Source organism: Streptomyces sp. NRRL F-6492 (assembly GCF_001280125.1).
Taxonomy (GTDB): Bacteria; Actinomycetota; Actinomycetes; order Streptomycetales; family Streptomycetaceae; genus Streptomyces.
In genome coordinates this window covers 57672-109562 of the sequence record NZ_LGEG01000013.1, presented here as the reverse complement: position 1 = coordinate 109562, position 51891 = coordinate 57672, and the positions used below count along the sequence as shown (strand labels likewise).

The following is a 51891-nucleotide window of genomic DNA, read 5'->3' as shown; positions in this document are numbered from 1 at the left end:
CGCCCGACCCGCCCTCGAACCCCCGGACGGGTGCGCCCGACCCCCCTGCGGAACCCCGGACTCCACCCCTTCGGGGAGTCGGACGGCGCGTTGGGCACCCTCCCCGCGCGACCCCAAATAGCGTCCAGTAGGGTTTGGTCCGCATAAACATCCAAACCCCTGCCCGCGGCACGGGGCGGCGACCGACCAGCGAGACGGACGGCCGTGGCCGACCAACGCGGGCCGAGACTCTCGGGAAGGCGCTACGTGAGTCCCAACGGCTCCGACCTCCCCCGCAGCCAAGGCGCGGGTGGTACCCCCACGTCGCGGCGCCCGATGCGGCGGAAGCTGCCGCAGGTGCTGACTGCGGGCCTGATCCTGGCGACAGCCACCGGCTGCTCGTACAACTGGGAAGACTTCCCCCGCCTTGGTATGCCCACCCCCGTCACGGAAGAGGCTCCCCGGATCCTCTCCCTGTGGCAGGGCTCGTGGGCGGCCGCCCTCGTCACCGGTGTACTGGTGTGGGGCCTGATCCTCTGGTCCGTCGTCTTCCACCGGCGCACCCGCTCCAAGGTCGAGGTACCTCCGCAGACCCGTTACAACATGCCCATCGAGGCGCTGTACACGGTCACCCCCCTCATCATCGTCTCGGTGCTCTTCTACTTCACCGCACGCGACGAGTCGAAGCTCCTGGAGCTCTCCGACAAGCCCGCCCACACCGTCAACGTGGTCGGCTACCAGTGGAGCTGGGGCTTCAACTACGTCGAGAACGTGCCCGGTGTGCAGGGCGACGCCAAGACGGACAAGAACCTCGCCGCGATTCCGGACAAGTTCATCGACGACTTCCCGGCGAACGCCGGTGGCGTCTACGACGCCGGCATCCCCGGTGACCGGAACCCGCAGACCGGCAACCCGGGCCCGACCCTGTGGCTGCCCCTGGGCGAGAAGGTCAGGTTCGTCCTGACCTCGCGCGACGTCATCCACTCCTTCTGGGTGGTCCCCTTCCTCATGAAGCAGGACGTCATCCCGGGTCACACCAACTCCTTCGAGGTGACCCCGACGCGTGAGGGCACCTTCCTCGGCAAGTGCGCCGAGCTGTGCGGCGTCGACCACTCCCGGATGCTCTTCAACGTCAAGGTGGTCTCCCCGGAGCGCTACCAGCAGCACCTGAAGGAGCTGGCCGAGAAGGGGCAGACCGGCTACATCCCGTCTGGCATCGAGCAGACGGACCCGGCCAGGAATGCGGAGAAGAACACACTGTGAGCATCCACAACGAAACCCAGGGTGCCGCCGCCGTCGAGGGCTCGTACGAGAACGAGCTGCCCCTGCGGCGCAAGCAGCCCGGCAATGTCGTGATCAAGTGGCTGACCACCACCGACCACAAGACGATCGGGACGATGTACCTGGTCACGTCGTTCGTCTTCTTCTGCATCGGCGGCCTGATGGCGCTCTTCATGCGCGCCGAGCTGGCCCGTCCGGGTACGCAGATCATGTCGAACGAGCAGTTCAACCAGGCGTTCACGATGCACGGCACGATCATGCTGCTGATGTTCGCGACGCCGCTGTTCGCCGGATTCGCGAACTGGATCATGCCGCTCCAGATCGGCGCGCCCGACGTGGCGTTCCCGCGGCTGAACATGTTCGCCTACTGGCTCTACCTCTTCGGCTCGATCATCGCGGTGGCCGGCTTCCTCACCCCGCAGGGTGCGGCCGACTTCGGCTGGTTCGCCTACTCCCCGCTGTCGGACGCCGTCCGCTCGCCGGGCGTCGGCGCCGACATGTGGATCATGGGTCTGGCCTTCTCCGGCTTCGGCACGATCCTCGGCTCGGTCAACTTCATCACCACGATCATCTGCATGCGCGCGCCCGGCATGACGATGTTCCGCATGCCGATCTTCACCTGGAACGTGCTGCTGACCGGTGTCCTGGTCCTGCTCGCCTTCCCGGTCCTGGCGGCCGCGCTGTTCGCCCTGGAGGCGGACCGCAAGTTCGGTGCCCACGTCTTCGACGCGGCCAACGGCGGTGCCCTGCTCTGGCAACACCTCTTCTGGTTCTTCGGACACCCAGAGGTGTACATCATCGCCCTGCCGTTCTTCGGCATCGTCTCCGAGATCATCCCGGTCTTCAGCCGCAAGCCGATGTTCGGCTACATCGGCCTGGTGGCCGCGACGATCGCGATCGCCGGTCTGTCCGTGACCGTGTGGGCGCACCACATGTACGTCACGGGCGGCGTGCTCCTCCCGTTCTTCTCCTTCATGACGTTCCTCATCGCCGTACCGACCGGCGTGAAGTTCTTCAACTGGATCGGAACGATGTGGAAGGGCTCACTGTCCTTCGAGACACCGATGCTGTGGACGATCGGCTTCCTGATCACCTTCACCTTCGGTGGTCTGACCGGCGTCATCCTGGCCTCGCCCCCGATGGACTTCCACGTCTCCGACTCGTACTTCGTCGTGGCGCACTTCCACTACGTGGTCTTCGGCACCGTCGTCTTCGCGATGTTCGCCGGCTTCCACTTCTGGTGGCCGAAGTTCACCGGCAAGATGCTGGACGAGCGGCTCGGCAAGATGACCTTCTGGACGCTGTTCATCGGCTTCCACGGCACCTTCCTGGTGCAGCACTGGCTCGGTGCCGAAGGCATGCCGCGTCGTTACGCGGACTACCTCGACGCCGACGGCTTCACCGCGCTGAACACGGTCTCGACGATCTCCTCCTTCCTGCTCGGCCTGTCGATCCTGCCGTTCCTCTACAACGTCTGGAAGACCGCCAAGTACGGCAAGAAGATCGAGGTCGACGACCCGTGGGGCTACGGCCGTTCGCTCGAATGGGCGACGTCCTGCCCGCCGCCGCGGCACAACTTCCTCACCCTGCCGCGGATCCGCTCCGAATCCCCGGCGTTCGACCTGCACCACCCTGAGATCGCCGCTCTCGACCAGCTCGAGAACAAGCCGCACGAGGCCGAGGCCCTCACGGGCAGCAAGGAGGCCGGCAAGTGAAGATCCAGGGCAAGATGTTCATCTGGCTGAGCGTCTTCATCCTTGCCATGGCGATCCTGTACGGCGTCTGGTCCAAGGAGCCGGTCGGCACGACGGCGCTCTTCCTGGCCTTCGGCCTGGCCATCATGATCGGCTACTACCTGGCCTTCACGGCCAAGCGGGTCGACGCGATGGCGCAGGACGACAAGGAGGCCGACGTCGCGGACGAGGCCGGTGAGCTGGGCTTCTTCGCCCCGCACAGCTGGCAGCCGCTCTCGCTCGCCGTCGGCGGCGCGCTCGCCTTCCTCGCCGTCGCGATGGGCTGGTGGATCCTGTACTTCTCCGCCCCGCTGATCCTCGTCGGCCTGTTCGGCTGGGTCTTCGAGTTCTACCGCGGCGAGAACCAGAACCAGTAGCACTACCCCGCTCCGCACCGGAGCACACCGAGGGGCCCGGACACTTCGTCACCGAAGTGTCCGGGCCCCTCTTTTGCAGCACTCGGCGCGCCCCCTCCGGGGATTGTTCTTACGGTGAGGTCATGAACGACACGCCGCGCATTCGGACTGTTCTGAGCTGCACCCTGTTGGCCGTGACCGTCACCGCGGGCTCCGCCGCGTGCTCCGGATCGGACGACCACCCGCTGACGGTGAAGGCGTACGACGCGGCGGACCAGCTCGCCGTCAGCGCCCCCGCCGACGGGGCCAAGGCGGACCCCGAGAAGCCCCTGGAGATCACCGCCAAGGGCGACGAGGGCCGGATCACCGACGTCACCGCCGTCGACGCCGCCGGGCGCCACCTCGCGGGCGAGCTCACCGCGGACGGACGGCGCTGGCGTTCCACGGTCGCCCTGGCGGCCGGCGCCCGCTACACGGTCCGGGTGGCCACGGAGGACGAGAACGGCGCCCCCGGCACCCGTACGTTCACGTTCGAGACGGCCCCGGCGAAGCGGGCCCTGACCGCGACCTTCGGACCGGAGGCGGGCACGTACGGCGTCGGACAGCCCATCACGGCCGACCTCAGCCTCCCCGTCAAGGACCGGGCCTCCCGCGCGGTCGTCGAGCGGGCCCTCAAGGTCCGCTCCACCCCCTCCGTCGAGGGCTCCTGGTACTGGGTGGACGACAAGAAGCTGCACTTCCGCCCGAAGGAGTACTGGCCCGCCGGCGCGCGCGTCACGGTCAGCGGCAATCTCGACGGCCTCAAGGTCGGCGACAAGCTCTACGGCGGCGCCTCCGAGCCGCTGAAGCTCACCATCGGCGACCGGATCGAGGCCATCGCGGACGCCGGGACGCACCGGATGACGGTGAAGCGCAACGGAGAAGTGATCAACACCATTCCGGTGACCACCGGCAAGCCCGGCTTCGACACCCGCAACGGCGTCAAGGTGGTGCTCGGCAAGGAGTACTACGTCCGGATGCGGGGCACCACCGTGGGCATCGCGGAGGGCAGCTCCGAGTCGTACGACCTGCCCGTGTACTACGCCACCCGGGTGACCTGGAGCGGCGAGTACGTGCACGCGGCACCCTGGTCCGTCGGCTCGCAGGGCGTGGCGAACGTCAGCCACGGCTGTGTCGGCATGTCGACCGGGAACGCGGCCTGGTTCTTCGAGACCGTCCGCGCCGGCGACATCGTGCAGACCGTCAACAGCGACGGCGACACGATGGAGCGCTTCGGCAACGGCTTCGGCGACTGGAACCTGGACTGGGACAAGTGGCGCGAGGGCAGCGCCCTGGTGGAGGCCGCCGGAGAACCGGTGGTCTCCACCGAGCAGGCCCGCCTGAGGCCCTCGCTCTGATCAGCTCACGCGTCGAGCGAGAGGCGGGAGCGCAGCAGGGAGGCCAGGGACGCCGCGAACTCGACCGGCTCCACCGGAAGGGTGACCGCGGCGTCCGCCCGGCTCCAGGTGGCCAGCCAGGCGTCCTGCGGGCGCCCGATGAGCAGCAGCACCGGCGGGCACCGGAAGACCTCGTCCTTGATCTGCCGGCAGACGCCCATGCCGCCCGCCGGCACGGCCTCGCCGTCCAGGACGCAGACGTCGATCCCGCCCTCGTCCAGGCGCGCGAGGACCGCGGGCAGTGTGGCGCACTCCACGAACTCGACCGGGGGAACGTCGGCCGCGGGCCTGCGTCCGACCGCCAGGCGCACCTGCGCCCGGGTGTTCGCGTCGTCGCTGTAGACCAGGACCGTGGCACTCGACTGCATCGTTCCTCCGTGGGGAAGTCCGTGGGAAGGTCGTCGACCGATGCGGCGGATGCTACTCCGGTCCACAGCTCGTCAACAGCCGTTCAACACCCGTTCGAAGGGTCTCCCGGAGGCTTCGCACTGGGCCGTTCGGGCTGGACACACCCCCCTGACACTCCGAACGGCACCCCCCGGAGTGAGGGCGGGATAAGCGACCGACATAATGTCGGTCGTGGCGACAGTAACGACAGTAGAAACAGGGCACGCACACCCGTCGGTCAATCGACCGAACCTCACCAGCGTCGGAACCATCATCTGGTTGAGCTCCGAGCTGATGTTCTTCGCGGCCCTCTTCGCGATGTACTTCACCCTGCGATCGGTGACGGGCTCCGACTATTGGAAGGCTCAGGCAGAACATCTGGCCTTCCCGTTCTCGGCGACCAACACCACGATCCTGGTGCTCTCCTCCCTCACCTGCCAGCTCGGCGTGTTCGCCGCCGAGCGGGGCGACGTGAAGAAGCTCAGGACGTGGTTCATCATCACGTTCGTGATGGGTTCGATCTTCATCGGCGGCCAGGTCTTCGAGTACACCGAGCTGGTCAAGGACGCGGGCATGTCGCTCTCGTCCGGCCCCTACGGCTCCGTGTTCTACCTGACCACCGGCTTCCACGGCCTGCACGTGACGGGCGGTCTCATCGCCTTCCTGCTGGTCCTGGGCCGGACGTACGCCGCCAAGAAGTTCACTCACGAGCAGGCAACCGCCGCCATCGTCGTGTCCTACTACTGGCACTTCGTCGATGTCGTCTGGATCGGCCTCTTCGCCACGATCTACATGATCAAGTAATCGGTTCCGCCGACACGGCGGACCGAGACATCCAGCAAGCATCGACGCAGAAGATCCTGACACCGGGGTAATCCGTGAAAAAGCTCTCCGCACGACGACGCCATCCGCTGGCGGCGGTCGTCGTCCTACTTCTCGCGCTGGCGGCCACGGGGGGGCTGTACGCCGCGTTCGCGCCCGCGGGCACGGCGAAGGCCGATGAAACCGCCCAGTCCCTCGCCATCGAGGAGGGGAAGAAGCTCTACTCCGTCGGCTGCGCCAGCTGCCACGGAACCGGCGGTCAGGGCACCACTGACGGCCCCTCCCTCGTAGGCGTCGGTTCGGCCTCCGTGGACTTCCAGGTCGGCACGGGCCGCATGCCGGCCCAGCAGCCGGGCGCCCAGGTCCCGAAGAAGAAGGTCATCTACTCGCAGGCCGAGATCGACCAGCTCGCCGCGTACGTGGCCTCCCTCGGCGCCGGCCCGATCACGCCGTCCGAGAAGCAGTACAACCCCGCGGGCGCCGACGCCGCCAAGGGCGGCGAGCTGTTCCGCACCAACTGTGCCCAGTGCCACAACTTCACCGGTGAGGGTGGCGCGCTGACCCACGGCAAGTACGCCCCGAGCCTCGAAGGCGTGAGCCCGAAGCACCTCTACGAGGCCATGCAGACCGGCCCGCAGAACATGCCCTCCTTCCCGGACACCACCATGCCGGAGCAGCAGAAGAAGGACATCATCGCGTACGTCCAGGCCGTCAACGGCGAGAAGGCCGACAGCCCGGGCGGTCTCTCGCTCGGTGGCCTCGGCCCCGTCTCCGAAGGCCTGTTCGGCTGGATCTTCGGTCTGGGTACGCTGATCGCAGTTGCCATCTGGGTCGCGGCCCACACCGCTAAGGCCAAGAAGTCATGAGTAGCCAAGAGATTTCAGAAGAGAACCTGCCGGCAGGGCAGGACACCGCGCACGGCGCGGTGAAGGTCGCCGACGACCCGTTCGCCGACCCTGGCCTCCCGCCCCACAAGCCCCGCATCCAGGACATCGACGAGCGGGCCGCCCGTCGGTCCGAGCGCGCGGTCGCCTTCATGTTCACGCTGTCGATGCTGGCCACCGTCGCCTTCATCGCCTCGTACGTGATCTTCCCGGTCGACAAGATCGTGTACATCTGGCCCTTCGGCCGGGTGTCCGCGCTCAACTTCGCCCTGGGGCTGACCCTCGGTGCCGCCCTCTTCTTCATCGGCGCGGGCGCGGTCCACTGGGCCCGCACCCTGATGTCCGACGTCGAGGTCGCCGACGAGCGCCACCCGATCGCGGCGTCGCCCGAGGTCAAGGCGAAGGTCATGGCGGACTTCGCGGCCGGCGCCGCCGAGTCCGGCATCGGCCGCCGCAAGCTCATCCGCAACACGATGTTCGGCGCGCTGTCGCTCGTACCGCTCTCCGGCATCGTCCTGCTGCGCGACATGGGCCCGCTGCCCGAGAAGAAGCTCCGGACCACGATGTGGGCCAAGGGTCTTCAGCTCATCAACATGAACACGCACGAGCCGCTGCGTCCCGAGGACGTCGCGGTCGGTTCGCTGACCTTCGCGATGCCCCAGGGCCTCTCGGAGCACGACCACGACTTCCAGACCGAGATCGCCAAGGCCGCCCTGATGATCGTCCGGATCCAGCCGGAGGACATCAAGGACAAGCGCGAGCTCGAGTGGTCGCACGAGGGCATCGTCGCGTTCTCGAAGATCTGCACCCACGTGGGCTGCCCGATCTCCCTGTACGAGCAGCAGACGCACCACGTCCTCTGCCCGTGCCACCAGTCCACCTTCGACCTCTCCGACGGCGCCCGCGTCATCTTCGGCCCGGCCGGTCACCCCCTTCCGCAGCTGCGGATCGGCGTGAACGACAAGGGCTTCCTGGAGGCGCTCGGCGACTTCGACGAGCCCGTCGGTCCTGCCTTCTGGGAGCGCGGATGAGCACCGTGACCGATACGAAGAAGAAGGCGCCCGCCGGTGAGCGGGTCGCCGACTGGGCCGACGGCCGCCTGGGGATCTACACGCTGGCCAAGGCCAACATGCGGAAGATCTTCCCGGACCACTGGTCCTTCATGCTGGGCGAGATCTGCCTCTACAGCTTCATCATCATCATCCTGACGGGCGTCTACCTGACGATGTTCTTCCACCCGTCGATGAACGAGGTGGAGTACACCGGGTCGTACGTCCCGCTCCAGGGACAGCTGATGTCCGAGGCGTTCAACTCGACCATGCACATCTCGTTCGAGGTGCGCGGCGGTCTGCTCATCCGGCAGATCCACCACTGGGCGGCGCTGATCTTCCTCGCCGGCATGTTCGTGCACATGATGCGCGTCTTCTTCACCGGCGCGTTCCGCAAGCCGCGTGAGATCAACTGGCTGTTCGGCTTCCTGCTGTTCTTCCTGGGCATGTTCACCGGCTTCACCGGTTACTCGCTCCCGGACGACCTGCTCTCCGGCACCGGTGTCCGCTTCATGCAGGGCGCGATCCTGTCCGTGCCGATCGTCGGCACGTACCTCTCGATGTTCCTGTTCGGCGGGGAGTTCCCCGGCGGCGACTTCGTCGCCCGGTTCTACTCGGCGCACGTGCTGCTGCTGCCCGGCATCATGCTGGGCCTGATGGTCGCCCACCTCATCCTGGTGTTCGTCCACAAGCACACCCAGTTCGAGGGCCCCGGCCGCACGAACAAGAACGTCGTCGGCATGCCGCTGCTGCCCGTGTACATGGCGAAGGCCGGAGGCTTCTTCTTCCTGGTCTTCGGCGTCATCGCGGTCATCGCGGCGATCGCCTCGATCAACCCGATCTGGGCCCTCGGCCCGTACCGCCCGGACCAGGTGTCCACCGGCGCCCAGCCCGACTGGTACATGGGCTTCGCCGAGGGTCTGATCCGCGTCATGCCCGGCTGGGAGATCAACCTCTGGGGCCACACGCTCGTCCTGGGCGTGATGATCCCGCTGGCGATCTTCCCGGCGGTCCTCGCCGCGATCGCGGTCTACCCGTTCATCGAGTCCTGGATCACCGGCGACAAGCGCGAGCACCACATCGCGCAGCGCCCGCGCAACGCTCCGACGCGCACCGCCTTCGGCGTCGCCTGGATCACCGCGTACATGATCATGCTCGTGGGTGGTGGAAACGACCTCTGGGCGACCCACTTCCACCTGTCGCTCAACTCGATCACCTGGTTCGTGCGGATCTTCTTCTTCGCCGGTCCGGTCATCGCGTTCATCGTCACCAAGCGCATCTGCCTCGGCCTCCAGCGCCGGGACAAGGACAAGGTGCTGCACGGCCGCGAGTCGGGCATCATCAAGCGCCTGCCGCACGGCGAGTTCGTCGAGGTCCACGAGCCGCTCAGCCAGGGCGAGCTGCACCGCCTCACGGCGCACGAGCAGTACGAGCCCGCCGCGCTGCCGCCGGCCGTCGACGAGAACGGCGTCGAGCGGAAGGTCGGCCGCCTGGAGAAGCTGCGGGTCAGGCTCAACAAGAGCTACTACGGCGACGACAGCCAGATCGCCAAGCCCACCGTCGAGGAGTACAAGGAGATCCAGAGCGGCCACGGCCACCACTGATCACCTGAACTCCTGACCTCCTGAAGTTCGCCACGGCGAGAGCCCCGTCCATTCGATGGACGGGGCTCTTCGCCGTCCCGGGGGGTCGATAGGGTGGAGCCGTATCCGTCACGTGATGATGACCAGGAGCTGCCATGAGCGCTGCGACCCCCGCTGGAGGACCTACCACGGCGGGCCGCTCCTGGCCCGTCGTCCTGGACGGCCTGCTGTCCGGCCGCGACCAGAGCGCCGAGGACACCGCCTGGGCCATGGACCGCATCCTGCGCGGCGAGGCCACCGACGCGCAGATCGCCGGCTTCGCGGTCGCCCTGCGCGCCAAGGGCGAGACCGTCGAGGAGATCGCCGGGCTCGTCCGGACGATGTACGAGCACGCCAACACGATCGAGGTCCCCGGCCCCTCCGTCGACATCGTCGGCACCGGCGGCGACGGCGCCAAGACCGTCAACATCTCCACCATGTCGGCGATCGTGGTCGCCGGCACCGGCGCCAAGGTCGTCAAGCACGGCAACCGGGCGGCCTCCTCCGCCTCCGGCGCCTCCGACGTCCTGGAGAAGCTCGGCGTCAACCTGGAGCTGACCCCGCGCCGGGTCGCCGAGGTCGCCGAGGAGGCCGGCATCACCTTCTGCTTCGCGGTGAAGTTCCACCCGGCGCTGCGGCACGTCGCCGCGGCCCGCAAGGAACTCGGCATCCGGACCACCTTCAACTTCCTCGGTCCGCTCACCAACCCGGCCCGCGTCCGGGCCCAGGCGACCGGCGTCGCCGACGCCCGGATGGCCCCGATCATGGCCGGGGTGCTCGCCGAGCGCGGCTCCTCCGCCCTGGTCTTCCGCGGCGACGACGGACTCGACGAGCTGACCACCACGGCCACCTCGCGGGTCTGGGTGGTCCGCGACGGCGCGGTGCGGGAGGAGGCCTTCGACCCGCGCGACGCCGGCATCGACCTGGTGCCCGTGGAGGCGCTGCGCGGCGCGGACGCCTCGTACAACGCCGACGTGGCCCGCCGGCTGCTCGCCGGGGAGACCGGTCCGGTGCGGGACGCGGTGCTGCTCAACTCGGCGGCGGCCCTCACGGCCCTCGCGCCGGGGGACGGCACCCTGGTGGAGCAGATCCGCGCCGGCGTCGAGAGGGCCGCCGAGGCGATCGACTCCGGCGCCGCCCGCCGGGCCCTGGAGCGCTGGATCGCCGTCAGCAACGCGTAGTCCCCGGCCCCTTCGCCGCACGGCCCCGGTCCAGCATGCGGACCGGGGTCTTGCGCATCCGCGATCATGTGGCAGGATGCTCTTCAGGTCACGAGTGACAGCGTTTTGGCCCCGGCTTGCTGTCCGGCAACCCTCCGTCCGTGGCGGGGTGCCCCGGGTGATGACCAGGCCGTAGGCAGCGAGGTCTACGGCAAGCGCGGACCCCTCGAACACCAGGGGTCCTGGTCTCTCGAGGAGCTTTTTCCGTGAGCAAGCGAATGCGATAGGGCGAATCCGCCCCTTCTTCACCCTCGGACCGGGGTCCCTTCCGCGTACCCCCACGTCTTCCGAGGTCTCACCCGTACCCCGCCGTGTCCGGCCGCGTACGGGATCACCGAAGCCATTCCGCACCGCCCGCCGGGAGATACCGCCATGTCCGCACGCCCGAACGCCGCCGCCACCCCCGTCGCCGAGGCCGTCGAGACCGCCGCCGAGTCCGCCGACCCCTGCTGCGCCGCCCCGCTGCCCGTCCTCGGCCGGGACGTGACCGTCCCGCTCGTCACCGGCGGCGAGGTGACCTACGCGGCGCTCGACTACGCGGCCAGCGCCCCGGCCCTCCAGCGGGTCTGGGACGACGTCGCCGCGTACGCCCCGTACTACGGCAGCGTCCACCGCGGCGCCGGCTACCTCTCCCAGCTCTCCACCGACCTCTTCGAGAACAGCCGCGCCACCGTTGCCGAGTTCCTCGACTGCCGCCCCGGCGACCAGGTCGTCTTCACCCGCTCCACCACCGACTCGCTCAACCTGCTCGCCGCCGCGGTCCCGGCCGACTGCCAGGTCTTCGTCTTCGAGACCGAGCACCACGCCTCGCTGCTGCCGTGGCGCGACGCCCGGGTCACCTACCTCAACGCGCCCCGCACCCAGGCCCAGGCCGTCGAGACCCTGGAGCGGGCGCTCGCCGACCGCGACCCGTACGGCCCCGCCCTGGTCTGCGTCACCGGCGCCTCCAACGTCACCGGCGAGCTGTGGCCGGTCAAGGAACTGGCCGCCGCCGCGCACGCCCACGGCGCCCGGATCGTGCTCGACGCCGCCCAGCTCGCGCCCCACCACCCGGTCTCCGTGACCGAACTCGACGTGGACTGGGTCGCCTTCTCCGGGCACAAGCTGTACGCGCCCTTCGGCTCCGGCGTCCTCGCCGGCCGCGCCGACTGGCTCCAGGATTCCCAGCCCTACCTCGCGGGCGGCGGCGCCTCCCGCAAGGTGGCGCGTCGGGCCGACGGTGGTGTGGACGTGGAGTGGCACACCACCGCGGCCCGGCACGAGGCCGGTTCCCCGAACGTCATCGGGGTCTACTCGATCGCCTCCGCCTGCAAGGCGCTCACCGAGGCCGGCTTCGACGCCCTCGTCGCCCGCGAGAACCACCTGATCGCCACGGTCCGCGCGGGCCTGGCCGAGGTCCCCGAGGTCCGGGTCCTCTCGCTCTTCGGCGACGACTCCCCCCGCGTCGGCGTCATCTCCTTCGTCGTGGAGGGCTGGAACAGCTCCCACTTCGCCGCCGCGCTCTCCGCCGAGTACGGCATCGGCGTCCGCGACGGCCTCTTCTGCGCCCACCCGCTGGTCCGCACCCTGCTCGGCAGCGACCCGCAGGACCCGGGCGAGTGCGGCGCCCCCGAGGCCGCGCCCGGCGAGCGGTCGCTCAACGCCATCCGGGTGAGCTTCGGCGCCGGTACGCCCGACGAGCACGTGGAGCGGTTCGTCGGCGCCGTGAAGGAGCTCGTCCGGGACGGCGCCCGGTGGAAGTACCGCACCGAGGACGGCCGCTGCGTCCCGGACCGCGGCTGATCACTCACTCGTACGGGTGAAGGGGCCTCCCGACCGGGAGGCCCCTTCACCCTGTGCGCGCCCGCGGAGCCTCAGGACTCCAGACCGATGGCGAAGGCCGCCTCCAGGTCGTGCTGCGAGTACGTGCGGAACGCGACGTGCGTGTCCGTGGCCTCGACGCCCGGGATCTTGCTGATGCTGCCGGGGATCACGTCCGCCAGGTCGTCGTGGCGCGGCACCCGGACCATGGCGATCAGGTCGTACGTACCGGTCACCGAGAAGACCTCGCTGACGCTGTCGAGCGCCGCGATCGACTCGGCGATCTCGGGGATGCGGTCCACGCTGGTCTTGATGAGCACGATCGCGGTGATCACGGCTGGCTTTCTCCCTCGGTCGCCGCGGCTGGGGCTTTCACTCTATCCCCACCCCGGTAGCGCACCCAGGCGTAGAGGAAGCCGAGGGCGAAGCCCACCACGTGGGCCAGATAGGCGACGCCGGGCCCCGCGCCCGCCGCCCGCGCGGCCATCCACTGGAGCGTGAACCAGAAGATCAGCACGATCCAGGCGGGGAAGCGCAGCGGCAGGAAGAGGAGGAAGGGGAAGAGGCTGGTGACCCGGGAGCGCGGGAAGAGGAAGAGGAAGGCCCCGAGCACCCCGGAGATCGCCCCCGACGCCCCGACGAGGGTCTGCTCGCTGTGCGCGTGCGCCGCCGCGTACCCGGCGAGGGCCAGGTAGCCGGTGGCCGCGTAGAAGAGGGCGAAGGCGAACCGGCCCATGCGCTCCTCGGCCATCGCGCCGAAGACGTACAGGAAGAGCATGTTCCCCAGGAGGTGGAGCCAGCTCCCGTGGACGAAGAGCGCGGTGAACGGGGTGAGCAGGGCGCGCGGCTCACCGCTCATCAGCTCGGCGGGGACGACCCCCCAGCGGCGGAAGTACGAGCCCTGGGCCGCCAGCAGCGCGTCCCCCGTGCCGTACGCCGGGTTCAGTCCGGAGACCGGGCCGAACACGAAGAGGAGGCAGCAGGCGGCGATGAGCCCGTACGTCACCGTGGGCCCGTCGCGGGCGCCCCGCAGGGTACCGGTCACCGCGCTTCGCCGATCGATCATGGGCCGATGATGGCGCACCGGGGACGAAGTGGACAGAGCGCCTCGCCGTGCCCCCGCCCGCCCGTGAGGCCGTAGGGTTGCGGGCAGTACGACCGCAGTTCGACGGCGCACCGCGGCTCCCGCACCTGAGTACCACGCAACAGGAAGAAGGACGGCTCGATGACGACGGTTCCCCTGCCGACCGCCGAGACCCGCTGGCGCTGCACGCTCTGCGGCAACCTCACCCGCTTCGACGTGACCCGCTCGTCCAAGGTCGTCGAGTACGTCCATCTGGACCTCGCGGGGGAGCCGAAGGTCGAGGAGCGGCAGGTGGTCAGTGAGACCATCGAGTCGGTCCGCTGCCGCTGGTGCAACGCGGTGGACCAGATCGAACTGGTGGACAGGCCGGGCGCCGCCTCCTGAGGGACGGCGCGGACGACATAGGGGTGACGGATCGTGGAGCAGCCCGCGCACGGTGGAGAGCCGGCCGGCGCGGCAGGTGACGCCGCCGAGACGCTCGACCACCCGCTGCCGGAGGGCGTACGGCGGCGGGTCGTCGCGCTGGTCGCCGACGCCTTCGGCGGGCTGACCGTCGCGGAGCTGCCCGCGCCCCTGCGGCAGTACGCCCGGTTCACCGCGAGCCGGCGGGCCAAGTTCGCCGGCAACGCGATGGCCACCGCCCTGGAGGGCGACCCGCTCTTCCGGCAGCGGATCGGCGAGCGGTTCCGGCAGGGCCAGCCCGAGCTGGCCGGCGCCGTGGAGGGCGGCACCCCGCCCGCGGCCGCCGACCCCGTCGACGTGGCGGCCGCCGCCTACGTGCTGCGCCCGCCCGGCTGGGTCAAGCTGGTCGCCGCCGCGGGCGAGGAGGCCCTGCGGGCCGACGCCGAGCGGGCCGACGAGGCCGGTCGGCGCGAACTGGAGCGGCTGCGCGAGGAGCTGGCCGCCGCCCGGGACCGCTCCCGGGGCGAGAGCGAGCAGTTGCGGCACGACCTCGACGCGGCCCGCAAGGAGGCCGAGTCGCTCCACCGCAAGCTGCGCAGCGCGCAGAGCGACGTGAAGCGGGGCGAGGCCGCGCTGCGCAAGGTCCAGGGCGAGATCGAGGCCGCGCGGGCGGAGTCGGCGGCCCAGGTGTCGGCCGCCGAGAGCGAGAGCCGGCGGCTCAGGGCCCGGCTGGGCGAGGTCGAGGCGGCCCTGGAGGCCAGTCGCAGGACCGCCCGCGAGGGGCGTTCGGTGGAGGACATGCGGCTGCGGCTGCTGCTCGACACGGTCCTCGACGCGGCCCAGGGGCTGCGCCGCGAGCTCGCGCTGCCGCCCGTCTCGACGCACCCGGCGGACACCGTGGACGCGGTGGAGCCGGGGCGGATGTCCCCGAAGGACATCGCGGCGCGGGCGCTCTCCGAGACCGACCCGGCGCTGCTCGACCAGCTCCTGTCGCTGCCGCAGACCCATCTGGTGGTCGACGGCTACAACGTCACCAAGACCGGCTATCCGACGATGCCGCTGGAGAAGCAGCGGCTGCGGCTGCTCGGCGGGCTCTCGGCCCTTGCGGCCCGCTCGGGCGCCGAGGTCACCTGTGTCTTCGACGGGGCGGAGCTGGCGGCCCCGGTGCTGCTCGCGCCGCCGCGCGGGGTGCGGGTGCTGTTCTCCAAGCCCGGTGTCACGGCCGACGAGTTGATCCGGCAGCTGGTGCGGGCGGAGCCGCCGGGGCGGCCGGTCGTGGTGGTCTCCACGGACCGCGAGGTGGCCGACGGGGTGGCGAAGGCGGGGGCGCGCCCGGTCGCGTCCGCCTTGTTGCTGAAGCGGCTTTCGCGGCTCTCGTGACCCCTCGTAACTCCTGCGCGTTATGCCCGGATTGTGGACGGCGGACCGTCAACCACCCCTCACTGCCCGTGCGATGTAGGTAAATAATGTGGTGCGTGAGCGAGATTTTCTCCGGTGGGATTTGAATGATCACAACTCGGTCACTAGGGTCGGGGCTCGAACCTTCGCGCGGTTGATCACCCATCCGGGGTGACGGCGGAGGAACCGCCTGCCCCTGACCGGTTGGCGGCTCGAGGAAGAAGGAGATCGCCTTCGTGGCGTCCCACCGTCGACCCAAGCAGCCGAGCCGCACCCGTGTGACCGTGCTCACCGTGACCGCCGCCGCGGCCGTCGCCCTCACCGCCCAGTCCGGTGCCCAGGCGGCTCCCGCCAAGCCCAAGATCGACGAGGTCAAGTCGAAGGTCGACGCGCTGCACCACGAGGCCGAGGAGGCCACGGAGCAGTACAACCAGGCCGACGAGCGCCGGGGCAAGCTGCAGAAGGAGATCGGTCAGCTCCAGGACAAGGTGGCCCGCGGTCAGCAGGAGCTCAACACCCTGCGCGACAAGATCGGTTCGGTCGCCAGCGCCCAGTACCGCTCCGGCGGCATCGACCCGGCCCTCCAGCTCTTCCTCTCCGGCGACCCGGACACCTACCTCGACAAGGCGTCCGCGATCGACCAGCTGAGCGCCCAGCAGGCCGACGTGCTCACCGCGATCCAGGCCAAGCAGCGCACCCTCTCCCAGCAGCGCGCCGAGGCCACCGAGAAGCTCGGCGACCTGGAGAGCGTCCGCAAGACCCTCGGCGACAAGAAGCGCAAGTACCAGGGCAAGCTGGCCGAGGCCCAGAAGCTCCTCAACACCCTCACCGCGGCCGAGAAGGCCAGGATCGCGGAGGAGGAGCGGGCGAAGGAGCAGCGCGCCAGCCGCGCCGCCGGCGAGCGGCTCGACCTCGGCAACGAGGCCCCCGCGAGCGGCCTCGGCGCCGCCGCGCTCAGCGCCGCCGCCACCCGGGTCGGCATGCCGTACGCCTCCGGCCACGAGGGCCCCTCCTCGTTCGACTGCTCGGGTCTGACCCAGTGGGCCTACGGCCAGGCCGGCGCCAACCTCAGCCGCGTCACCTACACCCAGCAGAACGACGGCACGAAGATCGGCCGCAGCCAGCTCAAGCCGGGCGACCTGGTCTTCTTCAACAACCTGTCGCACGTCGGCCTGTACGCGGGCAACAACACCGTCCTGCACGCCCCCTACCCGGGCGCCAACGTGCGCTACGAGTCGATGGGTTACCTGGGCACCTTCCAGTTCGGCGTCCGCATCGGCGGCTGACCCCCGCGACCCGCCGCGGTGTGCCGCCCGAACGGGTGGTTCCCCGCGACGCACGCTGACCCGACGCCCCGCCGGTGACCTGTGTTCTCCGGCGGGGCGTCACTTTGTGTGCCCGGCGCCTTCGTTGGACGCGGGGGTGGCAGCGGCTACTGTCTGCCGCGCCAGTCTGCGTCGAGCCGAACGGAGCGCGATCCGTGGCGTCCCACCGCCGACCCGCCCGGGTCACCGTCCTCACCGCCGCCGCGGCGGCCACCGCGGCCGCGTCCCTCGGGGCCGTCCCCGCGAGCGCCGACCCCGGTGCCGAGGCCGCCCGGACCAGGGTCGACCGCCTCTTCGAGGAGGCCGAGCGGGCCACCGAGGGCTACAACGCGGCGGACGAGAAGGCGGACGCGCTGCGCCGCACGGTCTCCCGGGCCCGGGACGCCCTGGCCCGCGGCCAGGAGCGCGTCAACCGCATGCGGGGCGTCCTCGGCTCGCTCGCCGGGGCCCAGTACCGCTCCGGCGGCATCGATCCGGCCCTCGCCCTGCTGCTCTCCTCCGACCCGGACAGCTACCTCGAACGCGCCTCGGCCCTCGACCGGCTCACCGCCCGCCAGGGCGCCGCGCTCGGCGAACTCCAGCGGGAGCAGCGCCGGCTGGGCCAGCAGCGGAGCGAGGCCCGCACGACCCTGGACGAACTGGAGCGCAGCCGGACCGAGGTCGCCCGCCACAAGCGCACCGTCGAGCGGAAGCTCGCCGAGGCCCGCCGGCTGCTCGCCTCCCTCACCGCCGCGGAGCGCGCCGACTTCGAGGACCGCGCCTCCCGCACCGGCGGCCGCGAGGACGCCCGCGCCGACGGCGCCGACGGCGCCATCGGCGCCTTCGGCGGAGCGCCCGGGGAGCCGACCGCCGCCGTCGGCTCCGGCCCGGTCTCCTCGCGGGTCGCCGCCGCCGTGGCCGCCGCCCGGAGCGCGGTCGGCCGGCCGTACGTGTGGGGGGCGACCGGCCCCTCCGCCTTCGACTGCTCGGGCCTGATGGTCTGGTCCTACCGCCAGGCCGGGATCGGCCTGCCGCGCACCTCGGCGGCCCAGCGGTACGCCGGCCGGCAGGTGCCGCTCTCGCAGGCGCGGCCGGGGGACCTCGTCACGTACCGGGGCGACGCCAGCCACGTGGCGATCTACGTCGGGAACGGGCAGGTCATCCACGCGCCCTACCCCGGCGCCCGGGTCCGCTACGACCCGGTGAACATGATGTCGCACGCGACGGTGACCCGAGTCTGAGCCGGGCGCGGCCCCCCGGGGCCGGACGGGCCCCGGGGACCGCGCCCGCCGTTCGGATCGTACGATCGGAGGCGTGGCGGGTCAGGAGTACGGAGCGCGACGGCCGGCGGTCTTCTGCCTGCTGTCCCTGCTGCTCGCCCTGGCGGGCCTCGTCGGCTGCGCGGGGACCGGGCCCGCCGCCCGGACCGAGTCCCGGGAGATCCAGGCGCTCCTCGACGAGCACGCCAGGGCCCTCCTCGCCCGCGACGAGGCCGGCTACCGGGCCGCCCTCGACCCCGCCTACGCGCCGGCCGCCCTCACCGTCTACCGGCGGCTCGCGGCGGTACCGCTCGACGGCTGGTCGTACGAGGTCACCGGCGTCGAGCGCACCGCCCCCGACCGGGTCACCGCCCGCGCCGAGCTCGGCCACCGGCTCAGGGGCCACGACCGGCGGCCCGTCACCGGCGCCCGGGTCCTGGACCTCACCGAGCGGAACGGACGCTGGTACGTGACCGGCGAGCGGCCCGCGGAGGGCGCGCCCCGGCAGCTGTGGGAGCAGGGCGACGTCACGGCCGTCCAGGGGGCCCGCTCGCTGGTCCTCGGCGTCGGCCAGGGCCGGGCGCGGCTCCAGGAGATCGCGGCGGCGGCCGACCGGGCGGTCCCCGCCGTCACCGGGGCCTGGCCCGAGGACTGGGCCCGCCGGGTGGTCGTCCTCGTCCCCGGCTCCCTGGACGCCATGGGGGAGCTCCTCGGGGCGTCCGGGGACTCCTACCGGGGGATAGCGGCCGTCACCACGGGCGAGACCAGGGGCGGGGCGGACGCCCCCGCCGACCGGGTGATCGTCAACCCCGACGCGTACGGGATGCTCGGCGACTTCGGCCGGCAGCTCGTCCTCACCCACGAGACCGTCCACGTCGCCACCCGCGCCCACACCACCCCGTCGACCCCGGTCTGGCTCTCCGAGGGCTTCGCGGACTGGATCGCCTACCGGGACGCCGACCGCACCCCCGCGCAGGCCGCCCCCGAGCTGCGCCGCGCGGTCCAGGACGGCGAGCCGCCCGTCCGGCTCCCGGAGGACGCCGACTTCGCCTTCGGCGGGGACGCGCAGGCCCTGGCGAAGGCCTACGAGGGCGGCTGGCTGGCCTGCGAGATGGTCGCGGAGCGCTGGGGCGAGGAGGGGCTCGCCGCGTTCTACCGGGCGGTGGGCGCGCACCCGGGCCGGGAGGGCGCGGTGGAGAACGCGCTCCACGACGTCCTGGACACCACCCCGGAGGAGTTCACCGAGGACTGGCGCGCGTACGTGCGGGAGCAGCTCGGCTAGGGGGTGTCCGGCGGATCGGGCCCTAGCCGGTCCCGTTCTCCAGCTCCTCCAGCTCCTCCAGCTCCTCCAGCTCCTTCAGGGCCTCCGCCAGCCACGCCTTCTCCGCCGTGCCCGTCGCGCGGGCGATCCGCAGCATGCCCCGGCGGAACAGGTCGGGCTCGCGCTCGGCGCTGACCGGGACCCCGTCCTCGTAGAAGAAGCTGGCCGGGGCGTTCAGGAACGCCTGGCGGCGGCGGAGCACGGCCGCCCGGTCCGCCGGGTCGGGGAGGTGGCCGAGGAAGGCGAGCAGGGTGAAGAAGCGCTGGCCGTCGGTGATCTCGGCCTCCTTGGGGGCGCGCAGCCGGTCGAGCAGCTCCCGGCGCCCCTCCGGGGTGAGCGAGAGGGTCCGGCGCGGGGCGGCGCTCGCGCCCGGCTCCGTTCGGCTGTCGACCAGGCCGTTCCCCACCAGGCGGTTGATGGCCGGGTAGAGGGCGCCGTCGCTGACCGGGCGGACGTGGCCGCTCAGGCCGTGGATGCGCTCCTTCAGCTCGTACCCGTGCAGCGGCTTCTCGTGCAGGAAGCCCAGGATCGACAGCTCCAGCACCGGCTCCCCCTTCTCGCTTGTCGTCGGACCGACCGTCATGCTACCTCTTTTCGAGGTGCCTCTTTTCGAGGTACCTCGAAAAGAGGGGGGAACTCATGGCGTCACACCGGCGCGCGCTCGTCCGGCTCGCCCGCCCGGTCTACCTCGAACTCCTCTCCGGGGTCGCCGCCGGGATCATCAACACCGTCTGGGTCGCCCGGCTCGGCGGGGCGGCCGTCGCCGCCGTCGCCGTCGCCACCAACGTCGAGAACCTGCTCCTCGGCGTCGTCCTCATGGCGGGCTCCGGCACCACCGTCCTCGTCGCCCGCGCCCGGGGCGCCGACGACCCCGCCGCCGTCCGGTCCGCCGCCCGGGGCGGCGCCGCCCTCTGCGCCCTGCTCGTGCCGCCCGTCGCCCTCGGCGGACACCTGCTGCGCGAGCCGCTCGCCGCCCTCCTGCTCGGCGGCCCCGGCCACCCCGCCCACGCCCCGGCCGCCGCCTACCTCGCGATCTCGCTCCCCGGCACGGCCGTCCTCTTCGCCACCAACGTCCTCGACGGGATCCTCAAGGGCGCCGGGGACACCCGCACCCCCATGCGGCTCGCCTTCCTCGCCAACGGCCTGATCCTCGTCCTCGACCCGCTGCTCATCCACGCGTACGGGGTGCCGGGCGCCGCCCTCGCCACGGTGACCGGCCGGAGCGTCGCCCTCGCCGCCGGCCTCGCCGTGCTGCGCCGCGAGCCGCTCCTGCGGGCCGCGCGGGCGGTACGGCCCGCCCTGCCGGTCCTCGCAGCGCTGCGCCGCACCGCCGCCACCGGACTGCCCATGTCCGCCGACTTCACGGTCCGGATGGCGGGCGCCCTCGCCCTCGTCTCCGTCGTCGCCCGGCTCGGCGTCACCGAGACCGCCGCCTACGGCATCGCCACCAAGGCCATGTACGTCGCCACCATGGCCTTCTACGCCGTCCGGCAGGCCGCCGCCATCCACGGCGCCCGTCTGCTCGGCGCGGGCCGTGACGAACGGCGGGCCGTCGGACGGCAGGCGCTCCTCCTCGGCGGGATCCTCGGCGCGGCCGCCGCCGGGGCGTTCCTGCTCACCGCCGGACCCGTCATGCTGCTCTTCGGCGCCGGACCCGAGGTCGCGGAGGCGGGCGCGCTCTTCCTGCGCTGCCTCGGCCCCCACCTGGTCCTGACCGGCGGGTACATCGCGCTCGCCGGGGTCTTCGAGGGCACCGGCGCGAGCCCGCGCCTCGCCCGGATCACCCTCGCGGGCGTCCTCGTCCAGCTCCCGCTCGCGTACGCCTTCTCGGTCGCCGGCCTCGGCATGCCCGGCATCTGCCTGGCCATGGCCCTCGCCGCGGGCGCCCAGTGCGCGGCCCTGGGCCCGCTGTACCGGCGCGCCACCGCCTCCGCGGGGCCGCCGCCGCTCAGCGGAACGAGCCCGACAGGGCCTTCTCGCGCTCCGGCCGGGCCGCCTGCGCGGGCACGGTCGCGGCGGCGAGACGCGGCTCCGTGACCGTCTGCCGCCACAGGATCCGGCAGGCCAGGACGGCGGCGGCGACCAGCAGGCCGTTCCGCGTGAACAGCACCGCCATGCCCAGCGCGTCGCTCCGCGTCACGTGCCAGAACCACACCGGGAACTCGAACTGCGTCACCGCCGTCGCCCAGACCACCAGACGCGCGGGCCGCTCCATCCGGCTCGACCGGAAGACCAGGCACACCGCCGCCAGACCGATCAGCCACAGCATGTACTGCGGGGAGAGCACCCGGCTCGTCAGCGTGAAGAGCAGCACCGCCACGAAGGCCGCGTCCGCCACCGTCGACGAGACGAACCGGCGCGCCCTGATCCGCCAGAGCAGCAGCCAGCCGAAGGCGCCGATCGTCACCGCCATCGCGGCCGTCGACACCGCGGACACGTACGGGCAGAGGAACTCCATCGAGCCGTAGTTCATCCGCACCTCGCCCTCCCAGCCGAAGTGCCGCAGGACGTGGAAGACCGTCGCGCCCAGGGACTCCACCTCGGTGCCCCGGTCCCGCTGGAAGGAGAGGAAGGACAGCGCCCCCGGCCTCCACAGCACGCAGAGCAGCAGCACCCCGGCCGCCGCGCCCGCCGCCGCCGACCAGGAGCGGAACGTCGCCCGGCCCTTCCGGGTGCCCACCAGCAGCAGCGCCGGCCACACCTTCAGGACCGCCCCGAAACCGGCGAGCGCGCCCAGCACCCGCGGGCTGCGGCCGGCCGCCAGGAGCCCCGCCACCGCGACGGCGGTCACCATCACGTCGTACCGGGCGTACGCGGTCGGGCCGAGCAGCGCGACGCCCGCCAGCCAGGTCCAGGCGCCCCGGGACGTCCGGCCCGCCCGGCGGCCCGTGTACAGGAGCAGCCCGAAGACCAGCGCGTCGCAGAGCAGGGCGAGGACGAAGAAGGCGGCCGCGTAGCCCAGGAACGGCAGCAGGCCGGGGGCCAGCATCACGAACGCCGCCGCCGGCGGGTACTGCCAGGTGACGTCGTCCAGCGGGTACGTGCCGTCCCGCAGCACCTCGTACCAGCCCCGGTAGATGTTCTCGACGTCGTACGCGATGTCCGGCCCCGGGACCTCCACGACGTCGAACACGCACAGCAGGAGGAGGACCCGGGTGAGGCCCCAGAGGCCGACGGGAAGCCACAGGCCCGTGCGCGGGCCCTTCCCCACTGCGCCCGTCGTCACTGACTCGTCCTCGTCCGGTCGGCCCGCTCGCGCGGGGGAGTGGTGGTGCCGGGCTGCGGGTGCGATCGCGTACTGTCGGCCACGATGCACAAGACCCTGATCGTAACCAACGACTTCCCACCGCGTCCCGGGGGAATCCAGGCCTTCCTGCACAACATGGCCCTCCGCCTGGACCCCCGGGAGGTCGTGGTCTACGCCTCCACCTGGAAGCGCGGCCGCGAAGGGGCCGAGGCGACGGCCGCGTTCGACGCCGAGCAGCCCTTCACGGTCGTCCGGGACCGCACCACGATGCTGCTGCCCACGCCCCGGGTCACCGCCCGCGCCACCGCGCTGCTGCGCGAACACGGCTGCGAGTCCGTGTGGTTCGGCGCCGCGGCCCCGCTCGGCCTGATGGCACCCGCCCTGCGCCGGGCCGGCGCCCGGCGGCTGGTCGCCACCACCCACGGCCACGAGGCGGGCTGGGCCCAACTGCCCGCCGCCCGGCAGCTGCTGCGCCGCATCGGCGAGGGCACCGACACGATCACCCACCTCGGCGAGTACACCCGCTCCCGGATCGCCTCGGCCCTCACGCCCGCCGCCGCGGGACGGATGGTCCAGCTCCCGCCCGGCGTGGACGAGAAGACCTTCCACCCCGGCTCCGGCGGCGACGAGGTCCGCGCCCGCCTCGGGCTCAGCGACCGGCCCGTCGTCGTCTGCGTCTCCCGGCTCGTCCCGCGCAAGGGCCAGGACACCCTGATCAGGGCCCTGCCGCGGATCCTGCGCCGGGTCCCGGACGCCGTCCTCCTGATCGTCGGCGGCGGCCCGTACGAGAAGGACCTGCACCGTCTCGCCGCCGAGACGGGCGTGGCCGGATCCGTACGCTTCACCGGCGCCGTCCCCTGGGCCGAACTGCCTGCCCACTACGGGGCCGGCGACGTCTTCGCCATGCCCTGCCGCACCCGGCGCGGCGGCCTCGACGTCGAGGGCCTCGGCATCGTCTACCTGGAGGCCTCCGCCACCGGACTGCCCGTCGTCGCCGGCGACTCCGGCGGCGCCCCCGACGCCGTCCTCGACGGCGAGACCGGCTGGGTCGTGCGCGGCGGATCCCCGGAGGACACCGCCGACCGCGTCACCACCCTCCTCCTCGACCCCGAACTCCGCGCCCGCATGGGCGAGCGGGGCCGGGCCTGGGTGGAGGAGAAGTGGCGCTGGGACCTGCTGGCGGAACGGCTGCGCGCACTGCTCTGAGCGGTACGGAACACACGGAGGGGCCCGGGGCGACAGCGCCCCGGGCCCCTCCGCACGTCCGGGCTCAGCCCCGGTAGATCGCCTCGATCTCGTCCGCGAAGTCCTTCGCCACCACGTTCCGCTTCAGCTTCAGGGACGGGGTGATGTGCCCCGCCTCCTCCGTGAACTGGGCGGGCAGCACACGGAACTTGCGGACCGACTCCGCCTTGGACACCGCCGCGTTGCCGTCGTCGATCGCCCGCTGCACCTCCGCCAGGAGCTCCGCGTCGTCGCGCAGGGACGCCGCCGTCGCACCGGCCGGCTTGCCGTGCTCGGACGCCCAGCGGCCCAGGAACTCCTCGTCCAGGGTGACGAGCGCGCCCACGAACGGACGCCCGTCGCCGACCACCATGCACTCCGCGACCAGCGCGTGCGCCCGGATCCGGTCCTCGATGACCGCCGGGGCGACGTTCTTGCCGCCCGCCGTCACCAGGATCTCCTTCTTCCGGCCGGTGATCGCCAGGTAGCCGTCCTCGTCGAGCGTGCCGATGTCGCCCGTGTGGAACCAGCCGTCCGCGAGGGCCTCGGCCGTCGCCGCCTCGTTGTTCCAGTAGCCCGTGAAGACGTGCTCGCCGTGCAGCAGCACCTCGCCGTCGTCGGCGATCCGCACCACCGAGCCCGGCAGCGGCTGGCCGACCGTGCCGATCTTCTGCCGGTCCCACGGGTTGAACGCGGTCGCCGCGCACGACTCCGTCAGGCCGTAGCCCTCCAGGACCGTGAAGCCGATGCCCCGGAAGAAGTGGCCGAGCCGCTCGCCCAGCGGCGCGCCGCCCGAGATCGCGTACTCGCCGCGCCCGCCGAGCACCGCCCGCAGCTTGCCGAAGACCAGCTTGTCGAAGACCTTGTGCTTCAGCCGCAGCCCGAAGGACGGGCCCTGCGGGGTGCCGAGCGCCCGGCTGTACGCGATGGCCGTCTGCGCGGCCCTGTCGAAGATCTTGCCCTTGCCGTCGGCCTGCGCCTTCGCCCGCGCCGAGTTGTAGACCTTCTCGAAGACCCGGGGCACGCCCAGGATCAGCGTCGGCCGGAACGAGGCCAGCTCGTCCGTGAGGTTCTTGATGTCCGGGACGCAGCCCAGCCGGATCGGCGCCATCACGGACGCCACCTCGACGAGCCGCCCGAAGACGTGCGCGGCGGGCAGGAACAGCAGCACCGAGCACTCGCCCGTGCGGAAGAGGGGCTTCAGCCGCTCCACCACGTTGCCGCACTCGGCGAAGAAGGCCCGGTGGGTCAGGACGCAGCCCTTGGGGCGGCCCGTGGTGCCCGAGGTGTAGACGATCGTCGCCGGGTCGTCCGCGTTCGCCGCCGACATGCGCCCGTCGAGCAGCTTGTCGGAGACGCCGGCCCCGTCGGCGGTGAGCCGGGCGACGGCGTCGTCCTCGATCCGCCACACGCTCCTCAGCTCCGGCAGGTTCGCCCGGACCGAGTCCACCGACTCCTCGTGCGCCGCGCTCTCCACCAGGACCGCGCTCGCGCCCGAGTCGCCCAGGATCCACTGGATCTGCTCCGGCGAGCTGGTCTCGTACACCGGCACGGTCACCCCGCCCGCGCTCCAGATCGCGAAGTCGAGGAGCACCCACTCGTAGCGCGTGCGGGAGAGCAGCGCGACCCGGTCGCCCGGCTCCACCCCCGCGGCGATCAGGCCCTTGGCGGCCCCGCGGACCTCCGCGAGGAACTCGGTGGCGGTGACGTCCGTCCAGACGCCGTCGACCTTGCGCCCCATCACGGCGACGTCTGGGTGCTGGGAGGCGTTGCGGCGGATGAGATCCGTCAGGTTGCCGTCCGTGGGGACCTCGTACAGGGCCGGAAGGCTGAACTCGCGCAAGACTGCTGCTCCTCATCGGGCGCCGGCGCCACGGCTCTGTGTGATGCGCCGGTGTAGTCCATGTTCGGTCAGGCGCTCAGTGGGGGTGAGCACGACTGGACCGCCCGGACGTTACCCATCAGTACGTGGTTCCCGATAGGGGGTCCCGGCCAGATGTTCCGTGCGTCACACACGCGTGACGGTGCTCCGTGAACAGTAGTCCACCGGCTTCAGGACTCGGAAGTAACCGCAGGTAGGGCGGCCGGGGGCGGTCCGTCGTCCGATTCCCGACCCGGGTCCGGGGGCGCCCCCTAAGGTGGCTCCATGCGAGTCCATGTGGTCAGTGACGTGCACGGCAACGCCGGGGACCTCGCCCGGGCGGGAGAGGGCGCCGACGCCCTGATATGCCTGGGGGACCTGGTCCTCTTCCTCGACTACGCCGACCACCGCCGGGGCATCTTCCCCGACCTCTTCGGCGTCGAGAACGCCGACCGGCTCGTCGAGCTGCGCACCGCCCGCCGCTTCGACGAGGCCCGCGACCTGGGCCGGCGCCTCTGGGCCGAGCTCGGCATCGACCGCACCACCGCCATCGAGGCCGCCGTGCGCCGCCAGTACGCCGAACTCTTCGCCGCCTTCCCCACCCCGACGTACGCCACCTACGGGAACGTGGACATCCCCCGGTTCTGGCCCGAGTTCGCCCGGCCCGGGACGACCGTCCTCGACGGGGAGCGCGTCGAGCTCGGCGGACTCGTCTTCGGCTTCGTCGGCGGCGGCCTGCGCACCCCGATGCGCACGCCGTACGAGATCTCCGACGAGGAGTACGCGGCGAAGGTCGAGGCGCTCGGCGAGGTCGACGTCCTCTGCTCCCACATCCCGCCGGAGGTGCCGGAGCTGACGTACGACACGGTGGCCCGCCGCTTCGAGCGGGGCAGCCGGGCCCTGCTCGACGCGATCCGGCGCACCCGGCCGCGCTACTCGCTCTTCGGCCACGTCCACCAGCCGCTGGCCCGGCGGATGCGGATCGGCGCGACCGAGTGCGTCAACGTCGGCCACTTCGCCTCGACCGGCAGGCCCTTCGCCCTGGAGTGGTGATCCCCGGGCCTTCCCCGGCCTTCCCCGGCCTTCCCGTGGCGGGGCCGGGCCCCGGGCGCGATAGCCTGCCGTCGGCACGCCCGTGCCCCCTTGACTTCCGCCGGACCGCACAGTGGAGGAGCCACCGCGATGGCCGAACACACCAGCTCGAGCATCACCATCGAGGCGGCGCCGGCCGACGTCATGGGCGTGATCGCCGACTTCGCCCGCTACCCCGAGTGGACGGGCGAGGTGAAGGAGGCCGAGGTCCTGGAGGAGGACGCCGCCGGCCGCGCGGAGAAGGTCCGGCTGCTCCTCGACGCGGGCGCGATCAAGGACGACCACACCCTCGCGTACACCTGGACCGGCGCCGACGAGGTCAGCTGGACCCTGGTCAAGTCCCAGATGCTCCGCTCCCTCGACGGCTCCTACCGCCTGGCCCCGCTCGACGGCGGCAGGCGCACCGAGGTCACCTACCAGCTGACCGTCGACGTCAAGATCCCCATGCTCGGCATGATCAAGCGCAAGGCCGAGAAGGTCATCATCGACCGCGCCCTGGCGGGCCTGAAGAAGCGCGTGGAATCCGACGCGTAGTCGCTGCGCGGCGGGACGGGGTACGGCTCCGGGGGCGCGCCCCCGGGCGGCACGCGGGCCCTGAGCCGCCTGCGGTGCCCGCTGCCTGGGCGGCCCCGACGGTGACGGGCCCCGGACCGAACGCCGGGCCTTGGCCGCCGGGCGGTCCCGAGACGCCCTGCCTCCGGCGCGGGGCCGGACGGCCCCGAGACGCCCTGCCTTCCGCGCGGGGCCGGGCCGTGTCCGTCTCTGTCTCCGGCGCAGGGCCGGATCGTGATCGTCTCTGTCTCCGGCGCAGGGCCGGATCGCGATCGTCTCCGCGTCGGCTCGGCAAGGCCCCGGCCAGGGCCCCGGGACCCCCGTCGGCGGAGGCGGGTAGCGTCCTCCGCATGCGGATCATCCTTGTCACCGGCCTCGGCGGCGCCGGGCGCACCACCGTCGCGGCAGCGACCGCTCTCGCCGGGGCGCGGGCCGGGCGGCGGGTCCTGCTCGTGTCCGAGGACGCCGGGGCGCCGCCGGAGGAAGGGAACCTCCGGGTGCTGCGGCCCGAGCCCGCCGCCGACTTCCGCCGCGAGTTCCTCGCCCTCCAGGCCCGCTCCGGCGTCGCCCTCGACCTGCTCGGCGCCGCGCCCTTCGAGGACGCCGAGCTGACCGAGCTGCCCGGCAGCCGCTCCTTCGCCCTGCTGCGGGCCCTGCGCGAGACGGCCGCCGGCGACCACGAACTCGCCGTCGTCGACCTGCCCCCGCTCCCCGAGGCCCTCGCCGTCCTCGCGCTGCCCGAACAGCTCCGCCGCTACCTGCGCCGGCTCCTGCCCCAGGAGCGGCAGGCCGCCCGCGCCCTGCGCCCGATGCTCGCCCAGCTCGCCGGGGTCCCCATGCCCGCGCAGTGGTTGTACGAGACCACCGCCCGCTGGGAGGCCGAACTCGCCGCCGTCCAGGCCGTCGTCGAAGCCCCCGCCACCACCGTCCGGCTCGTCCTCGAACCCGGACCCGCCGCCACCCGCGCCCTGCGCACCGCCCGCCTCGGCCTCGCCCTCCACCGCCTCTCCCTCGACGCCGTCGTCGCCAACCGGCTGCTGCCCGCAGGCTCCGAGGACCCCTGGCTCGCCGGACTGACCGCCGAGCAGCACGGGCACCTCGCGGAACTCCGTACCGCCGGCGGAGTGCTCCACGAGCTCCCGCACCTCGGCCGCGCCCCGCGCGGGGCCGACGACCTCGCCCTCCTCGCCCCCGCCGACAGCACGCCCGCGCCCGTGCCCGCGTGGACCGTCGAGGACCGGCGCGAGGAGGACGGCGTCCTCGTCTGGCACCTCCCCCTGCCCGGCGCCGTCAAGGAGGAGCTCTCGCTCGTCCGGCGCGGCGACGAGCTGCTCCTGACCGCCGGACCCTTCCGCCGCAACCTCCCCCTCCCCGGCGCCCTGCGCCGCTGCACCGTCACCGGCGCGGGCCTCGTCGACGGCGACCTCCGGGTCCGCTTCACCCCCGACCCCGGACTCTGGCCCGACCGGCCCCGCACCCCCTGAGCCCCGTGTACCGTCGAAGTACCAGCCGACTGAGGAGTGCGCCATGAGCGATTCGGACGCCTGGGCCAAGGCATGCGCCGAGGACCTGGAGGCGGAGAAGGCCCGCCGCCGGGCCGAGCGCGGGGCCGGGCCGGGAACGGCCGCCGAGGAGTTCCGCAAGCTCTTCGACGCCGTCGCGGGCAAGGTCTCCGAGGGCTTCGGGAACCCGCTGCTCGCGGGCCAGGCCGCGCGGACCGTCCAGCAGCTCGTCGACCAGGCGAAGGCCGCGGTCGAGCCCGTCGTCGAGCGCAACCCGCAGGTCTTCGACCACCTCGCCGCCGCCGGCAGCGAACTCCTCGCCGCCTACCGCTCCGCCGTCGAGGGCCACGAGACCCGCTGGACCCGGGGAGAGGCCCCCTCGGAAGAGCCCCCGAAGCCGCCCCGCGAGGACGGCGAAGGGCCCGGAACCGGCCAGCACATCGACCTGGATTGATCAGGACGAGCCTCCCCCTCGGGTACGGTGGGCCCTAGCGGGGCTCGACCGAAAACTGAGGGACACATGGGACTCACCATCGGCGTCGACATCGGCGGCACGAAGATCGCGGCCGGCGTGGTCGACGAGGAGGGCAACATCCTCGACACGCACAAGGTGCCCACCCCGCCGACCCCCGAGGGCATCGTCGACGCGATCAGCACGGCGGTCTCCCAGGCCGGCAAGGGCCACACGATCGAGGCCGTGGGCATCGGCGCCGCCGGCTACGTCGACGACAAGCGCGCCACCGTCCTCTTCGCGCCGAACATCGACTGGCGGCACGAGCCGCTCAAGGACAAGGTCGAGCAGCGCGTCGGCCTGCCCGTCGTCGTCGAGAACGACGCCAACGCCGCGGCCTGGGGCGAGTACCGCTTCGGCGCCGGCCAGGGCCACGAGGACGTCATCTGCATCACCCTCGGCACCGGCCTCGGCGGCGGCATCATCATCGGCAACAAGCTGCGCCGCGGCCGCTTCGGCGTGGCCGCCGAATTCGGCCACATCCGGGTCGTCCCCGACGGCCTGCTCTGCGGCTGCGGCAGCCAGGGCTGCTGGGAGCAGTACGCCTCCGGGCGCGCCCTCGTCCGGTACGCCCGGCAGCGCGCCAACGCCACCCCGGAGAACGCCGAGGTCCTGCTGAGCTTCGGCGACGGCACCCCCGAGGGCATCGAGGGCCGCCACGTCAGCCAGGCCGCCCGCGCCGGCGACCCGGTCGCCGTCGACTCCTTCCGGGAGCTGGCCCGCTGGGCCGGCGCCGGCCTCGCCGACCTGGCCTCGCTCTTCGACCCCTCGGCGTTCATCGTCGGCGGCGGCGTCTCGGACGAGGGCGACCTCGTCCTCGACCCGATCCGCAAGTCCTTCCGGCGCTGGCTGATCGGCGGCCAGTGGCGCCCGCACGCCCAGGTCCTCGCCGCCCAGCTCGGCAACAAGGCCGGCCTGGTCGGCGCGGCGGACCTGGCCCGCCAGGGCTGACCCGTCCGAAGACATGTGAAGGCCGTACGACGACCGCCCGCCGCGTCCCCCCCGGACCCGGCGGGCGGTCGTCGTATGTTGGGCCCCATGGCGATCACCGAACTGCCCAACTCCCGCACCGAGGAAGACGGTTCGGCCGTCCTCCGGGTCCTGAGCTACAACGTCCGCTCGATGCGCGACGACGAGGACGCCCTCGCCCGGGTCGTCCGGGCCTGCGCCCCGGACGTCGTCTTCGTCCAGGAGGCCCCGCGGTTCTTCCGCTGGCGCAAGCACGCCGCCCGCCTCGCCGCCAAGAGCGACCTCGTCGTCCTGAGCGGCGGTGCCACCGCGGCGGGGCCGATGCTGCTCTGCTCCCTGCGGGCCATGGTGGAACGCACCGAGGACGTGCTGCTCCCGCTCACCCCCGGCCTGCACCGCCGGGGCCTGGCGACGGCGGTCGTCCGCTTCGCCGGGGCCCGGGTCGGGCTGATCAGCTGCCACCTGAGCCTGCGGAAGGACGAGCGGTACGCCCAGGCCGGCATGGTCCTCGACCGGGTCGCCGCCCTCGGCACCCCGCACGTCCTCGTCGGCGGCGACCTCAACGAGCGGCCCGGCGGCCCCGCCTTCACCCGGCTCACCGGGGAGCTCCGGGACGGCTGGGCCGCGAGCCCGTGGGGCGGCGAGTACACCTCGACACCCGAGGACCCCCACCAGCGCATCGACGCGGTCCTGGCCACCCCGGGCGTCGAGTTCCTCGGCTGCGGGGTCCCGCAGGACCTCGACCCCGCCGACCTGAGGGCCGCCACGGACCACCTGCCGGTCCTCGCGGCGGTCCGCGTGCCCGTCCCCTAGGGGCCCTGCACGGAGGAGCCCCCTACACGGAGGAGACCCCTACACGACCGCCCCGCGGCCCGGGTCGTCGAAGCCGTCATCGTCGTCGTCGTGCTTCATGCGCGCGACCAGGGTCGCGAAGCCGCCCAGGAAGCCGCCCACGCAGAGCGTCGTCAGCCACCAGGTCATGTCCCACTGGAGCAGGACGGCCAGGAGCAGCAGGACCGGACCGCCGACCACGCCGAGCCAGGCGAACTTGGCCGCCGCGTCCGCGTCCGGCAGCGGGGGCGGCTCCGGCGGCACGAAGTGGCCCTCCTCGGAGCCCTCCGGGCCGTCCTCCGGCTCGGCGGGGGAGAAGTCCCGGGGACCGGCGGGCCGCACCCCGGGCGCGAACACGATCGAGCCGCCGAGCGCCGGCTTCTCCGGAGCGTCCCCGTCCGCCCCGGGCTTCCCGTCCGTCCCGGAGCCGTCCTCCGCCTCCGGCTTCCCGGCCGTCCCGGGCCCGTCGTCCGTCCCCGGCCTCCCCGCCGCCCTCGGCTTCCAGACCGCGTCCGGCTTCCCGGTCGCCTTCGGGGCGGACGCGCCCCCGGTCCCGTCCTTGCCGTCGTCCCCGAGGTCCTCCGGCTCCGGCAGGGACAGGTTCTCGATCGGCCGGAACGGCCTCGTCCCCGGAGGGTCCGCGGGCTCCTCGCCGTACCCGGCGACGATCGCGGCCCAGGCCGCCTCCTCGTCGATGGGCTGCGGCTCCCGGTCTCCGCCGTCCTGCTGATCAGCCACCGCTCCTGCTCCCCTTCCCGCCGACCGGTTCCGGAGCGAGACGCTCGACGAGGGCCCAGCTCTCGTCGAAGATCCGCTCCGCGTCATGGTCCAACGTCGCGACGTGGTAGCTCTGTTCCAGCAGGACCTCCCGGACGTCCGTCGAGGAGACCCGGCTCAGGATCCTGGCCGAGTCCGCCGGCGGCACCACGTGGTCCCGGGGGCTGTGCAGCAGCACCAGCGGCTGCGTGACCTGCGGCAGCTCCCCGTCCACCGTACGGAAGAACTGGCGCAGGGAGTGCGCCGAGTGCAGCGGCACCCGGTCGTAGCCGACCTCGGTCACGCCCTCCTTGGCGATGTCGTTGGCGACGCCCTTCGTGGTGGCCACCAGGTGCCGGACGACCGGCAGCGCGTGCGCGGCCACGCCGTGCACCTTGTTGCCCGGATTGACCAGGACGAGTCCCCGCACCGCGTCCCCGTGCCGGGCCGCGAGCCGCAGCGCGAGGGCCCCGCCCATGGAGAGGCCGAAGACGAAGACGGTCGAGCACCGCTCCCGCAGCTCGCGCAGCGCCCGGTCGACCTCGGCGTACCAGTCGTGCCAGGTGGTGAGCCGCATGTCCTGCCAGCGGGTGCCGTGCCCCGGCAGGAGCGGCACCGACACCGACAGACCGCGCCCGGCCAGGTACTCGGCCCACGGGCGCATCGACTGCGGGGAACCGGTGAATCCGTGACAGAGAAGGACGCCGACCTCTCCGCCCTCATGGCGGTACGGCTCGGCTCCGGGAAGGACCGGCACCGGGGTCTCCTGTTCGCTCGGCTTCGCGTTCGCCCCCGGACGCGTCCCCGGGGGCGCCCTCGCGTGCGCCTCCGGTGCGCCGAAGCGACGGAAAATGGGGAAGGACCTTCACGGTACGCGACCGGACCGACACCGACCAGGGCCGCAGCGGGGGGCGTACGCCGGTACGGGATAAAGTCGTGGCCGGACAGCACACGGAAGGCATGGCGAGTTGATCTACGGCGCGATGAAGTTCTCCCTCGGCGGATCCCTGAAGATCGCCTTCCGGCCCTGGGTGGAGGGTCTGGAGAACGTTCCCGCCGACGGACCCGCCATCCTGGCGAGCAACCACCTGTCCTTCTCGGACTCCTTCTTCCTGCCGGCCGTGCTCGACCGCAAGGTCACCTTCATCGCCAAGGCCGAGTACTTCACCACCCCCGGCGTGAAGGGCAAGCTCACCGCCGCCTTCTTCAAGGGCGTCGGCCAGCTCCCGGTGGACCGCTCGGGCGCCCGGGGCGCCGGCGAGGCGGCCATCAGGGCCGGCATCGAGGTCATCGAGGGCGGCGGCCTCTTCGGCATCTACCCCGAGGGCACCCGCTCGCCGGACGGGCGCCTCTACCGGGGCAAGCCCGGCGGCCTGGCGCGGGTCGCCCTGGCCACCGGCGCGCCCGTGATCCCGGTCGCGATGATCGACACCGAGAAGATCCAGCCGCCCGGCAAGCTCGTCCCCAAGCTGATGCGCCCGGGGATCCGGATCGGCGAGCCGCTGGACTTCACCCGCTACCGGGGCATGGAGGGGGACCGCTTCATCCTCCGCTCGGTGACGGACGAGGTCATGTACGAGATCATGAAGCTGTCCGGCCAGGAGTATGTCGACATCTACGCGACCGCCGCCAAGCGGCAGATCGCGGAGGCGGAGAAGGCGGCCAAGGAGGCCGTGAAGGCCGAGATCGCCGCCCGCGAGGAGTCCGGGGCGTAACGAACGACCGCCCCGCGAGGACCCGGGGGCGCGAGGAGCGACCGCCCCGGGAGAGAAGTCCGGGGCGCGGGAGGAACCACCCCGTCAGGGGTGCCGGGGGGCGGGGGAGAGATGGCGAAGCGCGAGCGTGTCGTCCGCATGTCGGTCGAGCAGCCGCTGTGGCGCGCCCTGACCGGCTACCGCGTCCTGACGATGGTCTACGCGGTCCTGATCTTCGTCTTCGGCCGCGACCGGTACGAGCGGCCCTGGGTCGGCGTCGTCTATCTGGCGGTGCTGTGCGTCTGGACCCTCGCCACCCTCCCCAAGGTGGCGAACGCGGCCGGCTGCACCCGGCGCTTCCTCGTCGTGGACCTCACCGTCGCCCTCACCGGCATCCTCCTCACCCCGCTCGCCGACGCCCACGCCCAGTCGGTCGACGGCCCCACCCTGCCGTCCATATGGACCGCCGGATCCGTCCTCGCGTTCGCCATCAAGGGCGGCTGGCGCTGGGCCGGCGCCGCCTCCTCCCTCGTCGCCGTCGCCAACATCGTCGAGCGCGGCCACCCCAGCCGGGACACCGTCCACAACGTGATCCTGGTCTGGGTCGCCTCCATCGCCATCGGGTACGTCGTCGAGGTCGCCCGCGCCTCCGAGCGCACCCTCGCCCGCGCCCTGGAGATCGAGGCCGCCACCCGGGAGCGGGAGCGGCTCGCCCGCGACATCCACGACAGCGTCCTCCAGGTCCTCGCGATGGTGCAGCGGCGCGGCACCGCCCTCGGCGGCGAGGCCGCCGACCTCGGCAGGATGGCGGGCGAGCAGGAGGTGGCCCTGCGCACCCTGGTGGCGGGCGGCCTCACCCGGCCCAGCCTGGTCTCCGAGGACGAGTCCGAGGGGGCCGTGGTCCGGGTCGTGGAGGTGGACGACGAGGCGGACGGCTCCGCCCCCGTCGACCTGCGCGTCCTGATCGCCCCGCGAGCCGGGTCCCGGGTCACCCTCTCCGAGCCGGGCGCGCCGGTCCTCCTCCCGCCGCCCGCCGCCCGCGAGCTGGCAGCCGCCGTCGGCGCCGCCCTGGACAATGTGAGGGTGCACGCGGGCGAGGACGCCCACGCCTGGATCCTGATCGAGGACTGGTCCGACGAGGTGACCGTCACCGTCCGGGACGACGGACCCGGCATCCCGGAGGGCCGTCTCGCGCAGGCGGAGGGCGAGGGCCGGATGGGCGTCGCCCTCTCCATCCGGGGGAGGCTGCGGGACCTGGGCGGCAGCGCCGAGGTCGTCTCGGTCCCCGGGCAGGGCACGGAAGTCGAGTTGAAGGTCCCACGGGGGAAGGCGGAGAAGCAGTGAGCGAGCAGCGGATCAGAGTGATGGTCGTCGACGACCACCCGATGTGGCGGGACGCGGTCGCCCGCGACCTGGCCGAGGCGGGCTTCGACGTGGTCGCCACCGCGGGCGACGGCGAGCAGGCCGTGCGGCGCGCGGCGGCCGCCGTCCCCGACGTCCTCGTCCTGGACCTGAACCTGCCGGTCAAGCCCGGCGTCCAGGTCTGCAAGGAGCTGGTCGGCGCCCGCCCGGAGCTGAGGGTCCTCGTCCTCTCGGCGAGCGGCGAGCACGCCGACGTCCTGGAGGCGGTCAAGTCCGGCGCCACCGGCTACCTCCTCAAGTCCGCCAGTACGGAGGAGCTGATCGACGCGGTGCGCCGCACGGCCGTCGGCGACCCCGTCTTCACCCCCGGCCTGGCCGGCCTGGTCCTCGGCGAGTACCGCCGGCTGGCCTCCGAGCCCGCCCCGGTCAGCGGCGCCGACGAGCCGAACGCCCCCCGGCTGACCGACCGCGAGACCGAGGTCCTGCGGCTCGTCGCCAAGGGCCTCAGCTACAAGCAGATCGCCGAGCGCCTGGTCATCTCGCACCGCACGGTGCAGAACCACGTCCAGAACACCCTCGGCAAGCTCCAGCTGCACAACCGCGTGGAGCTCGTCCGGTACGCCATCGAGCGCGGTCTCGACGAGGCGTAGAGGGTGTCCGGCGGGCCGGGGCCGGGCGAGAGCCGTATATTCGCGCTGACAGGACACAGGCGCCGGCATCCGGCCCGTCACCGCACCGAGGGGCACGCGTGGAAATCCTGGCATTCGGCGTGCAGGCGGACGAGAAGCCGCTCATCGAGCGGGCCTTCGAGGGGTACCACGACGTGCACTGCCTGGACGTCTTCCTCACCGAGGACACCGCCCGCATCGCGGCCGGCTACGAGATCGTCTCCACCAGCGTCAACGCCGTCCTGGACCACCGCGTCCTGCAGATCCTCGCCGCCGGCGGGACGCAGATGATCGCCCAGCGCTCCACCGGCTTCAACAACATCGACCTGGAGGTCGCCGAGCGCCTCGGCCTCACCGTCGCCCGGGTGTCGTACTACTCGCCGTACTCGGTCGCGGAGTTCGCCTGGACCCTCGCCATGGCCGTCAACCGGCGGATCGTCCGCGCGTCCAACCGCACCCGCGACTTCGACTTCCGCCTCGACGGCCTGATGGGCCGCGACCTGCGCGGGCGCACCGTCGGCGTCCTCGGCACCGGCAAGATCGGGGAGGCCTTCACCCGGATCGCCCACGGCTTCGGGATGAAGCTGCTCGGCTGGGACGTCGCCGAGAACCCGGCCTGCGTCGACCTCGGCATGCGCTACGTGGAGAAGGAGCGGCTCTTCGCGGAGTCGGACCTCGTCAGCCTCCACGTGCCGCTGCTCCCCGCCACCCGGCACGTCGTCGACGCCGCCGCCCTCGGGGCGATGAAGGACGACGCCATCCTGGTGAACTCCAGCCGCGGCGGGCTCGTCGACACCGAGGCCCTGGTCACCGAGCTCCGCGCCGGCCGCTTCACCGGCGTCGGCCTGGACGTGTACGAGGCGGAGGCCGGGCTCTTCTTCCTCGACAAGTCCCTGGAGGCCGTCGAGGACGACACCCTGGCCCGCCTGGTCACCTTCCCGAACGTGGTGGTCACCTCCCACCAGGCGTACTACACGCAGGACGCGGTCGGCCAGATCGTGGACACCACCCTCCGCAACGTCCTCGACCACATCGCGGGCCGCCGCAGCGAGAACGTCCTGGTCCCCAGGACCGGATGACCCGGCGTCCGGGTCCCGGGGACCAGCGGACCCTCAGACCAGCACGCCCGCGAGGAGCGAGGCCGTCAGCGCCGCGCCCTCCGTCGTCAGGACCGACTCGGGGTGGAACTGCACCCCGGCGAAGCCGGGCCCGCGCAGGGCGTGCACCTCGCCCGTCCCCGGGTCGCGGCTCACCTCGATCCGGTGCAGCGCCAGCTCCTCGGCCGCCCGGTCGTCGCAGCGGGCGGTGAAGCTGTTGTAGAAGCCGACCGTACGCTCCTGCCCGAAGAGGTCGATCCGCACCTGGGCGCCCTGGAACGGCACCCGCTTGCGGACGATCTCCAGGCCCAGCTCGGCGGCGATCAGCTCGTGCCCCAGGCACACCCCGAGCAGGCCGTGCCGGTGGTCCCGGACCAGGTCGGCGGTCAGCCCGCGCAGGAACCGCATCTTCGGGTCGGCCGCGTCCGAGGGGTCGCCGGGCCCGGGGCCGAGCACGACCGGCCCCTCGTGCGCGAGCGCCAGCTCCCGCAGCCCCGGCTCGTCGTACCGGAGCACCGACACCTCCAGGCCGGAGGAGCGCAGGACGTGCGCCAGCATCGCCGTGAAGGTGTCCTCGGCGTCCACCACCAGCGCGTGCCCGGACAGCTCCGCGGACCGCGCCTGCATCTTCAGCCAGAACGGCGCCAGGTCCGCCCGGCGCGCGTCGAGCGCGGCCCGTACGCGGGGATCGTCGGCCAGCCGGGGGGAGACGGGCGCCTCCGCCGCCGGCCGGCCCTCCCGCACGCCCAGCGCGGTGAGGATCCCGGCCGCCTTGGCGTGGGTCTCGGCGACCTCGCCCGCCGGGTCCGAGTGCCGCACCAGGGTCGCGCCGACCGGCACCCGCAGCCGCCCGTCGGCGGCGATGTCGGCCGTGCGGATCAGGATGGGGGAGTCGAGGGTCTGGGCGCCGCTCCCGTCCGTGCCGAGCAGGGCGAGGGCCCCCGCGTAGTAGCCCCGGCCGCCGTTCTCGTGGCGTTCGATCACCCGGCAGGCGTTCTGCACCGGCGACCCGGTGACGGTCGCCGCGAACATCGTCTCCCGCAGCACCTCCCGCACGTCCAGGGAGGACCGGCCGCGCAGCTCGTACTCGGTGTGGGCGAGGTGCGCCATCTCCTTCAGGCGCGGGCCGATCACCACCCCGCCCCGGTCGCCCACCGTGCACATCATCTTCAGCTCCTCGTCCACCACCATGGACAGCTCCTCGGTCTCCTTGCGGTCGCCGAGGAAGGCGAGCAGGTCCTCCGGGGTGGGGGCGGCGCCGGCCGGGTAGCGGTACGTGCCGCTGATCGGGTTCATCACGACCGTCCCGCCCGACATCCGGACGTGCGCCTCGGGGCTCGCCCCGACCAGGGTCCGCTCCCCGGTGTGCACGACGAACGTCCAGTACGCGCCCCGCTCGCCCGCGAGCAGCCGCCGGAACAGGGCGAGCGCGTCGGCGCGCCCGAAGCCCGGGACCTCCCCGGTGTAGGTGCGCCGGATCACGAAGTTCGCGCCCTCGCCGGAGCCGATCTCCTCGTCGATCACCCGCCGCACGGTCCGCGCGTACTCCTCGTCGGAGACGTCGAACCCGCCGCCCTCGACCCGCACGTCGTGCGCCGGGAGCCGCTCCAGGACCTCGGCGAGCGGCAGTTCGTGGGCCTCCTCGGCGACGAGCACGGAGAGCGGGGTGCCGTCGTCGCGCACGTCGAAGCCGCGCTCCCGGATCTGCCGGAAGGGCACGAGCGCGAGGGCGGGCAGCGGGCCCACGGGCAGCTCCGCGAGGCGGCCGGCCTCGTGGACCCGGCCGATCAGCACCTCGACGGTGTCGTGGTCGCGGCCCGGGGTGCGCCTGCGCAGCAGGGCGAAGGGAGGGCAGGAGTCGTCGAGCAGACGGGAGAGGTCCATGGGGTCCGTCGTTCCTTCCGTGGGAGTGCGGAGAGGAACGGCCCCGGATACGGGAAAGGCCGCCCCTCGGGCGGCCTTCGCGTGTGTCGGTGTACGCGCAGTCAGTGGGCCGCCGGACGAGCGGTCCACCACCAGTTCTGATTCAGGGGCGCGTACATGGGAGCACTGTAACCCAGCCGGTACGGGAAAGGGGCCCGGTCCACACCGCGGACGGCGTGGACCGGGCTCCGGAGCGGCATCGCGGTCCGGTCAGAAGACCGGGTCGTAGGCCTGCCAGCCGCCGCTGATCCTGACCCGCGCGGTGTACGGGGAGGTGGCGTTGCCGGTGCCCCGGTAGAGCCACAGGTCGCCCGCGGCGTCACGGCCCACGAAGTCGACCTTGCCGTCACCGGTGAGGTCGCTCGGCCCGACGACGCTGTTGTAGACCTGCCAGCCGGTGCCGACCTTGAGGCGCGCGGCGTACGGGGAGGCGGCGTCGCCGGTGCCCCGGTACAGCCACAGCACGCCGGCGGTGTCGCGGCCGATGAAGTCGGCCTTGCCGTCGCCGCTGAGGTCGCCGGTGCTGATGATGCCGTTGTAGATCTGCCAGCCGGTGCCGATCCGCACCCGGGGGGCGAACGGCGCGGCCGGGGTGCCGGTGCCCTTGTACAGCCACAGGGCGCCCGACTTCTCGCGGGCGAGCAGGTCCGGCCTGTCGTCCCCGGTCAGGTCGCGGATGCCGGTGACGGTGTCGTAGATCTGCCAGCCGGTGCCGACCCGCAGCCGGCCCTTGAACGGCACCGACGGGTTGCCGCTGCCCTGGTAGTACCAGAGCGTGCCGCCGGGCTCCCGGGCCACGACGTCCCCGGTGCCGTCGGCCCGCAGGGCCGTCATCGGGGTGATCGCGTCGTAGGCCTGCCAGCCGCCGCCGACCCGGTACCGGGTCAGGAACGGGGTGGTGGCGCTGCCGGTGCCCTGGTGCTGCCAGAGGACGCCGGAGCCGTCGCGGGAGAGGAGGTTGTAGCGGTTGCCGGCGGAGACGGGAGCGGCGCCGGGGGCCTCGGTGACCTCGCTCTGCCTCACCCAGACGATCTTGTGGTGGAAGCGGATCGGCACGTACGCGACGGAGCCGACGACGTTCTTCTGCTCGGTGCCGAACCAGTCGTCGCCCACGACGGCGGGACCGGCCTTGACGTAGGCCTGGTCGGCGGCGAACGAGAACTTCGACAGGGGGTCGTTCTCGTCGCCCGGCGCCTCCAGGTTCGCCGCGGTGTAGGCGGCGGTCTCGGGGAAGGAGCGGCCGAAGACCTTGATCGAGGAGAGGCCCGACCGGACCTTCACGGTCGTGGCCCCGGGCACCGGGACGGTGTACTGGCCGCCGGGGTTCTGGAACCAGGCCTTCTTGCCCGCGTACCAGATCGCCGTCCAGTCGTCCTGGGCCTCGGCCACGACGTAGAGGCCGCCGGCGCGGACCTTGTTGCCGTAGTTCGAGCCCTCGGTCCACAGGGAGCTGAAGTACGGGTCGGCCGTCGTCGCCGCGCTCGTCGAGGGCGAGGCGTAGAGGTAGCCGAAGTTGGACGGGCGGGCCGGGACGGCCGTGCCGCCCGTGGTCAGCTTCGGCTGGTTCGCCGTGGTGAACGGCGGCACCACGCGGACCACCTGGCCGGCCCGGAGCGGACCGCCCGCGCCCTTGTCGCCCTGCGGGGCGCCCAGGAGGGACATGTAGTAGTTCCAGTCCCAGTACGGGCCGGCGTCCCAGTGGAGGCTGCTGAGGCGGTTGTCCGTCTGGAGCGCCACCTCGTCGTGCCCGATGACGTGCTCGCGGTCGATCGGCACGCCGTACTTCTTCGCCAGGAACTTCACCAGCTCCGCGGAGGAACGGTACTGCGGCTCGGTGTACCAGCTGCCCTCCTTGATGGCGTAGCCCTCGTGCTCCACGCCGATGGAGTGCATGTTGTGCGTCCAGTTGCCCGCGTGCCACGCCAGCTGCCTGTTCTCCAGCATCTGGGTGACCTGGCCGTCCTGGGCCCGGATCAGGTAGTGGGCGCTGCCCGTCCCCTTGGGGTTGGTGAGCGCGTCGAGCGAACCCTGGTAGGGGCCCTCGGTGTCGTGGATGACGATCTGGCGGATGTCCAGGCCCTGGTTCGGGCGGTCGGCGGGCGTGTGGTTGCGCGCGCCGCCGGGGTCCGTGCGGACCGGCACGAAGTCGCAGTTCAGGCCCGCGGGGCACTCGGGGGTCGGGACCGCCGCCGTGCTCGCGAAGCTCGCCGCCAGCGGCACGTTCGACGGCTTGACCGGCTCGGCCGACGGATCGGCCGGCAGGGCGACGGCCTCCCCGTCGAGGGTGAGGGCCCGCTCGCCCTTCCTGATCGACTCGAAGACGCGCTTCGCGAAGAGGTCGGCGCCCTTCTTCTTCGGGGACTGGCTGTAGCGCGCCACGGCCGGGTACCAGTCGCCCGGCTCGTCGGACAGCTCGGCGCCCGCCTGCTTCTGGTACTCGGCGAGCAGCGCCGCGCCGGCCCGGACGGAGGCCCCGGTGTCGTTCTGGACGGTCTCGGCGGAGCTGTCGATCAGCCCGGCGGCCTCGTCCAGGGTGTGGAGCCGGGGGTCGTCGGTGTCGACGAGCGCCTTCTCCAGGATGCGCCGGATCTCCGCGCGGTCGAACTTCTTCTCGATCTCCGGGCGGCCGGAGCCGTTGAAGTGGTCGATCTGCTCGTCGGTGACCTTCTGCGCGACGTCCCCGGGCTCGACCTTCGTGAGGCCCATCACGTTGTACGCGCCGGTCGTGCTCGGCTCGCCGTCGTGGGACTCCCAGCGGGTCTGCTGGTACGACACCGCCATCAGCACGCTCTGCGGCACGCCGAACTCCCGCGCGGCGCTCGCGAACTGCTCCTGGAGGGAGGCGTCCCGGCCCGGCTCGCCGTCGCCCGCCGCGCCCAGCAGACCGGGGGAGGCGACCGCGAGGGTGCCGATCGCGGCCGTTGCGGCGACCGCGGCCACGGCTCCGTAGAGGAAACGTTTCTTCTTGCGGTCCCTGCGGTGTCCCTGTGCCACGTCCACCCCTGTGTTCACCTGTGTTCGACTCTGTTGCCGAGAAACGGGCCCGAGGGTAACACTCCACGGCGTCATCAAGATCAGCGACCGACATTCCGGGCAGTCGTCTCAGTCATTGGTCGGTAGGACAGGACCGGACGAAGAACCCCGTAATGTTGTCCGTGTGACCGTGAACGCTGATTCCCACGCCGTCGCCGAGGCGACCTGGCGAGACCTGCCCGCGGCGCAGCAGCCCGAGTACCCCGATGCCGAGGCTCTGCGCGATGTGATCGCGGACCTCGAGTCGTATCCTCCGCTCGTCTTCGCCGGCGAGTGCGACCAGCTGCGCGCCCGGATGGGAGCCGTCGCCCGTGGCGAGGCGTTCCTGCTCCAGGGCGGCGACTGCGCCGAGGCCTTCGACGCCGTGTCCGCCGACCACATCAGGGCCAAGCTCAAGACGCTGCTCCAGATGAGCGCCGTCCTCACCTACGCGGCCTCCGTGCCCGTCGTGAAGGTCGGCCGCATCGCCGGGCAGTACTCCAAGCCCCGCTCCAAGGGGACCGAGACCCGTGACGGCGTGACCCTGCCGACGTACCGCGGCGACTCGGTCAACGGCTTCGACTTCAACGAGGCCGCCCGCATCCCGGACCCCGAGCGCCTGAAGCGGATGTACAACGCCTCCGCCTCCACGCTCAACCTGGTGCGCGCCTTCACCACCGGCGGCTACGCCGACCTGCGCCAGGTGCACGCCTGGAACCAGGACTTCGTGAAGTCGTCCCCGTCGGGCCAGCGCTACGAGGCGCTCGCCCGCGAGATCGACAACGCCCTGAACTTCATGAAGGCCTGCGGCACCGACCCGGCCGAGTTCAAGGCCGTCGAGTTCTACGCCTCCCACGAGGCGCTGCTGCTCGACTACGAGGGCGCCCTGACCCGTACCGACTCGCGCACCGGCAAGCTGTACGACACCTCCGGCCACATGGTCTGGATCGGCGAGCGCACCCGCCAGCTCGACCACGCCCACATCGAGTTCGCCTCCCGGATCGCGAACCCGATCGGCATCAAGCTGGGCCCGACCACCTCGGTGGACGAGGCGCTCACCTACATCGACCGCCTCGACCCGGACCGCGAGGCGGGCCGGCTGACCTTCATCGTCCGCATGGGCGCCGACAAGGTCCGCGACAAGCTCCCCGAGCTGGTCGAGAAGGTCACCGCCTCCGGCGCGGTCGTCGCCTGGGTCGCCGACCCGATGCACGGCAACACCTTCGAGGCCGCCTCCGGCCACAAGACGCGCCGCTTCGACGACGTCCTCGACGAGGTCAAGGGCTTCTTCGAGGTCCACAAGGAGCTGGGCACCCACCCCGGCGGCATCCACGTCGAACTCACCGGCGACGACGTCACCGAGTGCGTGGGCGGCGGCGACGAGATCTTCGTCGACGACCTGCACCAGCGCTACGAGACGGCCTGCGACCCGCGCCTGAACCGCAGCCAGTCGCTCGACCTGGCGTTCCTGGTGGCGGAGATGTACCGCGATCAGTAAGTGGTTTCCTACGACGATGGGGCACGGATCCTTGTGATCCGCGCCCCATCCTCGTTTTCAGGTCTTTTACGGCTCCCCGCCGCCGGGTAAGGTTAGGTTAACCTAAACGATCTCGGCGGGAGGTGGACCGCGTGTACGTCTGCTCATGCTTCGGTGTCACGGAGAAGCAGGTCAAGGAGCACGCCGACGCGGGCGCCCACACGCCCCGCCAGATCGCCTCCGCCTGCAAGGCCGGAACGGACTGCGGTTCCTGCGTCCGTCGCATTCAGGCCATTCTCGGACGCGGCAACTGCCCCCGGCGCGAGCTCGTGGACCGGGGGGTCCCCGCCCTGGCGGCCGAGACCGCCGTCGCTCCCGTCACCGTCCTCGGCGAAGCCGCCTGACTCCCGGAGCCCGGCCTCGTACGGAGGTCAGCTCGGCTGCTCGATGAGCGTCGAGATGTAGAGCGCCTCGCCCAGGGACTCGATCAGCTCCAGCTGCGTGTCCAGGTAGTCGATGTGGTGCTCCTCGTCCGCGAGGATCTCCTCGAAGAGGTTGGCGGACGTGACGTCCCCCTTGGCGCGCATGACCTCGATCCCGCGCCTGAGGCGGTCGATCGCCTCCACCTCGACCTGCCGGTCCGCCTGGAACATCTCGGTGAGGGTCTGGCCGACCCGCACGTGGAAGAGCCGCTGGTAGTTGGGCAGGCCGTCGAGCATCAGGATGCGCTCGGTCAGCTTGTCCGCGTGCTTCATCTCGTCGATGGACTCTTCACGGGTGTACTTGGCGAGCTTCGTCCACCCCTTGTTGTCCTGGATGCGGTAGTGCAGCCAGTACTGGTTGATGGCGGTCAGCTCGCCGGTCAGCTGCTCGTTGAGGAACTCGAGGACCTCGGGGTCGCCCTGCATCGCAGAGGCTCCTTCCACTTCCACGTTGTGTGTCTACGCCGTAACTGGGCAGGATGGCCGCATCCTCGCACCCCGAATGGGGGGCGTCCAGTAAGTACAGGCTTAGTGGGAGTTGCCCCGATGGGGGGTGCGGGGGTGGTCGCCTGGTCATGACCACCCCTTGCGGTCTGTCACCATGGATGCCATGGGTCAGCCGGAGAGCGGAGCACACCGGGAAGCGGATCAGCCGTATCGTTCGCCCGACCTTCCGGCGGATCTCCCGCCGGGACAGCGGCTCCAGCGCGGCTGGCCGGTCACCCACTACGGGCCCGTACCCAAGTTCAAGCCGGACCGCTGGGAGTTCCGCGTCTTCGGGGCGACGGCCGACGGCGACAAGCGGTGCTGGAACCACGAGGAGTTCTCGGCCCTCCCGTTCTCCACGGTCGTGGCCGATCTGCACTGCGTCACGAAATTCAGCATGCTCGGGGCCGAATGGGGTGGCGTGCCCGCCCGCACGGTCCTGGAGCTCGCCCCGCCCGCGCCCCAGGTCACCCATGTGATGGTCTGGGCCGAGTACGGCTACAGCGCCAACATGCGGCTCGCCGACTTCGCCTCGGACCGCACGATCTTCGCCACCCACATGGACGGGGAGCTGCTCACCGCCGAGCACGGCTTCCCGCTGCGGCTCGTCGTCCCCCACCTGTACGCCTGGAAGGGCCCGAAGTGGGTCCGGGGCGTGGAGTACATGGCCGCCGACCGGCGGGGCTTCTGGGAGGAGCGCGGCTACCACAACCTCGGCGACCCGTGGCGGGAGCAGCGCTACTCGTACCAGGAGGAGCCCGGGGACGGCCCCGAGTTCTGACGGGGGCTCCGGCGGACCCCTCGCGGGTCAGTGGTGGTACCGGTGGACCACCGCGTGTCCCTTGCCCCGGCCGATCAGCCACTTGTTGACCGGCGTGGTGATCACGAAGGCGGCGGCGAGGGCGAGGGCGAGGACGGTCCAGAAGAGCGGGTCGGACAGGTGCGCGTCCATGGCGCCGGGCCAGAGGGCGATGACGCCGTTGTCGATGATCTCCATGACCGCGATGGAGAGGGTGTCGGCGGCCAGGGCTACCCTGACGGCCGTCCGCAGGCCGACGCCGGAGGTCAGGACGCCGCGCAGGGTGAGCGCGTAGCCGAAGAAGAAGGCCAGGACGACGGCGAGGACCGTCGTCGGCAGGTTGCCCCAGCCGAGCGCGGTGCCGATCACCATGCCGAGCACCTCGCCGATGGCGCAGCCGGTGAGGCAGTGCAGCGTGGCCCTGGCGGCCGTGGGCCAGGAGGCCCCGGCGGGGGAGCGGTGCGGCTGCTCGTTCTCGTGACCGCGCCGCCGGCCGTTCTCGTGGCCGACGTGCCCGGTGCGGTCGTGCCCGCCGTGCTCGTGTCCGGTGCGGTCGTGCCCGGTGTGCTCGTGCCCGCCGTGCTCGTGCCCGGCGTGTGCTTCGTGTCGCATGAGGGGCCCCCGGTGTCAGGTGGCGGTTCCTGTCGACACGGGAACCGTGTACCCCCTAGGGGTATTCCTCAAGGGCGCAGCTTCTTCAGCAGCTCCACGTCCGCCCTGTGCCCCTCCTTGCCGCCCGGCGTCTCGATGACCAGCGGCACCCCCTCCGTCGCCGGATGGCGCAGCAGCTCCCGGAAGGCGTCCTCGCCGATGTGACCGGCGCCGATGTTCGCGTGCCGGTCCTTGTGGGCGCCCACGACGTCCTGGGAGTCGTTGGCGTGGATCAGCTTCAGCCGCCCCGCGCCGACGGTCTCCACCAGCAGGTCGAGCGTCTGCGCCGCCCCGGACGGGCCCGTCAGGTCGTGCCCGGCGGCGAACACGTGGCAGGTGTCCAGGCAGACGCCCAGCTTGGGATGGCGGTCGAGGGCGTCGAAGTACGGGCCGAAGTCCCAGGTCCGCGAGCAGAGCGAGGAGCCCTGCCCGGCCGTCGACTCCAGGAGCAGGTCCGGGTCGTCCGGGTGCGTCAGCTCGTCGAGCAGCGGCAGCAGCCGCTCCCGCACCTGGGCGAGCGCCACCGCGCGCGGCCGGCCGCCGGTCGCCGAGCCGGTGTGCACCACCACGCCCTTCGCGCCGATCTCCCGGCCCCGGCGCAGCGAGTGCCGCAGCGACTCCACCGACCTCTCCGCGGTGGCCTCGGTGTGCGAGCCGAAGTTGATCAGGTACGGGGCGTGGACCCAGGCCGAGAGGGACAGCTCCGCGCACTCGGCGCGGAACCGCTCGTCCTGGGCCGGGTTCCCGGCCGGGGTGGCCCAGCCGCGCGGGTTGGCGACGAAGACCTGCACGGTCTCGGCGCCCAGCTCGCGGGCGTAGCCGAGGCCGACCGTGGCGAGACCGCCGGCCACGGGGACGTGGCCGCCGACGGGGTTGCGCATGGGTTTCTACAGTCCCTTGATCGTGAGGGTGATCGTGGAGCCCTCGGGGGCGGTGGAGCCGCCCTCCGCGGACTGGCTCGCGACCGTGTCGCCGAGGTACGGGAAGGTCTTCTTGAGCTCCACCTCGAAGCCCGCGTCCTCCAGGGCCGCCCGCGCGTCCTCGGCCGTCTCGCCGGTGACGTCGGGGACCTCGATCATCTCGGGGCCCTTGGAGACGGTGAGGGTGATCGCGTCGCCCTCGGCGGCGCGGCTGCCCTCCGGGAGGGACTGGGCGGCGACCGAGCCTGCGTCCTGCGGGGAGGCGACCCGTTCGGGCGCGACCCGGACGGTGAGCCCGGCCTCCTGGAGCGCGGCCGTGGCGTCGGCGACGGTCTCGCCGGTCACGTCGGGCACGTCGATCGGGGAGCCCTTGCTGACCACCAGGGCGATCGCCGAGTCGGGGGCGCGCTCGGTGCCCGGCTCGGGGTCGGAGCCGATCACGGCCCCCCGGGCGACGGAGTCGCTGAACTCGCGGGTGACCACCCCCGCGACCAGGCCCTCCTTCTCCAGGGCCTTCCTGGCCTCGGCGAGCGGCTTGTCCACCAGGTGGGGCACCTTCACGATCTCCGGGCCCCGGGAGAGGGTCAGGACGACCGTGCCGTTGCCCCGCAGGCGCTCGCCGGGGGCCGGGTCGACGGCCATGACGGTGCCGCGCTCGTACACGTCGCTGAAGGCGCGCTTCGTGGTGCCGACGTCCAGTCCGGCGCCGGTGATCCGCTGCGTCGCGGCGGCCTCGGTCTGGCCGAGGACGGCCGGGACGCGGGTGAACTGGCCGGAGTTGATGTACCAGACCCCGGCGCCCAGGCCGAGGACGAGCAGGACGGCGGCGATCACGAGCAGCGGGCCGCGCGGGGGCAGCTGGCGGGCGGCGGGGGCCGCGGGCGGCTCGGGCGCCGGCATCCGGCCGGTGTGCCGCACCTCCCGGGCGTCGGTCTCCGCCGGCGGCGGGAGGTCGATCACGCTGGTGCGCTCCTCGGCCGGCACGGCGCGGGCGATCACGCTCGTCCGGTCCCCGGCGGTGTCCCGGTCCCCGGGCCGCGCCTGCGGCGGCACCGCGTCCAGCTGCTCGTCGGTGAGCGCGGCGCGGGCCTCCAGGACCAGGCCGAGCAGGGCGACGGCGTCGTACGGGCGGGCCTCGGGGGAGCGGGCGGCGGCGGCCGCGACCAGCCCGTCGAGCCCCGGGGCCAGGCCCGGGACGGCGGCCGAGGGCGCGGGGACGTCCGTGTTCAGGTGCCGGTAGAGCACCTGGGCGGGCGTGTCGCCCGCGTGCGGCTTGGCGCCGGTCAGCATCTCGTACAGGACGACGCCGCAGGCGTACACGTCGGCGCGGGTGTCGGCGGTGCCGTGCTCGATCTGCTCCGGCGCCAGGTACGAGACCGTGCCGAGGACGGAGCCGGTGGTGGCGGTCGCCGAGCCCACGGCCCGCACGAGGCCGAAGTCCGCGACCTTCACCCGGCCGTCGTCCCCTATCAGGACGTTCTCCGGCTTCATGTCCCGGTGCACGAACCCGGCCCGGTGCGCGGCGCCGAGCGCGGCGAGCACCGGCTCCAGGATGTCGAGCGCGGCCCGGGGCGCGAGGGCGCCCCGCTCGCGCAGCACGTCGCGGAGGGTGCAGCCCGGGACGTACTCCATCGCCAGGTAGACGTACGCGCCCTCGGCGCCCTGGTCGAAGACCCCGACGACGTTGGGGTGCGCGAGCCGGGCGACCGACTTGGCCTCGCGGATGAACCGCTCCACGAAGGCGGCGTCGGCCGCCAGCTGCGGGTGCATCACCTTGAGCGCGAGGACGCGGTCGAGGCGGGTGTCGACGGCCCGGTAGACCGTGGCCATCCCGCCGACGGCGATGCGCGCGTCGACGCGGTAGCGGCCGTCGAGCAGCCGCCCGACGAGGGGGTCCTGAAGGGTCGTGTCCACGGCGACGAGTCTACGAGCCGCGCACACGCGTCCGGTGCGCGCGCCCCGCACCGCAGCAGACCTGTGACGGGCGCCCCGGACGGCCCCGGCCTCAGAAGGCGGGGCGCTCCGGATCCAGCCGGGCCAGGCCCTCCACCGGCGACGACGCCTCCGCGAAGTGCCGCCGGGGGATGCGGCCGGCCCGGTGCGCGAGCCGGCCCGCCTCGACCGCGTGCCGCATCGCCGAGGCCATCAGGACCGGCTCCTGCGCCCGGGTGACGGCCGACGCCAGCATCACCGCCGCGCACCCCAGCTCCATCGCGAGCGCCGCGTCCGAGGCGGTGCCGGCCCCCGCGTCCAGGATCACCGGCACCCCCGCCCGCTCCGTGATCAGCCGGAAGTTGTGCGGGTTGCGGATGCCGAGCCCGGAGCCGATGGGGGAGCCCAGCGGCATGATCGCCGCGCACCCGACGTCCTCCAGCTTCCGGGCGAGGACCGGGTCGTCGTTGGTGTACGGCAGGACGGTGAAGCCGTCGTCGACCAGGGTCTCCGCCGCGCTCAGGAGCTCCTCCCCGTCCGGCAGCAGGGTCCGCTCGTCGGCCACGACCTCCAGCTTGATCCAGTCGGTGCCGAGCGCCTCCCGGGCGAGCCGGGCGGTCAGGACCGCCTCGCCGGCGGTGAAGCAGCCCGCCGTGTTGGGCAGGACCCGGATGCCGAGCCGGTCCAGGACGGAGAGGACCGACCCCTGGACGGTCGGGTCCAGGCGCCGCATGGCGACCGTGGTCAGCTCCGTGCCGCTGGCGACCAGGGAGCGCTCCAGGACGTCGAGGCTGGGCGCCCCGCCGGTGCCCATGATCAGGCGGGAGGAGAACTCCGCGCCGCCCAGGACGAACACGTCGTCGGACATCGCGCTCAGCCCCCCTGCACCGCGGTGAGGACCTCCACCCGGTCCCCGTCGCCGAGGAGGGTCGACGCCCACTCGCCGCGCGGCACCACCGTCTCGTTGACGGCGGCGGCCACTCCGGAGCGGGCCGGGGTCAGGGTCGCGACGAGGGCGTCGAGGGAGACGGGGCCGGAGAACTCGCGCGCCTCCCCGTTCACGGACACGGACACGGACGCGGTCGCGTCGCCGGTGGGCGGGTTCGCGCTCATGCGGGCTGCTCCTGACGTACGGGAGGGGCGGGGGAGAAACGGCGGGGGGTGAAGGGGCGGGCCTCGTCGGGCAGGACGCCCGTGGCGAGCGCCTCGGCCATGACGTCGCCGGTGACGGGGGTGAGCAGCACCCCGTTGCGGTAGTGGCCGGTGGCGAGCAGCAGGCCGGGCAGGACGGTGGGGCCGAGCAGCGGCGCGTTGTCCGGCGAGGCGGGGCGCAGCCCGGCCAGGGTCTCGGTGAGCGGCAGCTCGGTGATCCCGGGCACCAGCTCGTGGGCGTCGCGCAGCAGCTCGTACACCCCGCCCGCCGTCACCGTCGTGTCCCAGCCGAGCTCCTCGCTGGTGGCGCCGACGACCAGCTCGCCGTTCTCGCGCGGCACCAGGTAGACGTGGCTGCCGCGCACGACGGCCCGGACGGTCCGGGAGAGGAAGGGGGCGTACGCGGGCGGCACCCGGAGCCGCAGGACCTGGCCCTTCACCGGGCGCACCGGCGGCAGCACCTCGTCCGGCACCCCCGCGAGCCGCCCGCTCAGGCTGCCCGCCGCGAGGACCGTCTGCCCGGCCTCCAGCTCCCCGCCCCCGGCCAGGACGACGCCGCGCGCCCGGTCCCGCACCACGTCCAGCCGCTCCGCGAGGGTCCGGTGGAAGACCACCCCGGCCCGCTCGCAGGCGACGAGCAGCGCCGCCGCGAGCCGGCGCGGGTCCACCTGGTGGTCGCCGTCGACCCGGAGGCCGCCGCGCACCCCCGGCGCCAGCATCGGTTCGAGCCGGCGGCACTCGCGGCCGCTCAGCCACTCCGAGGCGAGCCCGCAGCGGGTCTGCAGGGCGTGCAGCTCGCGCAGGTGCGCCCGGTCGTCGGCGTCCAGGGCGACGGCGAGGGTGCCGCAGGCGCGGTAGCCGACGTCGAGCCCGGTGGCCTCCTCCAGCTCGGCCACGAAGGCCGGATAGCGGGCGGCGGAGGCGAGGTTGAGCCCGAGCAGGGTCTCCTCGCCGTAGTGCAGCTCGGTGACGGCGGCGAGCATCCCGGCCGCGACCCGCGCGGCCCCGCCGCCCGGCTCCGGGTCGACGAGGGCGGTGCGCAGCCCGCGCCGCGCGGCCCGCCAGGCCGTGACCAGGCCGATGATCCCGCCCCCGACCACGAGGACGTCGAAGGCCTTTCGGGCGCCGGAGGCTCCCCGTACGCCGGGAGGCCCTTCCGTGGCGGGAGCCCCTCCCGCGCCGGAAGGCCCTCCCGCGCCGGAGGATCTCTGTGCATCGTCGGAAGAACGCATGGGCGTCCAGCCCCTCCCTTCGCCGGCATGACCCGGATCAGGTTCGTACGGTCGGAGGCCGGCCAGCCTCCCTCTCAGCCCGGTGCGTCCGGGCTCCCGCGAGTGCTTTACGCCCGCCAGACTAGCTTCCGCCGCGCGTCCGTCACGAGGGGGCCGGACCCCCGCCCTTCCTGACGCGGCGTCAGGTACGTAAGGTGGCCGCGTGAGCGAGCAGAAGCAGACCCAGCGGCGCGTCGTGGTCGTCGGCGCCGGGATGGCGGGCGTCCAGACCGCCGTCGCCCTGCGCGAGCAGGGCTTCACCGGTCCCGTGACCCTCATCGGGGCCGAACCCCACCAGCCCTACGACCGGCCCCCGCTCTCCAAGGCGGTCCTCCTCGGAAAGGCCGAGGACTCCGCCTTCGACGTCGACTTCGAGGACCTCGGCGTCGAACTCCGGCTCGGCGTGGACGTCACCGGACTGCGCGCCGCCGACCACGAGGTCGACACCGAGGCCGGACCCGTCGCGTACGACACCCTGGTGATCGCCACCGGCGCCCACCCGGTCGCCCTGCCCGGCTCCGGGGGCGTCCCCGGCGTCCACCTGCTGCGCACCCTCGACGACGCCGTGCGCCTCGGGCCCGTCCTGGAGCGCCGCCACACCGTCGTGGTCGTCGGCGCCGGCTGGATCGGCGCCGAGTTCGCCACCGCCGCGCTCGGGGCCGGCTGCGCCGTCACCGTCGTCGAGGCCGCGGACCTCCCGCTCGCCGGAACCCTGCCCGCCGAGGTCGCCGCCCCCATGGCCGGGTGGTACGCGGCGAACGGCGCCGAACTCCTCACCCACGCGCGCGTGGACGCGGTCGAGCCCGGCCGGGTCCTCCTCGCCGACGGCCGCGAACTGCCCGCCGAGGCCGTCGTCGTCGGCATCGGCGCGCGCCCCGCCACCGGCTGGCTCGCCGGCTCCGGCATCGCCCTCGACCCGAGCGGCGCCGTCACCGCCGACGACCGGCTGCGCACCTCCCTGCCCGACGTGTACGCGGTCGGGGACTGCGCCTCCTTCCCCTCCGCCCGCTACGGCGAGCGCCTCCTCGTCCACCACTGGGACAACGCCCTCCAGGGCCCGCGCACGGTCGCCGCCGGCATCAC

Annotated in this window: 49 protein-coding genes and 2 riboswitches (1 of these 51 cut by a window edge); of the genes, 31 read left to right on the top strand and 18 right to left on the bottom strand. The window is 72.6% G+C overall.

Annotated elements, in window-relative coordinates:
• The first annotated feature begins 246 nt into the window (after positions 1–246).
• From coxB to ADL08_RS03370, 4 genes are all read left to right on the top strand, one after another.
• Positions 247–1242: a cytochrome c oxidase subunit II gene (gene coxB, locus ADL08_RS03385; RefSeq protein ID WP_420709612.1), complete on the top strand. Its 996-nt coding sequence runs from the start codon at positions 247–249 to the stop codon at positions 1240–1242.
• Positions 1239–2975: a cytochrome c oxidase subunit I gene (ctaD, locus tag ADL08_RS03380; protein WP_053640515.1), complete on the top strand. Its 1737-nt coding sequence runs from the start codon at positions 1239–1241 to the stop codon at positions 2973–2975. The genes coxB and ctaD overlap by 4 nt, the downstream gene beginning before the upstream one ends.
• Positions 2972–3370: a cytochrome c oxidase subunit 4 gene (locus ADL08_RS03375; protein ID WP_030205698.1), complete on the top strand. Its 399-nt coding sequence runs from the start codon at positions 2972–2974 to the stop codon at positions 3368–3370. Before ctaD ends, ADL08_RS03375 begins: the two co-directional genes overlap by 4 nt.
• A 122-nt stretch (positions 3371–3492) precedes the next feature.
• Complete coding sequence (locus ADL08_RS03370; RefSeq protein ID WP_053640514.1) at positions 3493–4746, top strand: L,D-transpeptidase; 1254 nt, start codon at positions 3493–3495, stop codon at positions 4744–4746.
• Positions 4747–4751: 5 nt separating this feature from the next.
• On the opposite strand, the gene ADL08_RS03365 is transcribed toward ADL08_RS03370, so the two are convergent.
• Positions 4752–5153, bottom strand: coding sequence for a hypothetical protein (locus ADL08_RS03365; RefSeq protein ID WP_053640513.1), 402 nt, complete (start codon positions 5151–5153; stop codon positions 4752–4754).
• Between the two features lie 202 nt (positions 5154–5355).
• Between ADL08_RS03365 and ADL08_RS03360 the strand changes: the two genes are divergently transcribed.
• From ADL08_RS03360 to ADL08_RS03335, 6 genes are all read left to right on the top strand, one after another.
• Entirely contained in the window at positions 5356–5976 is a 621-nt protein-coding gene (locus ADL08_RS03360) for a cytochrome c oxidase subunit 3 (protein ID WP_053640512.1), read from the top strand.
• A gap of 74 nt (positions 5977–6050) precedes the next feature.
• On the top strand, positions 6051–6860 hold the full coding sequence (locus tag ADL08_RS03355) for a c-type cytochrome (protein WP_053640511.1): 810 nt from the start codon (positions 6051–6053) through the stop codon (positions 6858–6860).
• Positions 6857–7909, top strand: a complete 1053-nt coding sequence (locus ADL08_RS03350) for a ubiquinol-cytochrome c reductase iron-sulfur subunit (protein ID WP_053640510.1) — start codon at positions 6857–6859, stop codon at positions 7907–7909. The genes ADL08_RS03355 and ADL08_RS03350 overlap by 4 nt, the downstream gene beginning before the upstream one ends.
• Complete coding sequence (locus tag ADL08_RS03345) at positions 7906–9531, top strand: cytochrome b (protein ID WP_053640509.1); 1626 nt, start codon at positions 7906–7908, stop codon at positions 9529–9531. The genes ADL08_RS03350 and ADL08_RS03345 overlap by 4 nt, the downstream gene beginning before the upstream one ends.
• A gap of 134 nt (positions 9532–9665) precedes the next feature.
• Positions 9666–10730 carry an anthranilate phosphoribosyltransferase gene (trpD, locus tag ADL08_RS03340; protein ID WP_053640508.1) on the top strand — a complete coding sequence of 355 codons (1065 nt, stop codon included), beginning with the start codon at positions 9666–9668 and terminating at the stop codon, positions 10728–10730.
• A gap of 86 nt (positions 10731–10816) precedes the next feature.
• A riboswitch (SAM riboswitch) is annotated at positions 10817–10933 on the top strand.
• Between the two features lie 208 nt (positions 10934–11141).
• Positions 11142–12551, top strand: a complete 1410-nt coding sequence (locus tag ADL08_RS03335; RefSeq protein ID WP_053640507.1) for an aminotransferase class V-fold PLP-dependent enzyme — start codon at positions 11142–11144, stop codon at positions 12549–12551.
• A gap of 71 nt (positions 12552–12622) precedes the next feature.
• On the opposite strand, the gene ADL08_RS03330 is transcribed toward ADL08_RS03335, so the two are convergent.
• Together ADL08_RS03330 and ADL08_RS03325 are read right to left on the bottom strand one after the other, a co-directional pair.
• Positions 12623–12904 (bottom strand): Lrp/AsnC family transcriptional regulator, encoded by a 282-nt coding sequence (locus ADL08_RS03330; RefSeq protein WP_030205672.1) that lies wholly within the window; start codon positions 12902–12904, stop codon positions 12623–12625.
• A complete protein-coding gene (locus ADL08_RS03325) occupies positions 12901–13635 on the bottom strand; it encodes a rhomboid family intramembrane serine protease (RefSeq protein WP_053640506.1) in 735 nt (244 codons plus the stop codon). Before ADL08_RS03325 ends, ADL08_RS03330 begins: the two co-directional genes overlap by 4 nt.
• A gap of 159 nt (positions 13636–13794) precedes the next feature.
• Between ADL08_RS03325 and ADL08_RS03320 the strand changes: the two genes are divergently transcribed.
• The 5 genes from ADL08_RS03320 to ADL08_RS03300 all read left to right on the top strand — a co-directional run bounded on the left by ADL08_RS03320 (position 13795) and on the right by ADL08_RS03300 (position 19298).
• A complete protein-coding gene (locus ADL08_RS03320; protein ID WP_053640505.1) occupies positions 13795–14037 on the top strand; it encodes a hypothetical protein in 243 nt (80 codons plus the stop codon).
• Positions 14038–14070: 33 nt separating this feature from the next.
• Positions 14071–15435 carry an NYN domain-containing protein gene (locus tag ADL08_RS03315; protein WP_053640504.1) on the top strand — a complete coding sequence of 455 codons (1365 nt, stop codon included), beginning with the start codon at positions 14071–14073 and terminating at the stop codon, positions 15433–15435.
• Between the two features lie 254 nt (positions 15436–15689).
• Positions 15690–16739, top strand: coding sequence for a C40 family peptidase (locus tag ADL08_RS03310; RefSeq protein WP_053640503.1), 1050 nt, complete (start codon positions 15690–15692; stop codon positions 16737–16739).
• Positions 16740–16933: 194 nt separating this feature from the next.
• Positions 16934–17998 (top strand): NlpC/P60 family protein, encoded by a 1065-nt coding sequence (locus ADL08_RS03305; RefSeq protein WP_053640502.1) that lies wholly within the window; start codon positions 16934–16936, stop codon positions 17996–17998.
• A gap of 73 nt (positions 17999–18071) precedes the next feature.
• Positions 18072–19298 (top strand): hypothetical protein, encoded by a 1227-nt coding sequence (locus tag ADL08_RS03300; RefSeq protein ID WP_199836945.1) that lies wholly within the window; start codon positions 18072–18074, stop codon positions 19296–19298.
• A 22-nt stretch (positions 19299–19320) separates the two neighbouring features.
• Here ADL08_RS03300 and ADL08_RS03295 read toward each other — a convergent pair whose 3' ends face one another.
• Positions 19321–19881 carry a PadR family transcriptional regulator gene (locus tag ADL08_RS03295; protein ID WP_053640522.1) on the bottom strand — a complete coding sequence of 187 codons (561 nt, stop codon included), beginning with the start codon at positions 19879–19881 and terminating at the stop codon, positions 19321–19323.
• A gap of 95 nt (positions 19882–19976) precedes the next feature.
• On the opposite strand from ADL08_RS03295, the gene ADL08_RS03290 reads away from it, so the two are divergent.
• Positions 19977–21374: an MATE family efflux transporter gene (locus ADL08_RS03290; protein ID WP_078968212.1), complete on the top strand. Its 1398-nt coding sequence runs from the start codon at positions 19977–19979 to the stop codon at positions 21372–21374.
• Here the strand turns inward: ADL08_RS03290 and ADL08_RS03285 are convergent.
• Positions 21286–22563 carry a glycosyltransferase family 87 protein gene (locus ADL08_RS03285; protein ID WP_078968213.1) on the bottom strand — a complete coding sequence of 426 codons (1278 nt, stop codon included), beginning with the start codon at positions 22561–22563 and terminating at the stop codon, positions 21286–21288. The two genes, ADL08_RS03290 and ADL08_RS03285, sit on opposite strands and share 89 nt — an antisense overlap.
• 84 nt (positions 22564–22647) lie before the next feature.
• Here ADL08_RS03285 and ADL08_RS03280 point away from each other — a divergent pair, with 84 nt between their 5' ends.
• The gene (locus tag ADL08_RS03280; RefSeq protein ID WP_053640500.1) at positions 22648–23790 is read left to right on the top strand and encodes a glycosyltransferase family 4 protein; all 1143 of its coding nucleotides are present in this window, start codon (positions 22648–22650) and stop codon (positions 23788–23790) included.
• Positions 23791–23854: 64 nt separating this feature from the next.
• Here the strand turns inward: ADL08_RS03280 and ADL08_RS03275 are convergent, their stop codons facing one another.
• A complete protein-coding gene (locus ADL08_RS03275) occupies positions 23855–25651 on the bottom strand; it encodes an AMP-dependent synthetase/ligase (RefSeq protein WP_053640499.1) in 1797 nt (598 codons plus the stop codon).
• Positions 25652–25954: 303 nt separating this feature from the next.
• Between ADL08_RS03275 and ADL08_RS03270 the strand changes: the two genes are divergently transcribed.
• From ADL08_RS03270 to ADL08_RS03245, 6 genes are all read left to right on the top strand, one after another.
• On the top strand, positions 25955–26722 hold the full coding sequence (locus ADL08_RS03270) for a metallophosphoesterase family protein (RefSeq protein ID WP_078968214.1): 768 nt from the start codon (positions 25955–25957) through the stop codon (positions 26720–26722).
• Between the two features lie 129 nt (positions 26723–26851).
• Complete coding sequence (locus tag ADL08_RS03265; protein WP_053640497.1) at positions 26852–27295, top strand: SRPBCC family protein; 444 nt, start codon at positions 26852–26854, stop codon at positions 27293–27295.
• A gap of 368 nt (positions 27296–27663) precedes the next feature.
• The gene (locus ADL08_RS03260) at positions 27664–28797 is read left to right on the top strand and encodes an ArsA family ATPase (RefSeq protein WP_053640496.1); all 1134 of its coding nucleotides are present in this window, start codon (positions 27664–27666) and stop codon (positions 28795–28797) included.
• A 43-nt stretch (positions 28798–28840) separates the two neighbouring features.
• Positions 28841–29269 (top strand): DUF5304 domain-containing protein, encoded by a 429-nt coding sequence (locus ADL08_RS03255; RefSeq protein WP_053640495.1) that lies wholly within the window; start codon positions 28841–28843, stop codon positions 29267–29269.
• Between the two features lie 66 nt (positions 29270–29335).
• The gene (locus ADL08_RS03250; protein ID WP_053640494.1) at positions 29336–30277 is read left to right on the top strand and encodes an ROK family glucokinase; all 942 of its coding nucleotides are present in this window, start codon (positions 29336–29338) and stop codon (positions 30275–30277) included.
• An 87-nt stretch (positions 30278–30364) separates the two neighbouring features.
• The gene (locus tag ADL08_RS03245; protein ID WP_053640493.1) at positions 30365–31108 is read left to right on the top strand and encodes an endonuclease/exonuclease/phosphatase family protein; all 744 of its coding nucleotides are present in this window, start codon (positions 30365–30367) and stop codon (positions 31106–31108) included.
• A 39-nt stretch (positions 31109–31147) separates the two neighbouring features.
• Here ADL08_RS03245 and ADL08_RS03240 read toward each other — a convergent pair whose 3' ends face one another.
• Both ADL08_RS03240 and ADL08_RS03235 read right to left on the bottom strand, forming a co-directional pair.
• Positions 31148–31864: a hypothetical protein gene (locus tag ADL08_RS03240; RefSeq protein WP_053640492.1), complete on the bottom strand. Its 717-nt coding sequence runs from the start codon at positions 31862–31864 to the stop codon at positions 31148–31150.
• The gene (locus ADL08_RS03235; RefSeq protein ID WP_053640491.1) at positions 31857–32639 is read right to left on the bottom strand and encodes an alpha/beta hydrolase; all 783 of its coding nucleotides are present in this window, start codon (positions 32637–32639) and stop codon (positions 31857–31859) included. The genes ADL08_RS03240 and ADL08_RS03235 overlap by 8 nt, the downstream gene beginning before the upstream one ends.
• A 226-nt stretch (positions 32640–32865) precedes the next feature.
• Here ADL08_RS03235 and ADL08_RS03230 point away from each other — a divergent pair, with 226 nt between their 5' ends.
• The 4 genes from ADL08_RS03230 (at position 32866) to ADL08_RS03215 (ending at position 36685) form a co-directional block, all read left to right on the top strand.
• A complete protein-coding gene (locus ADL08_RS03230; RefSeq protein ID WP_053640521.1) occupies positions 32866–33597 on the top strand; it encodes a lysophospholipid acyltransferase family protein in 732 nt (243 codons plus the stop codon).
• A gap of 111 nt (positions 33598–33708) precedes the next feature.
• Complete coding sequence (gene macS / locus ADL08_RS03225; protein WP_053640490.1) at positions 33709–34920, top strand: MacS family sensor histidine kinase; 1212 nt, start codon at positions 33709–33711, stop codon at positions 34918–34920.
• 20 nt (positions 34921–34940) lie between these two features.
• Complete coding sequence (locus ADL08_RS03220) at positions 34941–35588, top strand: response regulator (protein WP_053640489.1); 648 nt, start codon at positions 34941–34943, stop codon at positions 35586–35588.
• Between the two features lie 98 nt (positions 35589–35686).
• Positions 35687–36685: a 2-hydroxyacid dehydrogenase gene (locus ADL08_RS03215; RefSeq protein ID WP_053640488.1), complete on the top strand. Its 999-nt coding sequence runs from the start codon at positions 35687–35689 to the stop codon at positions 36683–36685.
• 33 nt (positions 36686–36718) lie between these two features.
• On the opposite strand, the gene ADL08_RS03210 is transcribed toward ADL08_RS03215, so the two are convergent.
• The 3 genes from ADL08_RS03210 to ADL08_RS03205 form a co-directional block, all read right to left on the bottom strand.
• Positions 36719–38587: an anthranilate synthase family protein gene (locus ADL08_RS03210; protein WP_053640487.1), complete on the bottom strand. Its 1869-nt coding sequence runs from the start codon at positions 38585–38587 to the stop codon at positions 36719–36721.
• Positions 38588–38688: 101 nt separating this feature from the next.
• A complete protein-coding gene (locus ADL08_RS39145) occupies positions 38689–38745 on the bottom strand; it encodes a trp operon leader peptide (RefSeq protein WP_420710536.1) in 57 nt (18 codons plus the stop codon).
• A gap of 91 nt (positions 38746–38836) precedes the next feature.
• Positions 38837–41620 carry an N-acetylmuramoyl-L-alanine amidase gene (locus ADL08_RS03205; protein WP_053640520.1) on the bottom strand — a complete coding sequence of 928 codons (2784 nt, stop codon included), beginning with the start codon at positions 41618–41620 and terminating at the stop codon, positions 38837–38839.
• Between the two features lie 163 nt (positions 41621–41783).
• Between ADL08_RS03205 and ADL08_RS03200 the strand changes: the two genes are divergently transcribed.
• Both ADL08_RS03200 and ADL08_RS03195 read left to right on the top strand, forming a co-directional pair.
• Positions 41784–43136, top strand: a complete 1353-nt coding sequence (locus ADL08_RS03200) for a class II 3-deoxy-7-phosphoheptulonate synthase (protein WP_053640486.1) — start codon at positions 41784–41786, stop codon at positions 43134–43136.
• Positions 43137–43258: 122 nt separating this feature from the next.
• Positions 43259–43519: a (2Fe-2S)-binding protein gene (locus ADL08_RS03195; RefSeq protein ID WP_053640485.1), complete on the top strand. Its 261-nt coding sequence runs from the start codon at positions 43259–43261 to the stop codon at positions 43517–43519.
• Between the two features lie 27 nt (positions 43520–43546).
• On the opposite strand, the gene bfr is transcribed toward ADL08_RS03195, so the two are convergent.
• On the bottom strand, positions 43547–44023 hold the full coding sequence (gene bfr, locus ADL08_RS03190) for a bacterioferritin (RefSeq protein WP_053640484.1): 477 nt from the start codon (positions 44021–44023) through the stop codon (positions 43547–43549).
• A gap of 184 nt (positions 44024–44207) precedes the next feature.
• On the opposite strand from bfr, the gene ADL08_RS03185 reads away from it, so the two are divergent.
• On the top strand, positions 44208–44864 hold the full coding sequence (locus ADL08_RS03185; protein WP_053640483.1) for a sulfite oxidase-like oxidoreductase: 657 nt from the start codon (positions 44208–44210) through the stop codon (positions 44862–44864).
• Positions 44865–44891: 27 nt separating this feature from the next.
• Here ADL08_RS03185 and ADL08_RS03180 read toward each other — a convergent pair whose 3' ends face one another.
• From ADL08_RS03180 to thiO, 6 genes are all read right to left on the bottom strand, one after another.
• Complete coding sequence (locus ADL08_RS03180) at positions 44892–45494, bottom strand: DUF4396 domain-containing protein (RefSeq protein WP_053640482.1); 603 nt, start codon at positions 45492–45494, stop codon at positions 44892–44894.
• Between the two features lie 68 nt (positions 45495–45562).
• Positions 45563–46414 (bottom strand): deoxyribonuclease IV, encoded by an 852-nt coding sequence (locus tag ADL08_RS03175; protein ID WP_053640481.1) that lies wholly within the window; start codon positions 46412–46414, stop codon positions 45563–45565.
• Positions 46415–46420: 6 nt separating this feature from the next.
• Positions 46421–48367, bottom strand: coding sequence for a Stk1 family PASTA domain-containing Ser/Thr kinase (gene pknB, locus ADL08_RS03170; protein ID WP_199836944.1), 1947 nt, complete (start codon positions 48365–48367; stop codon positions 46421–46423).
• A gap of 91 nt (positions 48368–48458) precedes the next feature.
• The gene (locus ADL08_RS03165; protein ID WP_053640480.1) at positions 48459–49253 is read right to left on the bottom strand and encodes a thiazole synthase; all 795 of its coding nucleotides are present in this window, start codon (positions 49251–49253) and stop codon (positions 48459–48461) included.
• A gap of 5 nt (positions 49254–49258) precedes the next feature.
• Positions 49259–49498 (bottom strand): sulfur carrier protein ThiS, encoded by a 240-nt coding sequence (gene thiS / locus ADL08_RS03160; RefSeq protein ID WP_053640479.1) that lies wholly within the window; start codon positions 49496–49498, stop codon positions 49259–49261.
• Positions 49495–50637: a glycine oxidase ThiO gene (gene thiO / locus ADL08_RS03155; protein WP_053640478.1), complete on the bottom strand. Its 1143-nt coding sequence runs from the start codon at positions 50635–50637 to the stop codon at positions 49495–49497. The genes thiS and thiO overlap by 4 nt, the downstream gene beginning before the upstream one ends.
• A gap of 129 nt (positions 50638–50766) precedes the next feature.
• Positions 50767–50879: riboswitch (TPP riboswitch) on the bottom strand.
• Between the two features lie 92 nt (positions 50880–50971).
• Here thiO and ADL08_RS03150 point away from each other — a divergent pair.
• A protein-coding gene (locus ADL08_RS03150; protein WP_053640477.1) for an NAD(P)/FAD-dependent oxidoreductase crosses the window boundary here: on the top strand, positions 50972–51891 show its 5' portion. 295 nt of this gene lie beyond the right edge of the window; 920 of the gene's 1215 nt are visible here — the first part of the coding sequence; its start codon is at positions 50972–50974; its stop codon lies off the right edge, out of view.

What these genes read in the sequence shown, in the direction of transcription:
- ADL08_RS03320 (WP_053640505.1), top strand. Translation starts at nt 13,795, where the DNA reads ATGACGACGGTTCCCCTGCCGACCGCCGAGACCCGCTGGCGCTGCACG.
- ADL08_RS03265 (WP_053640497.1), top strand. Translation starts at nt 26,852, where the DNA reads ATGGCCGAACACACCAGCTCGAGCATCACCATCGAGGCGGCGCCGGCC.
- ADL08_RS03180 (WP_053640482.1), bottom strand. Translation starts at nt 45,494, where the DNA reads ATGCGACACGAAGCACACGCCGGGCACGAGCACGGCGGGCACGAGCAC.
- ADL08_RS03370 (WP_053640514.1), top strand. Translation starts at nt 3,493, where the DNA reads ATGAACGACACGCCGCGCATTCGGACTGTTCTGAGCTGCACCCTGTTG.
- ADL08_RS03185 (WP_053640483.1), top strand. Translation starts at nt 44,208, where the DNA reads ATGGGTCAGCCGGAGAGCGGAGCACACCGGGAAGCGGATCAGCCGTAT.
- ADL08_RS03250 (WP_053640494.1), top strand. Translation starts at nt 29,336, where the DNA reads ATGGGACTCACCATCGGCGTCGACATCGGCGGCACGAAGATCGCGGCC.
- ADL08_RS03165 (WP_053640480.1), bottom strand. Translation starts at nt 49,253, where the DNA reads ATGTCCGACGACGTGTTCGTCCTGGGCGGCGCGGAGTTCTCCTCCCGC.
- bfr (WP_053640484.1), bottom strand. Translation starts at nt 44,023, where the DNA reads ATGCAGGGCGACCCCGAGGTCCTCGAGTTCCTCAACGAGCAGCTGACC.
- ADL08_RS03325 (WP_053640506.1), bottom strand. Translation starts at nt 13,635, where the DNA reads ATGATCGATCGGCGAAGCGCGGTGACCGGTACCCTGCGGGGCGCCCGC.
- ADL08_RS03270 (WP_078968214.1), top strand. Translation starts at nt 25,955, where the DNA reads ATGCGAGTCCATGTGGTCAGTGACGTGCACGGCAACGCCGGGGACCTC.
- ADL08_RS03360 (WP_053640512.1), top strand. Translation starts at nt 5,356, where the DNA reads ATGTCGGTCGTGGCGACAGTAACGACAGTAGAAACAGGGCACGCACAC.
- trpD (WP_053640508.1), top strand. Translation starts at nt 9,666, where the DNA reads ATGAGCGCTGCGACCCCCGCTGGAGGACCTACCACGGCGGGCCGCTCC.
- ADL08_RS03175 (WP_053640481.1), bottom strand. Translation starts at nt 46,414, where the DNA reads ATGCGCAACCCCGTCGGCGGCCACGTCCCCGTGGCCGGCGGTCTCGCC.
- thiS (WP_053640479.1), bottom strand. Translation starts at nt 49,498, where the DNA reads ATGAGCGCGAACCCGCCCACCGGCGACGCGACCGCGTCCGTGTCCGTG.
- ADL08_RS03335 (WP_053640507.1), top strand. Translation starts at nt 11,142, where the DNA reads ATGTCCGCACGCCCGAACGCCGCCGCCACCCCCGTCGCCGAGGCCGTC.
- ADL08_RS03245 (WP_053640493.1), top strand. Translation starts at nt 30,365, where the DNA reads ATGGCGATCACCGAACTGCCCAACTCCCGCACCGAGGAAGACGGTTCG.
- ADL08_RS03210 (WP_053640487.1), bottom strand. Translation starts at nt 38,587, where the DNA reads ATGGACCTCTCCCGTCTGCTCGACGACTCCTGCCCTCCCTTCGCCCTG.
- ADL08_RS03255 (WP_053640495.1), top strand. Translation starts at nt 28,841, where the DNA reads ATGAGCGATTCGGACGCCTGGGCCAAGGCATGCGCCGAGGACCTGGAG.
- ADL08_RS03260 (WP_053640496.1), top strand. Translation starts at nt 27,664, where the DNA reads ATGCGGATCATCCTTGTCACCGGCCTCGGCGGCGCCGGGCGCACCACC.
- ADL08_RS03345 (WP_053640509.1), top strand. Translation starts at nt 7,906, where the DNA reads ATGAGCACCGTGACCGATACGAAGAAGAAGGCGCCCGCCGGTGAGCGG.
- ADL08_RS03220 (WP_053640489.1), top strand. Translation starts at nt 34,941, where the DNA reads ATGGTCGTCGACGACCACCCGATGTGGCGGGACGCGGTCGCCCGCGAC.
- macS (WP_053640490.1), top strand. Translation starts at nt 33,709, where the DNA reads ATGGCGAAGCGCGAGCGTGTCGTCCGCATGTCGGTCGAGCAGCCGCTG.
- ADL08_RS03350 (WP_053640510.1), top strand. Translation starts at nt 6,857, where the DNA reads ATGAGTAGCCAAGAGATTTCAGAAGAGAACCTGCCGGCAGGGCAGGAC.
- ADL08_RS03230 (WP_053640521.1), top strand. Translation starts at nt 32,866, where the DNA reads ATGAAGTTCTCCCTCGGCGGATCCCTGAAGATCGCCTTCCGGCCCTGG.
- ADL08_RS03280 (WP_053640500.1), top strand. Translation starts at nt 22,648, where the DNA reads ATGCACAAGACCCTGATCGTAACCAACGACTTCCCACCGCGTCCCGGG.
- ADL08_RS03365 (WP_053640513.1), bottom strand. Translation starts at nt 5,153, where the DNA reads ATGCAGTCGAGTGCCACGGTCCTGGTCTACAGCGACGACGCGAACACC.
- ADL08_RS03290 (WP_078968212.1), top strand. Translation starts at nt 19,977, where the DNA reads ATGGCGTCACACCGGCGCGCGCTCGTCCGGCTCGCCCGCCCGGTCTAC.